At 41.0% G+C, this 57,671-nt stretch carries 50 protein-coding genes (1 of these 50 running past the window's edge); 37 read left to right on the top strand and 13 right to left on the bottom strand.

The window, feature by feature from the left end:
- Positions 1-826: the 3' portion of a mannose-1-phosphate guanylyltransferase gene (locus tag LPH68_RS10380; RefSeq protein WP_117809201.1), read on the top strand. Its footprint begins 221 nt before the window's first position; only the last 826 of its 1,047 coding nucleotides appear in the window; its start codon lies beyond the left edge, outside the window; the stop codon is at positions 824-826.
- Positions 827-920: 94 nt separating this feature from the next.
- On the opposite strand, the gene LPH68_RS10375 is transcribed toward LPH68_RS10380, so the two are convergent.
- Positions 921-1,211 carry a helix-turn-helix transcriptional regulator gene (locus LPH68_RS10375; protein WP_049702581.1) on the bottom strand — a complete coding sequence of 97 codons (291 nt, stop codon included), beginning with the start codon at positions 1,209-1,211 and terminating at the stop codon, positions 921-923.
- Positions 1,208-1,561: a type II toxin-antitoxin system RelE/ParE family toxin gene (locus LPH68_RS10370; RefSeq protein WP_007752298.1), complete on the bottom strand. Its 354-nt coding sequence runs from the start codon at positions 1,559-1,561 to the stop codon at positions 1,208-1,210. Before LPH68_RS10370 ends, LPH68_RS10375 begins: the two co-directional genes overlap by 4 nt.
- 173 nt (positions 1,562-1,734) lie before the next feature.
- On the opposite strand from LPH68_RS10370, the gene LPH68_RS10365 reads away from it, so the two are divergent.
- The 5 genes from LPH68_RS10365 to LPH68_RS10345 all read left to right on the top strand — a co-directional run bounded on the left by LPH68_RS10365 (position 1,735) and on the right by LPH68_RS10345 (position 7,719).
- Complete coding sequence (locus LPH68_RS10365) at positions 1,735-2,994, top strand: TolC family protein (RefSeq protein ID WP_141409353.1); 1,260 nt, start codon at positions 1,735-1,737, stop codon at positions 2,992-2,994.
- Positions 2,995-3,010: 16 nt separating this feature from the next.
- Positions 3,011-3,922: an HlyD family secretion protein gene (locus tag LPH68_RS10360; protein ID WP_120144383.1), complete on the top strand. Its 912-nt coding sequence runs from the start codon at positions 3,011-3,013 to the stop codon at positions 3,920-3,922.
- Between the two features lie 17 nt (positions 3,923-3,939).
- Entirely contained in the window at positions 3,940-5,409 is a 1,470-nt protein-coding gene (locus LPH68_RS10355; RefSeq protein WP_120144374.1) for an ATP-binding cassette domain-containing protein, read from the top strand.
- A 2-nt stretch (positions 5,410-5,411) separates the two neighbouring features.
- Positions 5,412-6,515: an ABC transporter permease gene (locus LPH68_RS10350; RefSeq protein WP_141409352.1), complete on the top strand. Its 1,104-nt coding sequence runs from the start codon at positions 5,412-5,414 to the stop codon at positions 6,513-6,515.
- Between the two features lie 88 nt (positions 6,516-6,603).
- On the top strand, positions 6,604-7,719 hold the full coding sequence (locus LPH68_RS10345; protein ID WP_134985723.1) for an ABC transporter permease: 1,116 nt from the start codon (positions 6,604-6,606) through the stop codon (positions 7,717-7,719).
- A 162-nt stretch (positions 7,720-7,881) separates the two neighbouring features.
- On the opposite strand, the gene LPH68_RS10340 is transcribed toward LPH68_RS10345, so the two are convergent.
- The 3 genes from LPH68_RS10340 to LPH68_RS10330 all read right to left on the bottom strand — a co-directional run bounded on the left by LPH68_RS10340 (position 7,882) and on the right by LPH68_RS10330 (position 9,868).
- Positions 7,882-8,310, bottom strand: a complete 429-nt coding sequence (locus LPH68_RS10340) for an Hsp20/alpha crystallin family protein (protein ID WP_004300008.1) — start codon at positions 8,308-8,310, stop codon at positions 7,882-7,884.
- Between the two features lie 271 nt (positions 8,311-8,581).
- A complete protein-coding gene (locus LPH68_RS10335; RefSeq protein WP_074705229.1) occupies positions 8,582-9,058 on the bottom strand; it encodes a hypothetical protein in 477 nt (158 codons plus the stop codon).
- 3 nt (positions 9,059-9,061) lie between these two features.
- Positions 9,062-9,868, bottom strand: coding sequence for a KilA-N domain-containing protein (locus tag LPH68_RS10330; protein ID WP_151923178.1), 807 nt, complete (start codon positions 9,866-9,868; stop codon positions 9,062-9,064).
- Positions 9,869-10,213: 345 nt separating this feature from the next.
- On the opposite strand from LPH68_RS10330, the gene LPH68_RS10325 reads away from it, so the two are divergent.
- On the top strand, positions 10,214-10,915 hold the full coding sequence (locus tag LPH68_RS10325) for an SGNH/GDSL hydrolase family protein (RefSeq protein WP_008016251.1): 702 nt from the start codon (positions 10,214-10,216) through the stop codon (positions 10,913-10,915).
- A 343-nt stretch (positions 10,916-11,258) separates the two neighbouring features.
- Here the strand turns inward: LPH68_RS10325 and uvrB are convergent, their stop codons facing one another.
- Entirely contained in the window at positions 11,259-13,289 is a 2,031-nt protein-coding gene (gene uvrB / locus LPH68_RS10320; protein WP_008643821.1) for an excinuclease ABC subunit UvrB, read from the bottom strand.
- Positions 13,290-13,424: 135 nt separating this feature from the next.
- Between uvrB and LPH68_RS10315 the strand changes: the two genes are divergently transcribed.
- From LPH68_RS10315 to LPH68_RS10295, 5 genes are all read left to right on the top strand, one after another.
- Complete coding sequence (locus LPH68_RS10315; protein ID WP_004312705.1) at positions 13,425-14,723, top strand: phenylacetate--CoA ligase family protein; 1,299 nt, start codon at positions 13,425-13,427, stop codon at positions 14,721-14,723.
- 69 nt (positions 14,724-14,792) lie between these two features.
- Positions 14,793-15,218 carry an amino acid-binding protein gene (locus tag LPH68_RS10310; RefSeq protein ID WP_008022809.1) on the top strand — a complete coding sequence of 142 codons (426 nt, stop codon included), beginning with the start codon at positions 14,793-14,795 and terminating at the stop codon, positions 15,216-15,218.
- Between the two features lie 376 nt (positions 15,219-15,594).
- A complete protein-coding gene (locus tag LPH68_RS10305) occupies positions 15,595-16,398 on the top strand; it encodes an outer membrane protein assembly factor BamD (RefSeq protein WP_004312707.1) in 804 nt (267 codons plus the stop codon).
- Between the two features lie 14 nt (positions 16,399-16,412).
- Entirely contained in the window at positions 16,413-16,748 is a 336-nt protein-coding gene (locus LPH68_RS10300; RefSeq protein ID WP_004299989.1) for a DNA-directed RNA polymerase subunit omega, read from the top strand.
- Between the two features lie 108 nt (positions 16,749-16,856).
- Positions 16,857-17,300 (top strand): DUF4293 domain-containing protein, encoded by a 444-nt coding sequence (locus tag LPH68_RS10295; RefSeq protein ID WP_004312708.1) that lies wholly within the window; start codon positions 16,857-16,859, stop codon positions 17,298-17,300.
- Positions 17,301-17,566: 266 nt separating this feature from the next.
- On the opposite strand, the gene LPH68_RS10290 is transcribed toward LPH68_RS10295, so the two are convergent.
- Both LPH68_RS10290 and LPH68_RS10285 read right to left on the bottom strand, forming a co-directional pair.
- Complete coding sequence (locus LPH68_RS10290) at positions 17,567-18,289, bottom strand: porin family protein (RefSeq protein WP_049703340.1); 723 nt, start codon at positions 18,287-18,289, stop codon at positions 17,567-17,569.
- A gap of 7 nt (positions 18,290-18,296) precedes the next feature.
- Positions 18,297-20,063, bottom strand: a complete 1,767-nt coding sequence (locus LPH68_RS10285) for a LysM peptidoglycan-binding domain-containing protein (protein ID WP_151923177.1) — start codon at positions 20,061-20,063, stop codon at positions 18,297-18,299.
- 158 nt (positions 20,064-20,221) lie between these two features.
- On the opposite strand from LPH68_RS10285, the gene uvrA reads away from it, so the two are divergent.
- The 3 genes from uvrA (at position 20,222) to LPH68_RS10270 (ending at position 25,373) form a co-directional block, all read left to right on the top strand.
- A complete protein-coding gene (gene uvrA / locus LPH68_RS10280) occupies positions 20,222-23,047 on the top strand; it encodes an excinuclease ABC subunit UvrA (protein WP_008022804.1) in 2,826 nt (941 codons plus the stop codon).
- 189 nt (positions 23,048-23,236) lie between these two features.
- Positions 23,237-23,716, top strand: a complete 480-nt coding sequence (gene ybaK, locus LPH68_RS10275; RefSeq protein WP_008643813.1) for a Cys-tRNA(Pro) deacylase — start codon at positions 23,237-23,239, stop codon at positions 23,714-23,716.
- Between the two features lie 97 nt (positions 23,717-23,813).
- On the top strand, positions 23,814-25,373 hold the full coding sequence (locus tag LPH68_RS10270; RefSeq protein ID WP_008022801.1) for a peptide MFS transporter: 1,560 nt from the start codon (positions 23,814-23,816) through the stop codon (positions 25,371-25,373).
- Positions 25,374-25,445: 72 nt separating this feature from the next.
- Here LPH68_RS10270 and LPH68_RS10265 read toward each other — a convergent pair whose 3' ends face one another.
- A complete protein-coding gene (locus LPH68_RS10265; protein WP_151923176.1) occupies positions 25,446-25,943 on the bottom strand; it encodes a GNAT family N-acetyltransferase in 498 nt (165 codons plus the stop codon).
- A 165-nt stretch (positions 25,944-26,108) separates the two neighbouring features.
- On the opposite strand from LPH68_RS10265, the gene LPH68_RS10260 reads away from it, so the two are divergent.
- The 4 genes from LPH68_RS10260 to LPH68_RS10245 all read left to right on the top strand — a co-directional run bounded on the left by LPH68_RS10260 (position 26,109) and on the right by LPH68_RS10245 (position 29,230).
- Positions 26,109-26,435 carry a PadR family transcriptional regulator gene (locus tag LPH68_RS10260; protein WP_004312715.1) on the top strand — a complete coding sequence of 109 codons (327 nt, stop codon included), beginning with the start codon at positions 26,109-26,111 and terminating at the stop codon, positions 26,433-26,435.
- Positions 26,436-26,456: 21 nt separating this feature from the next.
- Complete coding sequence (locus LPH68_RS10255; RefSeq protein WP_008016256.1) at positions 26,457-27,554, top strand: PspC domain-containing protein; 1,098 nt, start codon at positions 26,457-26,459, stop codon at positions 27,552-27,554.
- 152 nt (positions 27,555-27,706) lie between these two features.
- On the top strand, positions 27,707-28,705 hold the full coding sequence (locus LPH68_RS10250) for an MBL fold metallo-hydrolase (RefSeq protein WP_008776615.1): 999 nt from the start codon (positions 27,707-27,709) through the stop codon (positions 28,703-28,705).
- 18 nt (positions 28,706-28,723) lie between these two features.
- Positions 28,724-29,230 carry a flavin reductase family protein gene (locus LPH68_RS10245; protein WP_087321259.1) on the top strand — a complete coding sequence of 169 codons (507 nt, stop codon included), beginning with the start codon at positions 28,724-28,726 and terminating at the stop codon, positions 29,228-29,230.
- Positions 29,231-29,405: 175 nt separating this feature from the next.
- Here the strand turns inward: LPH68_RS10245 and LPH68_RS10240 are convergent, their stop codons facing one another.
- The 4 genes from LPH68_RS10240 to LPH68_RS10225 all read right to left on the bottom strand — a co-directional run bounded on the left by LPH68_RS10240 (position 29,406) and on the right by LPH68_RS10225 (position 36,509).
- Entirely contained in the window at positions 29,406-31,508 is a 2,103-nt protein-coding gene (locus LPH68_RS10240; protein ID WP_044130186.1) for a S9 family peptidase, read from the bottom strand.
- A gap of 48 nt (positions 31,509-31,556) precedes the next feature.
- Positions 31,557-32,888 carry a multidrug efflux MATE transporter BexA gene (gene bexA, locus LPH68_RS10235; RefSeq protein ID WP_008643797.1) on the bottom strand — a complete coding sequence of 444 codons (1,332 nt, stop codon included), beginning with the start codon at positions 32,886-32,888 and terminating at the stop codon, positions 31,557-31,559.
- Between the two features lie 84 nt (positions 32,889-32,972).
- Positions 32,973-34,826: a membrane protein insertase YidC gene (gene yidC, locus LPH68_RS10230; protein WP_151923175.1), complete on the bottom strand. Its 1,854-nt coding sequence runs from the start codon at positions 34,824-34,826 to the stop codon at positions 32,973-32,975.
- A 57-nt stretch (positions 34,827-34,883) separates the two neighbouring features.
- Complete coding sequence (locus LPH68_RS10225) at positions 34,884-36,509, bottom strand: CTP synthase (RefSeq protein WP_004312722.1); 1,626 nt, start codon at positions 36,507-36,509, stop codon at positions 34,884-34,886.
- A gap of 189 nt (positions 36,510-36,698) precedes the next feature.
- Here LPH68_RS10225 and LPH68_RS10220 point away from each other — a divergent pair, with 189 nt between their 5' ends.
- The 18 genes from LPH68_RS10220 (at position 36,699) to LPH68_RS26835 (ending at position 57,604) form a co-directional block, all read left to right on the top strand.
- Complete coding sequence (locus LPH68_RS10220) at positions 36,699-38,207, top strand: DUF3078 domain-containing protein (RefSeq protein WP_004309253.1); 1,509 nt, start codon at positions 36,699-36,701, stop codon at positions 38,205-38,207.
- Between the two features lie 254 nt (positions 38,208-38,461).
- Positions 38,462-39,052 carry a UpxY family transcription antiterminator gene (locus LPH68_RS10215; protein WP_004299971.1) on the top strand — a complete coding sequence of 197 codons (591 nt, stop codon included), beginning with the start codon at positions 38,462-38,464 and terminating at the stop codon, positions 39,050-39,052.
- Between the two features lie 326 nt (positions 39,053-39,378).
- Complete coding sequence (locus LPH68_RS10210; RefSeq protein WP_151923173.1) at positions 39,379-41,307, top strand: nucleoside-diphosphate sugar epimerase/dehydratase; 1,929 nt, start codon at positions 39,379-39,381, stop codon at positions 41,305-41,307.
- 47 nt (positions 41,308-41,354) lie between these two features.
- Positions 41,355-42,188, top strand: coding sequence for a polysaccharide biosynthesis/export family protein (locus LPH68_RS10205; protein WP_151923172.1), 834 nt, complete (start codon positions 41,355-41,357; stop codon positions 42,186-42,188).
- Between the two features lie 10 nt (positions 42,189-42,198).
- The gene (locus LPH68_RS10200; protein WP_151923171.1) at positions 42,199-44,625 is read left to right on the top strand and encodes a polysaccharide biosynthesis tyrosine autokinase; all 2,427 of its coding nucleotides are present in this window, start codon (positions 42,199-42,201) and stop codon (positions 44,623-44,625) included.
- A gap of 32 nt (positions 44,626-44,657) precedes the next feature.
- A complete protein-coding gene (locus tag LPH68_RS10195; RefSeq protein WP_074909282.1) occupies positions 44,658-45,977 on the top strand; it encodes a UDP binding domain-containing protein in 1,320 nt (439 codons plus the stop codon).
- Positions 45,978-45,979: 2 nt separating this feature from the next.
- A complete protein-coding gene (locus tag LPH68_RS10190; protein WP_151923169.1) occupies positions 45,980-47,044 on the top strand; it encodes an NAD-dependent epimerase/dehydratase family protein in 1,065 nt (354 codons plus the stop codon).
- A 20-nt stretch (positions 47,045-47,064) separates the two neighbouring features.
- Positions 47,065-48,114 carry a polysaccharide biosynthesis protein gene (locus LPH68_RS10185; protein WP_074909278.1) on the top strand — a complete coding sequence of 350 codons (1,050 nt, stop codon included), beginning with the start codon at positions 47,065-47,067 and terminating at the stop codon, positions 48,112-48,114.
- A 7-nt stretch (positions 48,115-48,121) separates the two neighbouring features.
- The gene (locus LPH68_RS10180; protein ID WP_118023971.1) at positions 48,122-49,327 is read left to right on the top strand and encodes a capsular polysaccharide biosynthesis protein CapF; all 1,206 of its coding nucleotides are present in this window, start codon (positions 48,122-48,124) and stop codon (positions 49,325-49,327) included.
- 1 nt (position 49,328) lies between these two features.
- Positions 49,329-50,519, top strand: a complete 1,191-nt coding sequence (gene wecB, locus LPH68_RS10175; protein WP_118023970.1) for a non-hydrolyzing UDP-N-acetylglucosamine 2-epimerase — start codon at positions 49,329-49,331, stop codon at positions 50,517-50,519.
- A 149-nt stretch (positions 50,520-50,668) separates the two neighbouring features.
- Positions 50,669-50,797, top strand: coding sequence for a hypothetical protein (locus LPH68_RS26620; RefSeq protein ID WP_255679350.1), 129 nt, complete (start codon positions 50,669-50,671; stop codon positions 50,795-50,797).
- 572 nt (positions 50,798-51,369) lie between these two features.
- Positions 51,370-52,671, top strand: a complete 1,302-nt coding sequence (locus LPH68_RS10170; protein ID WP_118775120.1) for a lipopolysaccharide biosynthesis protein — start codon at positions 51,370-51,372, stop codon at positions 52,669-52,671.
- Complete coding sequence (locus LPH68_RS10165; RefSeq protein ID WP_118023967.1) at positions 52,659-53,843, top strand: hypothetical protein; 1,185 nt, start codon at positions 52,659-52,661, stop codon at positions 53,841-53,843. The genes LPH68_RS10170 and LPH68_RS10165 overlap by 13 nt, the downstream gene beginning before the upstream one ends.
- On the top strand, positions 53,833-55,014 hold the full coding sequence (locus LPH68_RS10160) for a glycosyltransferase family 4 protein (RefSeq protein WP_118023966.1): 1,182 nt from the start codon (positions 53,833-53,835) through the stop codon (positions 55,012-55,014). Before LPH68_RS10165 ends, LPH68_RS10160 begins: the two co-directional genes overlap by 11 nt.
- Positions 55,015-55,233: 219 nt before the next feature.
- On the top strand, positions 55,234-55,443 hold the full coding sequence (locus tag LPH68_RS10155; protein ID WP_147402605.1) for a flagellar basal body P-ring protein FlgI: 210 nt from the start codon (positions 55,234-55,236) through the stop codon (positions 55,441-55,443).
- 201 nt (positions 55,444-55,644) lie between these two features.
- A complete protein-coding gene (locus LPH68_RS10150) occupies positions 55,645-56,769 on the top strand; it encodes a glycosyltransferase family 4 protein (protein ID WP_004325741.1) in 1,125 nt (374 codons plus the stop codon).
- Positions 56,766-57,287, top strand: coding sequence for a DapH/DapD/GlmU-related protein (locus LPH68_RS26745; RefSeq protein WP_004325742.1), 522 nt, complete (start codon positions 56,766-56,768; stop codon positions 57,285-57,287). The genes LPH68_RS10150 and LPH68_RS26745 overlap by 4 nt, the downstream gene beginning before the upstream one ends.
- Before the next feature lie 17 nt (positions 57,288-57,304).
- Positions 57,305-57,604, top strand: coding sequence for an acyltransferase family protein (locus LPH68_RS26835; RefSeq protein ID WP_370638799.1), 300 nt, complete (start codon positions 57,305-57,307; stop codon positions 57,602-57,604).
- Positions 57,605-57,671: the final 67 nt, after the last annotated feature.

Raw genomic sequence — 57,671 nt, 5'->3', positions numbered from 1 at the left:
TCCGGAAAGTAATATTTTAGCGGAACCTTGTGCACGAAATACTGCACCTTGTATCGCATTTGCTTGCTGGAAAATCAAAAAGAAGCATCCCCATGCTAACATTGTAGTAACTCCTTCGGATGCATTAGTCATCGATACGGGCGAGTTCCGTAGAGTGATGGAGAAAGCACTTCGTTTTACGGATGATAGCAGTGCTATTGTCACAATAGGTATTCGACCGACTCGTCCGGAGACAGGCTACGGATATATTGCTGCTGCCAACCAGCTTCAAACAGATAAAGAAATTTATACAGTAGACGCATTCAAGGAAAAACCCGATAAAGAGACAGCAGAAAAGTATTTGGCGGAAGGTAATTTCTTCTGGAATGCGGGAATCTTTGTGTGGAACGTGCGTACTATCACTTCCGTGATGCGTGTATATGCTCCGGGTATCGCACAGATTTTTGACCGTATTTTCCCGGATTTCTATACGGAAAAAGAAAATGAAACAATCAAAAAGTTGTTCCCGACTTGCGAAAGTATTTCTATCGACTATGCGGTGATGGAAAAAGCGGAGGCAATTTACGTGTTACCGGCTTCTTTCGGCTGGTCGGATTTAGGCACATGGGGAGCACTTCGCGGTCTTTTGCCACAGGATAAATCGGGAAATGCTACGGTAGGAACCGATATACGTTTGTATGACAGTAAGAATTGTATTGTGCATGCCAGCGAAGAAAAACGAGTTGTCGTTCAAGGACTGGATGGATATATCATCGCGGAGAAAGATAATACATTACTGATTTGTAAATTGGAAGAGGAACAACGGATTAAAGAGTTCTCGAAATAAAGATTATTTCGTTTGCTGATATTCGTGTGGTGTCATTCCTGTCATTCGTTTGATATTCAATTGAAAGCCGGAGTTAAGCACTCCGGCATTATTTTTATAATTGCACTTCGATATTTAATTTTCCACCAAGTCCACGTTCTACAATATCAAATAATGTTTTGAGAGTAATATTTTCTCCATCGTTTTCAACTTTTGATATGAATGTACGTTTCTTGTCAATGCGACTTGCAAGCTCTGCTTGTGTCATCTCTAATTTTTCTCTGGCACTTCGTATCTTAAAGCCAATGCGCAAAGCCTCAAGTTCTCGCTCAAGCCTGTCTCGTTCCGGTGCTCCAACTTCACCGTAATACTCATTTTTAATTTGGTCTAATGTCTTTGTATTCATTCTAAAATCTCCTTTTCTTTTTCTTTATAATAGTCGGTCATAAGCCGTTCTGCTCTTTTTATTTCTTCTGGTGGTGTTTTTTGTGTCTTTTTCTGAAAGCCACTTAACAAAACAACCAATTTATTACCGTCAAAGAAACAAAAAATGCGGAAGATATTATTGCCTAGTTGCACGCGAACCTCAAATAGTCCATTAGTACCTTCTATGTATTTTAGATATGTCGTTGGGATTCGGTCTATCTGCTCGATAATATCTAGCACTTTGATGATTTTATCGCGAACCTTCTGTGGTTGTTTCTTGAAAAAATCATCAAAATATTCTTTATATGTTATGACTTCTCTTACTTTCATTTTACAAAGGTAACTTATAAATTACATAAAAGCAATTTTAGGCTACTTTTTCTTTAATTTTTCTCATCATTTTATCCATTATCTCTTCAGAACATTTTGCCAACTCATAGAGAGTGACTGTATTCAGGAAATCCCTATCTTTGTCTTTCGAAGAAACCAAAGAAATAATGGATATGAAAAGAATGATTTTCAGTTTCTCCTTTTTACTGTATGTAGCAGGAGCGTATGCGCAGATAACATTGGAAGAATGTCAGCGGAAGACGCAGGACAATTATCCGCTGGTACATCAGTATGGTTTAGTGGAGAAGACAAAGGAATATAATCTGGAAAATGCAGCCAAGGGATATTTACCTCAATTTGCTCTTTCGGCTAAGGCCTCTTATCAAAGTGATGTCACAGAAATTCCGGTAAAACTTCCCGGAGTAGATTTAAAAGGATTGCCCAAAGACCAATATCAGGTCATGTTGGAGTTGCAACAGAAGATATGGGACGGGGGAGGAATCCGTATGCAGAAGAAGCAGACGATTGCAGAGGCTGAAGTGGAGAAAGAAAAACTGAATGTAGATATGTATGCGCTGAATGACCGTGTGAATGATCTTTATTTTGGAATTCTCCTGCTGGACGAGCAAATCAAACAGAATACATTGTTACAAGATGAGTTAGAGAGAAATTATCGTCAGATTACTGCTTATGTGGAAAATGGAATAGCCAATCAAGCTGATTTGGATGCAGTGAAAGTGGAGCAGTTGAATACAAAACAGAAAAGAATTGATTTAGTATCATCACGGGCAGCTTATTTGAAAATGCTTTCGCTGTTGGTAGGAGAAGCACTGTCTCCGGAGACGGTGCTGGAGAAACCTGTACCTCAAAGTACGGTTTCGGCTGTCAGTGAGATTCGTCGGCCGGAGTTGGCTTTGTTTGATGCACAGGGAGCCGGACTGCAAGTGCAGGAGAAGGCTTTGAATGTGCGTCATCTTCCGCAGTTCGGACTGTTTGTACAGGGGGCATACGGAAATCCCGGATTGAATATGCTGAAGAATGAATTCTCTCCTTATTATATGGCAGGTGTCCGGCTTTCATGGAATTTCGGTAGTCTGTATACTTTGAAAAATGACCGTCGGGTGATCGAGAAGAAAAGGCAGCAACTGGATAATAACCGGGATGTATTCCTTTTCAATACAAGACTGGAAATGACGCAGCAGGATCAGGCTATCCATTCTTTGGAGAAGCAAATGCGGGATGATGATGAAATAATCCGGTTGCGTACAAATATCCGTAAAGCTGCCGAAGCAAAGGTGGCAAATGGAACATTGACCGTGACTGAAATGTTACGTGAACTGACTAATGAGAGCTTGGCGCGTCAGTCGAAAACTATGCATGAGATTCAACGGTTAATGGGAATTTATCAATTGAAATATACAATAAATGATTAATATAACTTCTCCGGATATGAAAAGAATAACAAAAATAGGAATGTGGGGGATAACGCTGATGATGTTATCTGCCTGTGAAAATGGAACACCTGATTATGACGCAACCGGTACATTTGAAGCTACGGAAGTAATAGTGTCCGCCGAGGCTGCCGGAAAATTGCTACGACTGGAAGTAGAAGAGGGAACAAAGCTGAAAGCGGGTGAGGAGATCGGGTTGGTAGATACGGTACAATTGTATTTAAAGAAACTGCAATTGGAAGCCAGTATGAAATCGGTAGAAAACCAGCGTCCTGATCTTGCCAAACAGATTGCCGCTACCAAACAGCAAATTGTCACGGCAGAGCGTGAGAGGAAACGGGTGGAAAACTTGCTTGCTGCAGGTGCGGCCAATCAAAAACAACTGGATGATTGGGACGCGCAAGTCAAATTACTCGAACGGCAGCTCGTTGCACAGGAATCATCGTTGCGTAATAGTACGAATAGCCTTACAGAACAAGGCAATTCGGTTGCTATACAGGTAGCGCAAGTGGAGGATCAGTTAGCTAAATGTCATGTTCAGTCACCTATCGCAGGTACAGTATTGGCTAAATATGCGGAAGCCGGTGAATTGGCGGCTATCGGCAAGCCTTTATTTAAGGTGGGCGAAGTGGATCGTATGTATTTGAGGGCTTACATCACTTCCGAACAGTTATCAAAAGTGAAACTGGGAGATCAAGTGACTGTGTATGCTGACTATGGCAACTCGGAGCAGAAAGCTTATCCGGGGGAAGTGACTTGGATTTCCGATCGTTCGGAATTCACTCCAAAAACAATTTTGACGAAGAATGAACGTGCTAATCTGGTATATGCAGTGAAGATTGCGGTGAAGAATGACGGAGCGTTGAAGATTGGTATGTATGGCGGAGTAAAATTAAAGAATGAAGATTAAAAATTAAAGTCAGGGAGATGGAGAAGGATGTACCCATAGTGGTTGTGAAAGAAGTCGGCAAGAGCTATGGAACGGTGGAAGCGCTGAAAGAGGTTTCTTTTGTGGTAGAACGGGGAGAGATCTTTGGGCTGATAGGTCCTGACGGTGCCGGTAAGAGTACCTTATTCCGTATTCTGACTACTTTGCTGCTGGCAGATAAGGGAACGGCCACGATTGGCGGACTGGATGTGGCAACAGAATATAAACAGATTCGTACGAAGGTTGGATATATGCCCGGTCGTTTTTCACTTTACCAGGATCTTTCAGTAGAGGAGAATCTGGAGTTTTTCGCTACCGTATTCCATACGACTGTTCAGGAGAACTATGATTTAATTAAAGATATCTATCAGCAGATAGAACCGTTCAGGAAAAGAAGGGCAGGGGCTTTGTCGGGTGGTATGAAGCAGAAACTGGCATTGAGTTGCGCTTTGATTCATAAACCGGATATTTTATTCCTGGATGAACCCACTACCGGAGTGGATCCTGTGTCGCGCAAGGAATTTTGGCAAATGCTTCGTAACTTGCGGGAACAGGGTATTACTATTGTTGTTTCTACTCCCATCATGGATGAAGCCCGGCAATGTGACCGGATTGCTTTTATCAATCATGGAAAGATTCATGGCATTGATACCCCCGAGCGTATTCTTCAGCAATTTGCATCCATCCTTTGTCCTCCTTCTTTGGAACGGGAGGAGGTGAGACATGAAACCGCTCCGGTCATTGAAGTGGAGCAGTTGACAAAGTGTTTTGGTAATTTTACAGCGGTAGATCATATCTCCTTTCAGGTGAACCGGGGAGAGATATTTGGCTTCCTGGGTGCTAACGGTGCCGGAAAGACTACAGCCATGCGCATGCTTTGTGGATTGAGCAAACCGACATCAGGCATAGGAAAGGTGGCAGGATATGATATTTTCCGGGAAGCTGAACAAGTAAAGAAGCATATCGGCTATATGAGCCAGAAATTTTCGCTGTATGAAGATTTGAAAGTGTGGGAGAATATCCGTCTGTTTGCCGGGATTTATGGGATGAAAGAGCAAGAAATAGAGCGGAAGACAGAAGAATTGTTGGATCGCCTGGGGCTTGCTGACGAGCGGGATACTTTGGTGAAGAGCCTTCCGGTGGGGTGGAAGCAGAAATTAGCTTTTTCAGTTTCAATCTTCCACGAGCCGAGAATTGTTTTTCTGGATGAGCCGACGGGTGGAGTAGATCCCGCTACGAGAAGGCAGTTCTGGGAATTGATTTATCAGGCAGCCGACCAGGGAATCACCATATTTGTCACTACCCATTATATGGATGAAGCGGAATATTGTAACCGGATATCTATCATGGTGGACGGTCAGATTAAAGCTCTTGATACACCTGCCCGTCTGAAGCAACAATTCGGTGCAGAAACGATGGATGATGTTTTTCAGCAATTAGCCCGCGGTGCGGTGCGCAAAGCAGATTGATTATGAGACAGTTTATAGCTTTTGTAAAGAAGGAATTTTATCATATTTTCCGTGACCGGCGAACCATGCTGATTTTGTTGGGGATGCCGGTTGTACAAATTATACTATTCGGTTTTGCCATCAGTACAGAGGTGAAAAATGTCCGGTTGGCGGTACTCGATCCTTCTAATGATGTGGTGACACGAAAGATTATTGATCGTTTGGACGCCAGTGAATATTTCACTGTTACCACGCGTTTTCATTCGCCCCAGGAAATGGAAGCTGCTTTTCTGAAGAATAAGGTTGATATGGCTATTGTTTTTAGCGAACGTTTTATAGATGATCTCTATACGGGTGATGCTCGTGTGCAGCTGGTAGTAGATGCGACAGATCCGAATATGTCGACTTCGCAGGTTAATTATGCAACGGGAATTGTTTCTATGGTAGGTCAGGAAATGATGCCGCCCAATATGTCGGCTGCCCGTTTAACGTCGGATATAAAATTGTTGTATAACCCGCAAATGAAGAGTGCTTATAACTTTGTTCCGGGGGTAATGGGGTTGATCTTGATGCTGATTTGCGCTATGATGACCTCGATTTCCATCGTTCGTGAAAAAGAGACGGGGACCATGGAAGTATTACTGGTTTCGCCTGTGAAGCCACTATTTATTATTTTGGCAAAGGCTGTGCCTTATTTTGTGTTGTCGTTTGTCAATCTGATAACAATTCTTTTACTTTCGGTCTTTGTGCTGGATGTTCCGGTAGTAGGAAGTTTGTTCTGGTTGATAACCGTCTCTTTGTTGTTTATCTTCGTATCCTTGGCGTTGGGCTTATTGATTTCATCAGTCACGCGTACACAGGTTGCGGCCATGCTGGTTTCCGGTTTGATGTTGATGATGCCCACGATGCTTTTATCGGGGATGATTTTCCCTATTGAGAGTATGCCGTTGATACTTCAATGGATCTCGGATATACTTCCGGCACGTTGGTATATTCAGGCTGTGCGAAAGTTGATGATTGAAGGAGTGCCTGTTGTATTGGTATATAAGGAGATTGGTATCTTATTATTGATGGCGACGGTACTTATTACGGTTAGTATCAAGAAATTCAAGTATAGATTGGAGTAGATAAGAATAATATGTTAATGTGCCAATTGGCTGTGTTATACTACATGGCATTGACATATAAACATATCAGCAAATTGAAGAATTATTTATGATAAAGTTCCTGATAGAAAAAGAGTTTAAACAATTGCTTCGCAATTCGTTTCTTCCGAAATTGATTCTTGTATTTCCATGCATGATTATGCTATTGATGCCTTGGGCGGTAAATTTGGAAATCAAGAATATACAGCTGAATATTGTGGATAATGACCATTCGGCTATTTCACAACGTTTAGTGAATAAGATTGCTGCCTCCACTTACTTTCGCTTGGTAGAAGTACCGGCTTCGTATGAAGAAGGTCTTCGAAACATTGAAATTGGAACGGCTGATATTGTGATGGAAATTCCGAGGCATTTGGAACGGGATTGGATGAATGGAGAGGATGCTCATGTATTGATAGCAGCTAATGCCGTGAATGGAACGAAAGGCGGTCTGGGCAGTTCTTATTTGTCTTCTATCATTAATGATTATGCAGCCGAACTACGTTCGGAACATCCCGAAGCAGCTACCGTTTCTGGCACTTTCCCTTCCATACAGGTTGATACGCAGGGATTGTTTAATCCGAATCTGAACTATAAGCTCTATATGATTCCGGCATTGATGGTCATGTTGCTGACTTTGATTTGTGGTTTCCTGCCTGCGTTGAATGTGGTTAGCGAGAAGGAAGTGGGGACAATAGAGCAAATCAATGTGACTCCGGTTCCGAAGTTTGTTTTTATTTTGGCAAAGCTCCTGCCTTATTGGCTGATTGGTTTTCTGGTGCTGACGGTGTGTTTCATATTAGCCTGGTTAATTTATGGCATAGTACCTGTCGGGCATTTTCTGTTGATTTACTTTTTCGCGGTTCTTTTTGTTCTGGTGATGTCCGGCTTCGGACTAGTCATTTCCAACTATTCAGCAACGATGCAGCAATCAATGTTTGTTATGTGGTTCTGTTTGTTGGTGGTGATCTTGATGAGCGGTTTGTTTACCCCCGTTAGCAGCATGCCGGAATGGGCACAAATAATAACGATATTCAATCCTTTGAAGTATTTTATGGAGGTGATGCGAATGATATATCTGAAGGGGAGTGGTTTCTTTGATTTGCTGCCGCAGTTCGGAATATTGTTGCTTTTTGCAGTCGTGTTTAATAGTTGGGCGGTAATTAGCTATCGGAAGAACAACTGAAGATAATAAGGGGGCAGTCCGAAAACCCTGTGGGTATGTTATGTTAATAAGGCGGCATTGCCTGCAAAGACAATAAAAAAACAGCTCGTTTCCCTTTAAGGGAGAGAGCTGTTTTTGATCCTTTTCATCACCGTCTCCGGTGAATAGTAAGTGGTTACTGTATTACTTTATTTCGATTTGTCTATTTGGCTTCTTTACTTCTTCTTCAGAGAGTTTCGGAAGTTCGATATTTAGAACGCCATGTTCTACAGATGCAGCAATTTTCTCTTTGTCTACATTATCCGGTAGAATCATAGTTTGCTGGAACTTAGAGTATGAGAATTCGCGACGCAGATAGCGACCGTCTTTCTTTTCCTCCTTGTTTTCTGTCTTCTTCTCCATGCTGATAACGAGGTTATTGTCTTCATCAATGCGAACATTGAAATCATCCTTCGTCATACCCGGAGCAGCCAATTCCACTTTGTATTCTTTTTCTGTTTCCAAAACATTAATTGCAGGTGCAGTAGCATTTGCTTTTACCATCCAATCGTTATCAAAGAAATCATTAAAGATACTTGGTAACCAACTTTGAGTTCTTCTAACAGGCATCATAATTTTAGTCTCCTATCTTTAAGTTAAACATTCAGTTAATTATTCTTGAACTTCGGTATTTTCACTTCTGATGGTACCGGTTGTCCCGGTTTCCATCGTCTGCTCTCGAACCGTTGTTCGCTTCTATAAGTGCAAACCTTATGCCAAGTGATTTTTGAGACTAAAATTGTCTATTTGTCATTATAATAATGCCAATTTTGCAATAATGATGACAAAATGTATTCTATTTTTATTTATTTTATATAAGATAGATATTAATTTGATAATATGTCTATTTCTTCTCGATTAGTTTGAATCTCATTCTTAATGTTTGCCTTTCTTCGTCATAGTCATAGCTAATGATTTTGAAAGTTCCCATTTCAGAAGTATTTGATACATGCAATCCGATACAGGCACAGGCGTCATAATCTCCAATGCGGACAATGCGAAGGGTAGGACTTGCGTCAGCAGGTAGTTTGCTTAAATCTACTATGTCTTTGGCCTGTTCATGTGTCATATACTCAACAGTCACAGGTAGGTTTTGACTAATTGCTTCATTTACTATCTCTTCAATGGATTGGATCTGTTCCGCTGTCGGACATGAAGAAAGTATATAGTCGCATTTGCTCTTTTTTCTTTCGATGTGGGCATTGCGAGAACGCGGGCAGCCAAAGGTTTTTACCATGGTTGCATTGAGTAAATGCTCTGCTGTATGCATAGGAGGATACTCCTGCTTGTTGTGGTCGTTGAGTTGAATTTGTTGTTCCATAAATTATTTCAATAACTTTTTATTTTTGATATCTTCTAGTATGCTCATTTGTTGAATTGCTATTTGATTTAATTTGATAAGTCTGTCTTTGGGTGTCAAACCTTCATTTATGAAAACGGCATTTAAATTTTCCATGTTTGATAAGCAGATAAGTTCATTGATTGAGGCATAATCACGAATATTACCTTTTAAATTAGGGTGTGTATCACGCCATTCTAAGGCTGTCATTCCAAACATAGCTACATTAAGGATATCAGCTTCGCTGGCATAAATCATGGATGCTTGCTGTGGGGTGATTTCTTGAGGGATAAGATGCTGCTTGATTGCATCAGTATGAATATGATAATTAATTTTAGATAGTTCTCGCTTCGCTGACCAACCAATTTGAGCTTGCTCTTGCTCTTTGAGACGTTGGAATTCTTTTACTATATATAACTCAAATTCAACAGAAATCCAACTTGCAAATTTGAATGCAATATCTTTGTGAGCAAAAGTGCCGCCATATCTTCCGGATTTGGATATGAGTCCAATAGCACAGGTCGTTTCTATCCATTTTTGAGGAGAAAGAGTGAATGCATTTAAACCTGCTTCTTTTTTAAACCCCTCGAATTCGAGGGGTTTAAAATGGGGGTTATATAATATTTCCCATAATCCTAGATATTCAATAGTCATTCTATTACGTAGCCAGTTGGCAATAACAGTATTAGCATCTGTTGTCTTGTATTTAGCTATGTCGGTTAAAGAAATATAATCTGTATCGTTGATCTTTAAGATAGTAACGTCTGTGGTCTGAACTGTAATCTTTGCCATATTCTGATTTTTCAGTAAAGGTAAAGTTATATTTGGGAATAAAGAAACGTATATCACTTTTTATTCAAGGTATGTTAAACTCACTTCTAATATATAGGCATAAAAAAAGGAGCAACGCCTTGCTCCAACCTTTGTTAACCTTAAATCTAATACTATGAAAAACACAGTGCAAAGATACGGACTATTGGGGAATTAGCAAATAATCCAAGTAAAATAGTATGTTATATAACATAGATTAAGAAAAACTTCTTTCGTCTTAACGGTTATTCGATATTTTGGGCGTCTATGTATGGAGTTTTTTCTATCTTTGTGCAAAATATCATATTACTAATACTTAATATAAACATGGATAAAAGAAGATTAAGCCAATGGATGTTATTGGCTGTTGTTTGCTTGAGTTTCTCAATAGGAGAAAGCTATGCACAGAAAAATGATTTTGGAAATTTAGCTCGTTATTCAAAACAAAATGCTGCACTTCCAAAGGCGACGAAGAAAGACAAACGAGTTATTTTTATGGGAAATTCCATTACGGAGGGCTGGGTACGTACTCATCCGGACTTTTTCAAATCAAACGGTTATATCGGCCGTGGAATCAGTGGGCAGACTTCTTACCAATTCTTGTTGCGTTTTCGGGAAGATGTGATTAATCTTTCTCCTGCTTTAGTGGTGATTAATGCCGGAACCAATGATGTCGCCGAAAATACACAAACTTATAATGAAGATTATACATTTGGAAACATCGTTTCTATGACAGAATTGGCAAAAGCAAATAAGATAAAAGTGATTCTGACTTCCGTATTGCCTGCCGCTGCATTTAAATGGAGAATGGAAATAAAAGATGTTCCACAGAAAATTAAATCTTTAAATGATCGGATAGAGGCTTATGCAAAAGCTAATAAAATTCCGTTTGTTAATTATTATAAGGCAATGGTGGATGAAAATCAGGCCTTGAATCCCCAATATACTAAAGATGGAGTTCATCCGACAGGCGAGGGGTATGATATTATGGAGCCATTGATAAAAGCTGCTATTGAGAAAGCACTCTAAGGTTTATTGATGTAAATTTTGAAATATAAATGCTGTCTGATAATCAAGTTAGGCAGCATTTATTGTGAATGTGCACTTCTAATGGATATAGTTGTTGAAAAGGTTTTAGATGACGTATAGACATAAAAAAAGGAGCAACGCCTTGCTCCAACCTTTGTTAACCTTAAATCTAATACTATGAAAAACACAGTGCAAAGATACGGAGTTTTGGCAACTTTGCAAATTATAAGCTGCTAATTGGTGTTTTTATAACACTAATTAATAGATTAAATCCTGTGTTACAGGTTTGTTAAGAGTTTTATCCCTTGGCAATTCTCATGTAATATATGAAGAGGGGGAGTTTTTACCCCCATTTCTCTTTCATCAAATCTTCCAGTTTCAACAACTCGTCACGGTATTGTGCAGCTTCAATAAATTCGAGTTTCTTGGCTGCTTCCTGCATCAGTTTGCGAGTACGTTCGATACTCTTTTCCATTTGCGCTTTACTCATATACTGCACTACCGGATCTGCTGCAATGTTCGGAGTAGAAGGTTCTACATAAGCATGTCTTTCTTTTAGCAGTTCATCCGCCTCTTTTGCATTACCGAATACCGACAAGTTTCTGGCCTTTTTAATCTGTTGAGGAGTAATTCCGTTTGCTTCATTGTATGCCAACTGTTTTTCCCGGCGGCGATTGGTTTCGTCAATCGTCAGTTTCATGCTATCCGTCATCCTATCCGCATACATGATTACCTTGCCGTTTACATTACGGGCAGCACGTCCTGCGGTTTGCGTCAGTGAACGGTGGGAGCGGAGGAATCCTTCTTTGTCGGCATCAAGAATAGCAACGAGCGACACTTCCGGAAGATCGAGTCCTTCACGGAGCAGGTTGACTCCGATAAGCACATCATAGATTCCTTGCCGGAGATCATCCATAATCTTCACACGTTCCAATGTATCGACATCACTATGGATATAGTTACATCTTACATTATTATTAAGAAGATACTCTGCCAGTTCTTCTGCCATTCGTTTGGTTAGTGTGGTGACGAGTACGCGTTCTTCCTTTTCAATGCGGAGCTGGATTTCTTCCATTAAGTCGTCAATCTGATTAAGGCTCGGGCGCACTTCGATGACAGGATCAAGCAGTCCCGTAGGACGAATCACCTGCTCTACGACGATACCTTCAGACTGAATCAATTCATAATCTGCCGGTGTGGCACTGACATAAATTACCTGTTTCGCCATTTCCTGAAACTCTTCGAATTTCAATGGACGGTTGTCCATAGCCGCAGGCAATCGGAAACCATATTCCACCAGATTGATTTTACGTGCACGGTCTCCTCCGTACATCGCACGGATTTGGGGTACACTTACGTGGCTTTCGTCAATGACAATCAGAAAATCATCCGGAAAGAAATCGAGCAGACAATAAGGACGGGTACCGGCAGCACGACCGTCGAAATAACGGGAATAATTCTCAATTCCGGAGCAATGCCCTAACTCCCGGATCATTTCCATATCGTAAGTCACCCGTTCATATAGTCGTTTGGCTTCATATTCTTTACCGATAGACTCGAAGAATGCCACTTGTTTGGTTAGGTCATCTTCTATTTCGTGGATAGCACGGAGAGTAGCCTCTTTGGTCGTCATAAACAAATTGGCCGGATAAATCTTATAGGCGTCGAATGGAGCAATGGTGACTCCTGTAATCGGGTCTACTTCTTCTATACCATCAATCTCATCTCCCCAGAAGGTGACACGGAGCAGATTGTCGGTATAAGCCAGATAGATATCCACGGTGTCACCTTTAACGCGGAAATTACCACGGTTCAGGTCGATGTCATTGCGGACATACAAGCTGTCTACCAGACGACGTAAAAAGACATTGCGGTCCATCATCCGTCCCCGTTCTATTTCAATGACATTTTTGTAGAAGTCCGAAGGATTTCCCATACCGTAGATACAAGAAACGGAAGAAACCACTACCACGTCTTTTCGTCCGGAGAGTAGGGCAGAAGTGGCTGCGAGTCGAAGCTTGTCGATTTCGTCATTGATGGCAAGATCTTTCTCTATATAAGTATCACTGCTCGGGAGATAGGCCTCCGGCTGATAATAGTCATAGTAAGAAACGTAATATTCTACCGCATTATTGGGGAAGAAACCTTTAAACTCACTATAAAGCTGGGCAGCCAATGTCTTGTTATGGCTCAAAATCAACGTAGGTTTGTTGATATTGGCGATCACATTGGCAATGGTAAATGTTTTTCCCGATCCGGTCACTCCCAGTAAAGTCTGTGCGGGAACTCCCTGAAGTACCCCTTCAGTCAGTTGTGCTATCGCTTCCGGCTGATCCCCGGTAGGTTTGTAAGCTGATGTTAGTTCATAATTCATAGTTAAATCCTAAAAAGTGGAGCAATATTCGGTAAAATAATCGAGATAACAAATCATTTTTCCAAATAAATCCTTTACTTTGCAACATATTAATATCAAAAAACAGATTCATACAACTAGTAATACCAGAAACACATGATTTGGAATGAGAGCATTGAGTGTATGGACCGCGAAAGTCTTCGCAAGATTCAAAGCATACGACTCAAGAAAATTGTAGATTACGTCTATCACAACACTCCTTTCTATCGAAAGAAGATGCAGGAAATGGGAATAACCCCCGATGATATCAATAGTATCGATGATATTGTAAAACTGCCGTTTACCACGAAACATGATTTAAGAGATAATTATCCGTTCGGGCTTTGTGCCGTGCCGATGAGCCAGATTGTACGTATTCATGCCTCTTCCGGAACGACCGGAAAGCCGACGGTTGTCGGATATACCCGTAAGGACTTGGCCTCTTGGGCGGAATGTATATCACGTGCTTTTACCGCTTACGGAGCGGGCCGTTCTGATATTTTTCAGGTATCATACGGATACGGACTGTTTACGGGCGGACTGGGAGCACATGCCGGAGCCGAGAATATTGGTGCTTCTGTTATTCCGATGTCCAGTGGCAACACTGAAAAACAGATTACCTTGATGCATGATTTCGGATCGACAGTGCTTTGTTGCACCCCTTCTTATGCGCTCTACCTGGCAGATGCAATCAAAGATTCCGGTTTGCCACGTGAAGAATTTCAACTGAAAGTCGGTGCGTTCGGTGCGGAACCCTGGACGGAAAATATGCGTCATGAAATTGAAGAGAAACTGGGAATCAAAGCATACGATATTTATGGGTTGAGTGAAATTGCCGGACCGGGTGTCGGTTACGAGTGCGAATGTCAGAACGGCACTCACTTGAATGAAGACCATTATTTCCCGGAAATTATCGATCCGAATACTTTGCAACCGGTTGAACCGGGACAAACGGGCGAACTGGTGTTTACCCACCTCACCAAAGAGGGTATGCCATTGCTCCGTTACCGTACGCGTGATTTGACTGCCTTGCATCATGATAAATGTTCTTGCGGTCGTACATTAGTACGTATGGATCGTATTTTGGGACGCAGTGATGATATGTTGATTATCCGTGGTGTAAACGTATTCCCGACACAGATTGAATCCGTTATCCTTGAAATGGCAGAATTTGAACCGCATTATTTGTTGATAGTGGGTCGTGAAAATAATACCGATACGATGGAGCTCCAGGTTGAAGTACGTCCGGAATTCTATTCTGATGAGATCAACAAAATGCTGGCTTTGAAGAAAAAGCTGGGAGGACGTTTGCAAAGCGTACTTGGATTGGGAGTCAACGTGAAACTGGTAGAGCCTCGCAGCATTGAGCGTAGCGTAGGTAAAGCAAAACGTGTGATTGATAACAGAAAAATATAAATAAGTATTAGGTATACCTAATGCTTGTTACCTAATACTTAATACTTATTACTTAATACTTTAATAAATATGGTAGCAAAACAACTTTCTATCTTTTTGGAAAATAAGTCAGGCCGTTTGACGGAAGTGACTGAAGTGCTGGCGAAAGAAAATATCAATCTTTCTGCTTTGTGCATTGCCGAAAATGCTGATTTTGGTATTTTGCGTGGAATAGTATCTGATCCGGATAAAGCATACAAAGCTTTAAAAGATAATCATTTTGCAGTGAATGTGACTGATGTAGTAGGTATAAGCTGTCCCAATATACCGGGTGCTTTGGCAAAAGTGCTGGGATATTTATCAGACGAGGGTGTATTTATTGAATATATGTATTCGTTTGCCAATAACAATATTGCAAATGTGGTAATTCGCCCCAGCAATCTGGATAAATGTATCGAGGTATTGAAAGAAAAGAAAGTCGATCTGCTGGCTGCAAGTGATTTGTACAAGCTGTAGATATAGCAGTAAACGATAAACAGGGAACGGTAAATAGCTGTGTTGTCTTTGAATGGGATAACACATTTGTTTGCCGTTTTCTGCTATAAAAAATAGTGACGCTATCCCGGGCATATACCGTCACTATTTTTTTCTGCCTTATAACAAGTTTTTTTCTGTCTTATAACAAGGAATCTGACGTTTGTTCGTCAGGTTTATGCCAATCATGATTTCTGTGTGATTCGTTTATTACCTGCCGTTTACAGTTTGGTGTTTGCAATTCGACGTCATTTTCTCTCCTTTTGTCGATGTTTAACGCCTTTTATGTATTAAAAAACACAGATTAATTGCTAAATTCCCAGCGAATAAGTAACTTTGCGCATTATTTTTAAATAGGATGAAGAAAAATATCATTATAACTTTGCTTGCGGCGGCTACTCTGACATCATGTGGAGAGTACAATAAATTGCTGAAAAGCACCGATTACGAATACAAGTACGAAGCCGCTAAAAACTATTTTGCGAAGGGACAGTATAATCGTTCAGCTACGTTGCTGAATGAGTTGATAACCATTCTGAAAGGAACCGATAAAGCGGAAGAGTCTTTGTATATGTTGGGAATGAGTTATTATAATCAGAAAGATTATCAGACAGCTGCCCAGACATTTATCACCTATTTCAATACGTATCCCCGTGGCACTTTTACCGAACTGGCACGTTTTCATGCAGGTAAAGCTTTATTCCTGGATACCCCGGAACCACGTTTGGATCAATCAAGCACTTATCAGGCTATCCAGCAGTTGCAGATGTTCATGGAATATTTCCCGAACAGCACAAAGAAGCAGGAAGCACAGGATATGATTTTTGCTTTGCAGGATAAGCTGGTTTTGAAAGAACTTTATTCTGCAAGATTATATTATAATCTGGGTAATTATTTAGGCAATAACTATGAGTCTTGTGTAATCACAGCTCAAAATGCACTGAAAGATTATCCTTATACTGACTATCGTGAAGAACTTTCTATCTTGATTCTGCGTGCAAGACACGAAATGGCTATCTATAGTGTAGAAGACAAAAAGATGGATCGTTACCGCGAAACAGTGGACGAATATTATGCTTTCAAGAATGAATTTCCTGAAAGTAAATATTTGAAAGAAGCCGAGAAAATATTCAATGAATCACAGAAAGTAATTAAAGACTAAATTTAAATAGATTTATGGACTACAAAAAAACGAATGCTCCTGCTACAACAGTAACCCGTGACATGATGGAACTCTGTGCTGATACAGGTAATGTTTACGAAACTGTTGCCATTATTGGCAAGCGTGCTAATCAGATCAGTGTAGAAATCAAAAACGATCTTTCAAAGAAATTGGCAGAGTTTGCCTCTTACAATGACAACTTGGAAGAAGTGTTTGAAAATAGAGAGCAAATCGAAATTTCTCGTTATTATGAGAAATTGCCGAAACCGGACTTGATTGCTACGCAAGAATACATCGAAGGGAAAATATATTATAGAAATCCGGCTAAGGAGAAAGAAAAACTTCAGTAATTTATTTTCTGACGAAGAATTTGATAGTCAAGTAGTAAGTGGGATGATTATCCCTACTCCTTATTGCTTGGCTATTATTGTTTAACTCAACTACTATTTAGAATACTTATGATTCAACGAATTCAAACTGTTTATTTATTGATTGTTGCAGGATTGCTGATTACAGCTATGTGTATGCCGATAGGTTACTTCATTGATACAATGGGCGAACATCCTTTTAAGGCATTAGGATTGGAAATAAACGACGCTTTTCAGTCTACATGGGGGTTATTCGGGATTCTGATGCTTAGTACTATCGTTGCCGTGGCTACCATTTTTTTATATAAGAACCGTATGCTGCAGATTCGCATGACGATTTTCAATAGCTTGTTGTTGGTCGGTTATTACATTGCTGCCCTTGCTTTTTATTTTGCGTTGAAGAATGATGCAAATATGTTCCGGGTAGGCTGGGCATTGTGTTTACCACTTATTTCCATCATTCTGAATATATTGGCTGTTCGTGCTATTGGACGCGATGAGGTGATGGTAAAGGCTGCAGATAGATTGAGATAAGACTTTTCCCTATATCTGGGTAATTCGTTAATATGATTAATGAAAAGCATCGCTTTATAAGAGTTAAAGCGGTGCTTTTTGCTCTCTAAAGCTATGCTTTAGCATCCCTAAAACGGTGCATTTACTGAATATTCCTGTTTTAAAGATACAAATAAGGCAACTAATTCATTGCGAGTTAGTTGCCTTATTTATTTAAAGAGTATCCCTAAAGCGCTGCTTTGTAGATATTCAAGCTCCTTCTCTCGAAAGGGAGGAGGGAGAGGATTTTATTTCTTCAAGTCAAATAGGTACGTGAGCTTTATGGTAATTGTTCCATGCGCTGCACGGGCGAAATAGTCTTTCTTTGTGGTGCTATAAAAGTCAGACAGCGCAAAGTAGTAACGGCCTTCAACGATGAAGCTGCCGGCTTTCTTTGTTCGGAGTTCTACACCGCCGCCACCGGCAATACCGTAGTCGAATTTATTCTGAATCTTAACTCCGTATACGGCTTTCTGTGTATTGGAAAGTTGGTCCATGTTTACACCTGAAATAGTCTCTGATTCTCCAATGAGAAAGCTTATTTGTGGACCTGCATGAACAAAGAATTGTAGTCCTCTGTCTCGTCCGAAAGCAAGGTGGGCAAGGAAAGGAATATCGATATAAGTCATTTTACGGGTGTAAGTTTGAGTAGGGTCTTTTACCATTTCTCCGTTTTCCCCTGGTATCTCAAACAATTGGTCCCACCCCCTTTGTGATACATTCAATTCGACTTGTGCACCGCAAATCATGGCAAAATACTTCTCGGATATATAACGTGCCGTCAAGCCTCCGGTAATTCCCATCAAGCTATTTTGCTTGATGCTGGGAGTGAAAGAAACACTGTTTAAGTTGACACCTCCATTAACACCTACTGATAAATTGCTGCGTGCTTCTCCAATTTGGGCAGTGGCAGGAAGAGCAAATCCTGTAAGTAGGAGTGTTGCAATCAAAAATGGTTTTATCTTTATCATTTTCGTATTATTCGAAGTCAAGTTTTACTAATTCAAAATTCTTAGTGAAACGTATGAAGAACACTTTTTTATTAATAAATCCTCCCCAGTTGTTCACGCGCTGGAATTTGAATCCTGTCTGGATTGGCGTCAGGTTCATCTTAGGCAGATTGTTTTCCAATTCCGAGCCATAGAGCGATAATCCCTTCAAGAAGAAGAAACCGGTGTCGAAGCCAAGCATTGCGTAATTGGGGTATTTGCTTGCCAAATCTTTACTATACCATTTATGATAAGCGTTGGTGAATTGCACGGCTGCCGGAAACAATGTATTCGTATAGAATGAAGAGTAGAAATATACATCCAACTCAAAGAAATTTTCCAGATGATCTCTGGTGTAAGTCTGCCATTCCGGGTAGCCGAACAGGTGAATTTTTTCTGCAGGATTCTCTCTGACTAACAACGTCAGTTGAGGAAGTACCTTAATCAGTAAAACATTACTGCCCGATGTCGGGATAAAAATGTTTTCTTTATCACTGCGAAGTGTTGCTTTCAATGTTTCTTTAGTTGCGCTTTCGCTGACGGTTCTCATAGGAATTCCTTTGCTCTTCAACTCTTGTTTCAAGCCGCTGATAAATTCCGCTTTCTCCTTGTCAGCACTCGACGGTTCGATGAAAATAACGTTCGCATTAGGGAATTGGCGGGTGAAATGCTCATAAACCTCTGAATATAAATAAGATTGAGGCGTATTAATCTGATAAATAGCAGGATTTTTGAATACCTCTTCTCCTTTTTGAGAGAAAGGGATCACCAGGCGTATATCGTTCTTTTCCGCGAAGTCTGACAATGGTTTTATTTGATTCTGATGCATCGGACCGAAGATGATATTCATATTCTTCATCTCGTTTTTGGCAAGAATCGTATTCAATGTAGAAATGTCTTTTCCACTGTCATATACATATAAATCAAGAGAAACGCCCGTACGTTTCAGACTGTCTACTGCCATCAGGAAACCTTCGTAATATTCCACCATGCGTTTGTCCTCCTGGAAAGGCAACAACAAGGCAGCCTTAATAGTAGACAGCTTTTGGGGAGTCTCCTTATTTTTGCGGAAAAGCTCGCTATTGCTGGGAGGAACAGCGTATGGATCTTCTTTCTTTGTTGGCTGTACAGTGGTTGCTGCCGGGTAGGGGATGCAAAGGAATTGTCCCTTTTTCATTCCCTTTTTCAGTTCCGGGTTAGCGTCAATCAACTCCTGCTCGCTGATTCCGTATTCACGGCTCACGCTGAATATAGTCTCTTTGCGCTTTACCTTATGCATATCTTTGCATCTCGGAACAACAGGACCTTGAATAGTCGATTGTTCAGTAGGCGTTTGAACTACGGTGTCAGTTTGTTCTTCTTTTTTCTGCGGAATCAGAATAACTTGTCCGATACGGAAATTCTCGGCACTCAAACCTGGGTTTGCTTCACAAATATCTTTGGCGGACACATTATACATCGTTGTCAGTTTGTACAATGTTTCTCCGGCTTGGATCGTATGGAATGTTTCTCCCTTCTGGCTTTCTTTCCCAGTAGGGATTTTGATGGTCTGTCCGGCATAGATTTTTTCGTCACAACCAGGATTCAGACGTATGATGTCTGACGTAGTGACATTATACATCTTGGAAATGGAGTATAAACTTTGTCCTTTTTCGATGGTATGCAAGAAATAAGATTGGTTTTCCTGTGCATAACTGATAGCGTATGAAACGCTTATAAAAAGCAGAAATAAGAATATTCGGTTTATCGGTTTCATCAAATTATAACTATTGGTTCTTGAAATCAAGGAACAAAGGTACAAATAATGCCCTATATCTTCATAAGATTTGAGTTAAGAAAATAATATTGTGCTTTTTTAGGAGCATATTTCGGGCGGAAACATTAATTTTGCAACATTTATGGAAGGATATGAATATGCAGGAAACAGAATATATTAATGTGTACGGTGCGCGCGTGCACAATTTGAAGGACATTGATGCCGAGATTCCCCGTAATAGCTTGACTGTTATCACCGGATTGAGCGGTAGTGGAAAATCTTCTTTAGCCTTCGATACGATTTTTGCCGAAGGACAGCGCCGCTATATCGAAACTTTTTCAGCCTATGCCCGCAATTTCCTGGGCAATCTGGAACGTCCGGATGTCGATAAAATAACAGGCTTGAGCCCGGTTATCTCCATTGAACAGAAAACAACGAATAAAAATCCCCGTTCTACCGTAGGAACAACTACCGAGATCTACGATTATCTCCGTTTGTTGTATGCCCGTGCGGGAATCGCTTATTCGTATTTGTCGGGGGAAGAAATGGTGAAATACACCGAAGAGCAGATTCTGGATTTGATTCTGAAAGATTATAAAGGAAAGAAAATATATCTGCTGGCGCCATTGGTGCGTTCACGTAAAGGACATTATAGAGAACTTTTTGAACAGATACGTAAAAAAGGATATTTATATGTACGAGTAGACGGAGAAGTGCGTGAAATCACGCATGGTATGAAGCTCGACCGCTATAAGAACCACGATGTAGAAGTGGTTATCGATAAATTAGTGGTTGCAGAGAAAGACGACCGGCGTCTGAAACAAAGTGTGGCAACTGCTATGCGTCAGGGAGACGGGCTGATGATGATTTTGGATGCCCAGTCTGAAAGTATCCGACATTATAGTAAGCGGCTCATGTGTCCTGTCACCGGGTTGTCTTATCGTGAGCCTGCTCCACATAACTTCTCATTCAATTCACCGCAAGGGGCGTGCCCGAAGTGTAAAGGGTTGGGAGTAGTCAATCAGATTGACGTGGACAAAGTGATTCCCGATCGTGAACTTTCCATTTACGAAGGTGCGATAGCTCCTTTGGGAAAATATAAGAATGCGATGATTTTCTGGCAAATCGGTGCTTTGCTTGAGAAGTACGATGTAACGTTGAAAACACCGGTTAAGGAGTTGCCGGACGATGCGATTGATGAAGTGTTGTATGGCTCTGACGAACGGATTAAAATCAAGAGTTCGCTGATCGGCACTTCATCCGATTACTTTGTTACCTATGAAGGAGTGGTGAAGTATATTCAGATGTTGCAGGAGAAAGATGCTTCTGCGACAGCGCAGAAATGGGCGGAACAATTTGCCAAAACAACGGTTTGTCCTGAATGTAAAGGGGCTCGCCTGAATAAGGAAGCTCTGCATTTCCGCATCCACGATAAGAATATTAATGAATTGGCAAACATGGACATCAACGAGCTGTATGACTGGTTGATGAAGGTAGATGAGTTCCTTTCCGATAAGCAGAAGAAAATATCAGTGGAGATTCTGAAAGAGATTCGTACACGTTTAAAGTTCCTGCTGGATGTCGGTTTGGATTATCTGGCGTTGAACCGTAGTTCTGTCAGCCTTTCCGGTGGTGAGAGCCAGCGTATCCGTTTGGCTACACAAATTGGTTCTCAATTGGTGAATGTGCTTTATATTCTCGACGAGCCGAGTATCGGTCTGCATCAGCGTGATAATTTACGTCTTATCAACTCCTTGAAAGAACTCCGTGACATGGGAAACTCCGTGATTGTGGTGGAACATGATAAGGATATGATGCTGGCTGCCGACTATGTTATCGATATGGGACCGAAAGCCGGACGTCTCGGTGGAGAGGTTGTTTTTGCAGGAACTCCCCAGGAGATGCTGAAGACCGATACGATGACTTCGCAATACCTGAATGGAAAGATGAAGATAGAAATCCCCGCCAAGCGTAGAAAAGGAAACGGGAAATCTATCTGGCTGAAAGGAGCGAAAGGGAATAACCTGAAGAATGTTGACGTGGAGTTTCCGTTAGGTAAACTAATTTGTGTGACAGGTGTATCAGGAAGCGGGAAATCTACTTTGATTAATGAAACTCTGCAACCGATTCTATCGCAGAAGTTCTACCGTTCTTTGCAGGATCCTTTGGAATACGATTCGATTGAAGGATTGGAAAACATCGATAAGGTAGTGAATGTCGATCAATCACCTTTGGGACGTACGCCACGTTCCAATCCAGCTACCTATACTGGTGTGTTTTCTGATATTCGTAATCTGTTTGTAGGTCTTCCGGAAGCTAAGATTCGCGGTTACAAGCCGGGACGTTTCTCCTTTAATGTTTCAGGCGGACGTTGTGAAGCCTGTACGGGAAATGGTTATAAAACAATTGAAATGAATTTCCTTCCTGACGTATATGTGCCTTGTGAAGTATGTCACGGCAAACGTTATAACCGGGAAACACTGGAAGTACGTTTCAAGGGAAAATCGATTGCCGATGTATTGGACATGACAATCAACCGTGCCGTAGAATTCTTTGAAAACGTTCCGCAAATCTTGAATAAGATAAAAGTATTGCAGGATGTCGGACTCGGATATATAAAGTTGGGACAATCTTCTACCACTCTTTCCGGTGGAGAAAGCCAGCGTGTGAAACTGGCAACGGAACTGTCGAAAAGAGATACAGGCAAGACCCTTTACATCCTTGATGAACCGACTACCGGACTTCATTTTGAAGATATCCGCGTACTGATGGGAGTACTGAATAAGCTTGTGGATAAAGGGAATACGGTTATCGTCATCGAACACAATCTGGATGTGATTAAAATGGCGGATTATATTATCGATATGGGCCCTGAAGGTGGTAAGGGCGGGGGAGAACTCCTTAGTTACGGAACACCGGAAGAGGTTGCGAAGAGCCCTAAGGGATATACACCTAAGTTTCTTCGCGAAGAGCTGGGGCTCTAATTTGAAGCATAGAGTGAGGGCGTTCTCCCAATAAAGTCAACTGTCTCTAATCATATTAATTAAGGCGCGGATTACATGGTTTTTATTTAATTAGAGCCGTGTAATTCGTGCCTTAATAAAAGTCATAGAGGACTTTGTCTCCCGCTAATTCTTTATTTATCAGATATAGAAAGTATAAATACAACGAAAATGAAAATCAATAAAACAAATGCCGCACGGCTGTTAGATAAGGCTAAGATAGCCTATGAACTGATTCCCTACGAAGTGGATGAAAACGACTTAAGTGCTGTTCATGTAGCAGCAGATTTAGGAGAAAACATTGAGCAAGTGTTTAAGACTCTTGTCCTGCATGGCGATAAAAGCGGATATTTTGTCTGTGTCATTCCGGGAGAACATGAAGTTGACTTGAAACTGGCAGCTAAAGCATCGGGTAATAAGAAGTGTGATTTGATTCCCGTAAAAGAACTTCTGCCACTTACCGGATATATCCGGGGAGGTTGTTCGCCTATCGGCATGAAGAAACATTTTCCTACTTATATCCATGAAACCAGCCGGGAATTTCCGTATATTTATGTAAGTGCCGGGGTACGGGGACTTCAGATAAAAATAGCTCCGGAAGATTTGATTCGTGAATCCAGAGCAGAAATTTGTCGTTTATTTGAGGAGTAGTTTAACAAATCATTGTGCAAAAACTCAAGAAAAAGTATATATTTGCAAGAAATATTTATTTAAATCAATCATTTATTAATTCTAAAAACTTATATCTATGTTCAGTAAACACCCTAAAGGTCTGATTGCTGCAGCTTTAGCTAATATGGGAGAGCGTTTTGGCTTCTATATTATGATGGCGATTTTGACATTGTTTATTTCAGCGAAATTTGGATTGTCCGAGACAACTACCGGATACATTTATTCCGCGTTCTATGCTTCCATTTATATTTTAGCTTTGGCGGGAGGTGTTATTGCTGATAAGACGAAAAATTTTAAAGGCACTATTTTAGTAGGGCTGATATTAATGGCTATCGGTTATTTGATTATTGCCATTCCTACTCCGACCCCTGTTCCTAGTATGGCTCTTTACTTGGGATTAACCTGTTTCGGACTTTTGGTGATTGCTTTTGGTAATGGTTTATTTAAAGGAAATCTGCAGGCTTTGGTAGGCCAGATGTACGATGACCCTAAATATTCAAACCTACGTGATGCCGGTTTCCAGATATTTTATATGTTTATCAATATTGGGGCTGTTTTTGCACCGTTTATTGCTATTGGTGTGCGCAACTGGTGGCTGAAGGTGAACAATTTTGATTATGATGCCACTTTACCTGAATTGTGCCATCAATATTTAGAAAAAGGAAATGATATGGCTCCACAAGCAATGGAGAATCTGACAACTTTGGCTAAGAGTGTTGTTCTTGACGGGACTCCTGTAACAGATATGGGTATGTTTGTTAATAACTACCTTGATGTATTTAACCGTGGTTTTCAGTATGCTTTTATGGCTGCTATTGGTGCTATGCTTGTTTCGCTGATTATTTATATGGCAAATAAGAAACGCTTCCCGGATCCTGCGACTAAATTGGAAACCAGTAAAGGTACTGCGACTGTGAATAAGGAAGAAATCCAAATGAGCGCTACTGAAATCAAACAACGTATCTATGCTTTGTTTGCAGTATTCGGTGTTGTTATTTTCTTCTGGTTATCTTTCCACCAGAATGGTTATTCTTTGACTTATTTTGCCCGTGACTATGTGGATTTGAGTGTTATTAATATCGACTTAGGTTTTACGCAGATCAAGGGAGCTGAAATATTCCAGAGCGTTAATCCGTTCTTCGTTGTATTCCTGACTCCATTTATCATGTGGATGTTCGGCTCAATGAAAAAGAATGGTAAAGAACCTTCTACCCCGATGAAGATTGCCATCGGTATGGGTATTGCCGCATTAGCGTATGTATTCTTGATGGTATTCTCCTTTACATTGCCTTCGAAAGAGGTGTTGGGTACTATGAGTGCTGCTGAAATAAATGCTATTCGTGTGACTCCGTGGATTATGATCGGTCTGTATTTCATCCTTACAGTTGCCGAATTGTTCATTTCTCCTCTGGGATTATCGTTTGTATCTAAGGTTGCTCCTCCTCATTTGCAGGGATTAATGCAAGGTTGCTGGTTGGCTGCAACAGCTGTGGGTAATTCACTGCTGTTTATCGGTGGTATTCTTTATACCACTGTTCCTATCTGGGCTTGCTGGTTAGTATTTGTAGGCGCAACAGGTGCTTCTATGATTGTAATGCTTTCAATGGTAAAATGGTTGGAACGCGTAGCGAAATAGAATCCCGTCATTGACTAAATAACAAAATGCCCCGGAACATTCACGATACTTGTTCCGGGGCATTTTGGTTTATTAAATATCCAATCCCATAATATAATCATTCATATAATACCCGTTGCCAATCGGGAAATCACCTTTCCGTAACTTTCTCATTCCCATGTATTCGTAAAACTGCAAGGCTTTATTGTTACGATTCACGTTAAGTTCCATCAGACAAGGTTCCGGGTGCATCTCCTTGATGCATTTGATTGCTTCCTTAAATAAGAAACTGCCGCAATGCGTACCCTGAAAGCGGGGGAGAACATAGATTTTCTGAAGATGGAATACATCTTTTTCCTGTTGCTGCACAGAGACGTATCCGCATGGCTCATTCTCTTTATAGGCGATGGAATACACATGCCCTTCTTCCTCCATTTGCTTGCGCACATTGGAAGGAGCATACATCCAGTCCATCATATAATCCAGTTGTTCAGGAGATAAAATATCCTTGTAAGTGGCGGGGAATACCTCCTTTGCCATCATATGAATAAGCTCGTAATCGGCTACCGTTGCTTTTCGAATTGTAAACATACGTACTTTCTATTTTATGGTTTAACGGGCACAAATATAGCCATTATTTCTTTTTATAATAAGGTAAGCACTCTCTAATGTTTTAATTATTATTAATTTATAGTACTTTGTAATGCAAGGTACTTAAGTAATGCATATATTTGTGCCATCTAAAAGAAGTGAATAATGAAAGTAGACAATGTAAAATCACAGATGAGGAAAGGCATGCTTGAATATTGCATCATGCTTTTGCTGCACAAAGAGCCTGCCTATGCTTCTGATATTATTCAGAAATTGAAAGAAGCCCAGCTGATTGTAGTGGAAGGCACCTTGTATCCGTTGCTGACCCGTCTGAAAAATGACGACTTGTTAAGTTATGAATGGGTGGAATCTACCCAGGGACCTCCCCGCAAGTACTATAAACTCACTGAACAAGGAGAAACCTTTTTGGGAGAACTGGAAATTTCCTGGAAAGAACTTAACGACACAGTGAATCATATAGCCAATAGATAATCCGAAAAAGAAGAAATAAAAATGAAAAAGACATTGACCATAAATTTAGGAGGAATAGTTTATCATATAGATGACGATGCCTACCGACTGTTAGACAATTATCTGTCTAATTTGAAACATTACTTTCGTAAACAGGAGGGTGCGGAAGAGATCGTAGACGATATTGAGATGCGTATTGCTGAACTGTTTGCCGAGAAAGTAACTGAAGGAAAACAGGTCATCACAGTTTCGGATGTAGAAGAAATTATCGCCCGCGTAGGCAAACCGGAAGATTTTGGCATTGCTGACGAGGATACAGATTCACAGAAAAGAACGGAACAAGCATCGTCCGCTAATCAAAGTAATACGCAAACCTCTGCCCAACGTCGCTGGTTCCGTGATCCGGATAATAAATTGTTGGGTGGTGTGGCAGCAGGACTGGCAGCTTACTTCGGTTGGGATATCACATTGGTGCGTATCCTGATGATTATTCTGGTGTTTGTGCCTTATTGTCCGATGATTATCCTTTATATTATCGGATGGCTCGTTATTCCGGAAGCCCGTACCGCCGCAGAAAAGTTAAGTATGCGTGGAGAAGCGGTAACCATTGAGAATATTGGCAAAACAGTGACAGACGGCTTCGAACGGGTAGCAGATGGGGTTAATAATTATGTGAACTCCGGTAAACCTCGTACCTTTCTTCAAAAGATAGGCGATGTATTTGTTTCCATTGCTGCCGTTCTCTTTAAGATATTTCTGGTAGCTCTTGTCATTCTTTGTTGCCCTGTCTTGTTCGTATTGGCTGTCGTATTGGTAGCGTTGGTATTTGCGGCAATTGCAGTGGCAGTCAGTGGAGGAGCTTTACTTTATGAGTTGTTGCCTGCCATCGACTGGATGCCGGTTGCTTCCGTCTCTCCTATGATGACATTATTAGGTACGATTGCCGGAGTTGCCCTCATCGGTATTCCATTAGGAGCTTTTTTGTATACCATCTTGCGCCAGCTATTCCATTGGTCACCAATGGGAACAGGTTTGAAATGGTCGCTATTGATTTTATGGATATTGGGTGCGGTCATTATGGTTATCAATCTTTCTGCTCTTGGCTGGCAACTGCCTCTGTATGGGCTGCACTGCTGTTAACTAAGCCTCATTCTATTAAAAAAGGATAATATTTATTCTTTTATAAGTAAATGTACCCCGATAGTGTGTCCGGGGTACATTTTTTGTTTTCCCTTATTCATCGTAAATCGAGATTTTTTAGTAAGTTTGTAAATACGTATTCAGGAAATAAAATGGGTGAACATATATGTTTTAGGAGAAACGAACGTTTAGCGACAGTCAATCCTTATTGGAGAGGAAATCCGATGGTGCGCGGACGTTTTTTTAACAGGCAGCATCGCTTCCGTCCGGGGATGGGCAGCGTGTTGAAATGGCGTCTTTCGCCCAATCCCCAACGCAAAGAGAAGAAGACGGTGAAATGGGACCCGAAAGTTTGTTATCTTCGCTCATTGGATGCGATGGTAGGAGATTCCCTGATATGGCTCGGACATAATTCTTTCTTTCTTCAATTAGCAGGTAAGCGAATCATGTTCGATCCGGTGTTCGGCAGTATTCCTTTTGTGAAAAGACAGAGCGAATTTCCTGCTAATCCTGATATATTTACGGAGATTGATTATCTACTTGTCAGTCATGATCATTTTGACCATTTGGATAAACAGAGTATAGCACGCTTACTGAAGAACAACCCGCAAATGAAACTTTTCTGCGGCTTGGGAACCGGTGAACTGATTCAGGGATGGTTCCCTGAAATGAAAGTGATTGAAGCCGGATGGTATCAACAAATGGAAGATGAAGGATTGAAGATCACGTTTCTGCCGGCACAACACTGGAGCAAACGTTCCGTACGTGATGGTGGGCAGCGACTGTGGGGAGCTTTTATGCTGCAAGGAAATGGGATTTCTCTTTATTATAGTGGTGATACGGGTTATTCCAGCCATTTTCGTGAGATTCCCGATCTGTTCGGAGCACCGGATTATGCTTTGTTAGGTATCGGTGCATACAAACCTCGCTGGTTTATGCGTCCCAACCATATATCGCCATACGAATCCTTGACTGCTGCCGAAGAAATGAATGCAGGTCTTACCATTCCCATGCATTATGGCACATTCGACTTGTCTGACGAGCCTTTGCACGATCCTCCGAAAGTTTTTGCAGCAGAAGCAAAGAAACGGAAGATTCCAGTGGAGATTCCCTATTTGGGAGAGATTGTAAAATTGAAAAAACAGAAATAATTAGAAACGAATAAAGAGATGAAGAAATTAGAAGTAAAAGACCTGAAAGAAAACTTTTTCGAAGCGATCGGAAAAGAGTGGATGCTGGTTACGGCCGGAACAAAAGAGAAGTTTAACACGATGACAGCAAGTTGGGGTGGCATCGGTTGGCTGTGGAATAAGCCTGTTGCTTTCGTTTTTATCCGTCCCGAACGGTATACGTATGAATTTGTAGAGAAGAACGATCACCTGACTCTTTCTTTCTTAGGGGAAGAAAATAAGAAGATTCACGCTGTTTGTGGCTCCAAGTCGGGACGTAATATAGATAAAGTAAAAGAGACCGGATTGAAACCAGTGTTTACAGAAAATGGCAATGTGTTGTTTGAGCAGGCACGATTGAGCCTGGAGTGTAAGAAGCTTTATGCTGACGGTATCAAACCGGAATGTTTTCTGGATAAGGAATCATTGGAAAAGTGGTACGGTGGTGCTCATGGTGGTTTCCACAAGATGTATATTGTAGAAATTGAAAATATTTATTCGGAGTAAGATTTAGCCGATTTATGATGGATGCAATGGAGAAGGCTCTGAACTCAAGTAGATTGAGAACAGAGCCTTCTTTTATTTTACTTTATTGGAAAGTCGTTAAGCACAGATTATATGAAATATGCAGTTTTAGTGAATCAAATGACTGTGAGATTCGTATAATCCGTGCTTTAAAATTTTACTTAGATGGAGCTTTCTTCACCCATTTGTCCAGCCATTCGAAGAATGTGCGTTGCCATAGAACCCCATTCTGCGGTTTCAATACCCAGTGGTTTTCATCCGGATAAATCAGCAACTCTGCAGGAACACCACGCATCACGGCAGCATCGAAAGCAGCCATTGCCTGATTAGCCAGAATACGGTAGTCTTTTTCTCCATGAATACAGAGGATAGGCGTATCCCATTTCTCCACGAATAGGTGAGGAGAGTTGGCAAACGTACGTTGTGCCACCGGGTTTTGTTTTTCCCAGTATGCGCCTCCCATATCCCAGTTGGCAAACCATTTCTCTTCAGTTTCCAGATATTGCATTTCCATATTGAAGATACCATCGTGGGCAATGAATGCTTTGAATCGTTTGTCATGATGTCCTGCCAACCAGTATACGGAGAATCCTCCGAAGCTGGCACCTACACATCCCAAGCGATCCTTGTCTACATACGGCTCTTTTGCCATTTCATCGATAGCAGTGAAATAATCTTTCATACACTGGCCACCGTAGTCACCACTGATCTGTTCGTTCCATTCCACGCCAAATCCCGGCAAGCCGCGACGATTCGGAGCAACAATGATATAATCATTGGCTGCCATAATCTGGAAATTCCAGCGATAAGACCAGAACTGGCTTACCGGACTTTGCGGACCTCCTTCACAGAACAGCAAAGTCGGATATTTCTTGTTCGGATCAAACTGCGGGGGATAGATTACCCATGTCAACATCTGTTTGCCATCTGTTGTTTTCATCCAGCGACCTTCCACTTTACCCATTTCCAACTGGTCGTAGATCTGCTTGTTTTCCTGCGTCAGTTGAGTAGTAGAGCCATCCAGTGCCACAGTATAAATTTCATCACCCATGCTCATTGAATGACGTTTGGCGATCAGTTTATCCCCGAAAAGAGCTACACTTTCATAATCGTACATTCCTGAAGTAATGGCCTTTACCGAATCATTTGCCAGGTCAAGCGCATAAATCTGTGACTCTCCATGCCATACACCTGTGAAATAGATCACTTTTGCATCTGCTCCCCAAACAAAGGCATCTACATTCGATTCGAACGCCTTGCTGACAAACCGTTTCTCTCCGGTTTCCAAATTCATGATGAACAGACGGTTTAAGTCGGCTTCGTAACCGTCACGTTCCATACTCTGCCAGGCGATATATTTGCCGTCCGGAGAGTATTGCGGATTGGTATCGTACCCTTTGTTTTCTTCCGTGATATTTTCCGTTTTTTGGGTGTTCAGGTCATAAACGTAAATATCGGAGTTGGTGGAAATCGCATATTCCAATCCTGTCTTTTTACGGCAAGTGTAAGCCACTTTGTCCGAAGTCGTATTCCAGGCAAGTTGCTCAATGCCACCCCAGGGTTTCATTGGACTTTCATACGGTTCTCCGTTCAGGATATCCACAATATTGGAAATACCGTTACCGTCGAAGTCGGCAACAAAAGGATGTGGAGCTGTCGTCACCCATTCATCCCAATGTTTGTACATTAGGTCGGTCACGATGATACCTGTGGCTTTCGGCAGGTCCGGATATTTATCAGCAGTGCTTTCTTTCGTCTTTACTTGTGAAATAAACAGCAGCTTTTTGCCATCCGGTGAAATGGAATAACCTTCGATGTCTCCGTCGTAGTTGGTCAATTGCTTGCGTCCGCTACCGTCCGGATTCATTTCATAGAGCTGGCTGCTTCCATTGTCATTACTTAAGAATGCAAGTTTGGTGCCTCCTTTAATCCATGTCACTTCATTTTCCTGATACGGGGTATGAGTGATTTGCTGGTTTTCGCTTCCGTCTGCGTTCATCACGAAAACTTCGCGGTTACTCTTGTTTTCCGGTACACTGTAATACGCTACCGTATACGCAATTTTCTTTCCGTCGGGCGATACGGCGAATCCGCCGATACGTCCCATAGCCCAAAGTGCTTCGGGAGTCATGCGCTTCCCTTCGATCTTAATATCCGATTTCTCGATAAGCACCTGATCTGTTTTGCCTGCGTCTTTGGTTCCTCCGCAGGCAGCTAACAACATTGCTGCCGACATCATAAATAAATTAGCTTGTCTCATATATTTTATAAAATGTTTATTTTCTTGCGAAGATAGTGAAAAAAGGATTTAAATCTTCTTTTTCTGCCAGTTTCCTTTCTTCATATACCAGTAGCAGAACAACAGTATAAAAGTACCGTACACACATTCTGTCGTCCAGGCAAATGCGACATCCATTCGCAGATACATGATGAAATATGCAGAGTATGTGACATAGATAGCCAGTACACAAAGTTCCATAGCCAATGCAGTCCGCGTATTTCCTGTTCCTGATACCGATTGGAAATACACATTGGCAGGCACCAGTACCAGATAGGCAGAGCATAGTACCCACAGTGAAGGTACGGATGCCGCTCTCAAATCCGGCATATCTGTATAAATACGTAGGATCAGATCCGGAAATAGACAGAAGAATATCAGAATTGGCAATACAAATATATATCCAATGCGAATGTGCTGCCTGATAGTACCCCGTACACAATCCTGTTCACCTGCACCGATCAGATTGCTGACCAATGAACCACAGGTGGATGCAAATGCCATTGCAATCATAAACGGGATTCCCGACACGTTTCGGATAATGTTCGCGATTGCCAAAGAGCGCTCTCCCAAATGTTCCACAAATAGAAAGAACATAAACCAGGTAGACAAAGAAACAAAGTTCTGGATCATTGTCCACACAGAAACATTCAGTATTCGTTTCAGTGTTTTCCCTTGGAACTTAGGCAGTATATTCAATGCATACTTCCTGCAGTCAATCCGTTTCCAGGTATAGATGATAAAGAAAATCACCGATACCATTTCAGCCAGCGAAGAGCCGATAGCAGCACCGGCAATTCCCAATTGCGGGAAACCGAATTTTCCGAAAATCAGGATATAATTGAATACCACATTCGAAAGTACCATCACAATAGAGTTCAAAGTCAGCGTCTTGGTCTGCGTCGTACCTACAAAGAAGGCGCGGAACATCACCATGATAAAAGAGAAGAAGAACCCGTACACACGCCAATGAATATAACTCTCGGCTGCATCGTAAATGTGAGGAGACGAAATGATATTCTTGAGGATATATGGTGAGAATACGATGGAGAACGTGAATAAAATCACTGCCATGGCAAGCAGGAAATATATGCCCTGATAAAAAATGGGTCCGATTTCCTTGTAGTTTCCTTCTCCATTGCGACGTGCAATTAATATCTGGGCACCGATGCTGAAACCGAATGCCATCATGAAAATGGCAAGGTAATATACACCTGCAATGGCGGAAGCACCTAATTCGATTTCTCCGACACGTCCCAGAAAAGCAGTGTCCGTCATACCAATCATCTGTTCCATAATCAGACTGATTAGGATAGGGTAGGAGATTGTCCAGATTTGTTTATAAGAATATTTAGTTTTCATCCTATTTTATTTTTTAGAGAAAGAAAGCCGGGCAACCAAAATAGGATGTCCGGCTTTCTTAGAATATGATTCAGGAATAATTCCTTATTTTTTATTCTGTCTTTGCTGCTGCAGTAGCTCTTGTTGCTTTTGCATCGCTTCCAGGCGGGCAGCAAATCCGGTCTTTTTCATTTGTTTCGGGTCCTTCTTTTTCGCTTCAAGAATAGCCAACAATTTAGTTTCGTCGGTCGTTTTACGAAGCAGAATCATAGTACCCACGCTAATCAGCGTTGACACGAAGTAGTAATAGTTCAAACCTGACGGATAGTCGTTCAAGACAAACAAGAACATAATCGGCATCAGGTACATCATCCATTTCATAGCCGCCATTTGTGGCTGCGCTCCGGTATCCTGCATAGACATCGTATACTTCGTGTTCAAGATGTTGGTCACCGTCATCAGCAAGCAGAACAAGCTAAGGTGGTTACCCAGGAACGGAATATGGAATGGGAATGTGATGAACGCATCATAAGTAGAAAGGTCGTCCGCCCACAAGAAACTCTGTTGACGCAGCTCGATAGCACTCGGCACGAACATAAACAAAGCCATCAGGATAGGGAACTGCAATAACATCGGCAGACAGCCGCCCATCGGGCTTACCCCGTACTGGCTGTAAAGACCCATCACCTCCTGCTGTTTCTTCATTGCATCTTCCTGCTTCGGATATTTCTTGCTGATTTCGTCAATTTTCGGTTTCAATACACGCATCTTGGCAGAAGACATATATGTTTTCCAGGTAGCCGGATAAACCACGACTTTTACCATGATAGTCAGAATCAACAGTACGATACCCATGCTCAATCCCCAACCGGATAACCAGTCGAATACGTTGATTGTGATAAACTGGTTAATCCAGCGAATCAACGGCCAGCCCAGATAAACCAGTCTGTGAAGTTCCCATTTCTCGTCGCGGCCTTTATCCAACGCTTTCAGCGTCTTAAAGTGGTTCGGGCCGAAATAGAAATACATCTCTGTCGGTTCTTTGCCTGTCGGATCAAAGAAAGTATTCATTTCAGCAGAATAATCTTTGATATATCCGCTTCCTTGCTGCTCCATTTTTGACTTTACGGAAACCTTGTCGAAATCCTGTTCAGCAATAAATACAGAAGAGAAGAACTGATTCTTGAAAGCTACCCAGTCGATACGTCCCGGCAAATTCTGACTGTCATCTTTGGCAGCAGATAAGTTGTCCACATTGTCGCCTGTTACTTTATAAGTCAGTTCCGACAGACGATTCTCATAGGTGAATCCTTTTTCCAGTTGGCGGGCGCGTTGTGACCAGTCGATGTCCACATACTTGGTGCTTGCCAACTTGTTTTCCATGCCTGTCGCTTTGATTTCAAAGTTCATCAGGTAGCTATCCGGTTTCAGCGTATAGATGAAATCGATATAGCTTGCGCTATCCGCAGCCAGACGCATTGTAACACTACTGTCCGTCTTGTTCACAGCTTCAAAGAAATAATCTTTGGTCTGGATGGCTCCTGCCTTGTTGTAAAAGTTGAAGTTCATCGAAGCATCGTCACCGTCGAACAGCATAATCGGTGTCTTTTTGTCCTGTGCCATATAATCCTTCAGCATGGCTGAATAGACACGTCCGCCTTTTGTTGCGAAAGTAATTTCCGCTACATTATTCTGGATGCTGATTTTAGAATCGGTCCCATGCAAGGCATTGAAAAACAAAGTAGAAGAATCGGCAGCCGATGCAACCTCTTTTTGGCTGTTAGCCAGCGCAGCTTCTGTTTTCGCCTTCAGCGCTTCCTCCTGCTGCTGTACTACGGCAATAGAGTCATAGTATCTTTTTTGTGCAGCTATCTGTTCCTCGCTTGGACGACTCAAAAAGCTGAATCCTACCAATAATATGCCTATTAGAACGAGACCTGTGATGGTGTTTTTATCCATTCTTATTTTAATTACAAATTATAAAATTACAAACTACCGGTCGTTTACCGCGTATCGTTAGCCTTTTGCCGTTGTTTTTTCGTTTTCGATGGCAGCTTTCACAAATGCCACGAACAACGGATGAGGATTCAGTACCGTACTGCCATATTCCGGATGGAACTGTGTACCGACAAACCATTTCAAAGCCGGGATTTCAACGATTTCTACCAAATCCGATTCCGGGTTGATACCTACACATTTCATGCCGGCAGCTTCATATCGGTCTTTATAGTCATTGTTGAACTCATAGCGATGACGGTGACGTTCCTGAATATGTTCTTGTCCGTAAGCCTGATATGCTTTCGAACCTTTCTGCAATACACATTCGTAAGCACCCAGACGCATCGTACCACCCATATTGGTGATTGCTTTCTGCTCTTCCATGATATCAATCACGTTGTGCGGAGTCTTTTCATCCATTTCACGTGAGTTGGCATCTGCGTATCCTAGTACGTTGCGTGCAAACTCAATAGCAATACATTGCATACCCAGACAAATACCGAAAGTCGGAATGTCATGTGTACGTGTATATTTGATAGCGACAAACTTGCCGTCGATACCCCGTTGACCGAATCCCGGACCAATCATTACGCCCGCCATACCTTTCAAAGCTTCAGCTACATTCTCATCTGTCAGTTTCTCGCTGTTTACGAAATGAACTTCCACTTTGCGGTCATTGTAAGTACCCGCTTGCGATAAAGCTTCACGGATAGACTTGTAAGCGTCCTGCAAATCGTATTTTCCAACCAGTGCAATATTGATCGGTTCTTTAGTCTCTGCAGCGTGACGACGTTCCAGGAATTTACGCCATGGGCCGAGTCCCGGAGTTTCTCCTACCGGCAGTCCCATCTTTTCGAGGATAGTGCTGTCCAGACCTTGCGCCTGCATCAGGATAGGTACTTCGTAGATTGTTTCCGCGTCGATAGACTGCACAACGGCTTTATCGTCTACATTACAGAATTGTGCCACTTTCTTACGCAGTCCGTCACTTAGCGGATGCTCGGCACGCAGTACCAGTACATCCGGCTGAATACCCACACTTTGGAGTTCCTTTACAGAATGTTGCGTCGGTTTTGTTTTCAATTCTCCGGCAGCAGCAAGATAAGGCACATAGGTCAAGTGTACGCAAAGAGCGTTCTTACCGAGTTCCCATTTCAACTGACGGATACTTTCGAGGTAGGGGAGTGATTCGATGTCACCTACCGTACCACCGATTTCAGTAATCACAAAATCAAACTTGTATTTATTACCAAGCAGTTTTACATTCCGTTTGATCTCGTCTGTGATGTGAGGAATCACCTGGATCGTTTTACCCAGATAATCTCCACGACGTTCCTTGTCAATGACGCTCTTGTAGATACGTCCCGTAGTAATGTTGTTCGCCTTTGTCGTTTGTATACCCAGGAATCGCTCATAGTGTCCCAAGTCGAGGTCGGCTTCGTGTCCGTCTACGGTTACATAGCACTCTCCGTGCTCATAAGGATTCAATGTTCCCGGGTCGATGTTGATATACGGGTCAAACTTCTGGATGGTTACATTATAACCTCTTGCTTGCAGCAACTTACCGATGGATGATGAGATGATCCCTTTTCCTAAAGAAGAGGCAACACCACCGGTGACGAAAATATACTTTGTTTCTCCCACAGCTATAACTGTTTTAATAATTGTTTACTTAGTAGTATTCTTACGAACTTAAAAACCGCAAAATTATAAAAAAAAGAGGAAGATTACAGTCTTTCGTCTCCACAATTTTATTAAAAAATGCAATTTTAAAAGAATCCTATGATTTCTGAACAAAATAATGTAGCTTTGCACCCTAAACCATAGACAAATATGATGAGAATTACTACTTTATGTTCAGCGTTTATTCTGTCAATCTTATCGTTATCGCTTTTTGCACAGGAATCTGTCGATCCCTCTCCACTTCCGACTGACTCTCTGCAGCCTGCTCCTGAAGCGATTAAACCTGCCAAAACGGTTAAATCTTCAACAGTTGTGGCAAAAGCCAGAGTCGTGAAAACAGATACGCTTTCGGCGGAGCTTCAGAAATATTTGATGCTCAAACTGAATATGTCGGGGCCGACTCCGAAACTGGATACCGTTTCTTATTTATATAATAAGTATGTCGCGCAATTAGATTATTTGAACGATCTGGCTGTGCCGCCACGTTATATTCCGTCTGATCCCGATTATTTTCGTCTGTTCACACCATTGGCATATTATTATGCTCCGATGGCACAATATTCGAAATTGGAATGGAAGCCTATGCAATGGGACACCACTCCTCAACTGACAGCGGAACTTCTGCCTTATGATACCCTGGCATTTACCAAAACCCAGCGTGCCGAGAAAATAGTGAACAGTGCATTGATGGATCTTTATTTGGAACGTCCGAACTTGGTTGTCACTACAGAAGACCGCATCATGAGTCGTGATGTATTCCGTCACGATGTGAAGCCGAAAATATCTCCCAAAGCAAACGTTATTCATCTGTTTCAACCGGAAAATATGGATGATAATGTAGGGAAAGCCAATATGAAGATTAGTCGGCCGAACTGGTGGGTGACCGGAGGTAACGGATCGTTGCAGATTAGCCAGAACCACCTTTCGGATAACTGGTATAAGGGAGGTGAAAGTAACTTCTCCGGATTAGCCACTTTTCAGATTTTTGCCAACTATAATGACAATGAAAAGGTGCTGTTTGAGAACCAGCTGGAAGCTAAAGTAGGTATGACTTCCACTCCGTCAGATGAATACCATAAATATCTGTTCAATACAGACCAATTTCGTTTGTATAATAAATTAGGTTTGAGAGCTTTCAAGAATTGGTATTATACCATTTCGTCCGAGTTTAAGACACAGTTTTTCAATGGATATAAAGCTAACAGCGAAGAATTGGTTTCATCTTTCATGTCTCCGGCAGATTTGGCGGTCAGTGTCGGTATGGATTATAAATTGAGTAAGAAGAAATTTAATCTTTCTGTGTTTATGGCGCCGTTGACTTATAACTTGCGTTATATCGGTAATTCTGAAGTAGACGAAACTAAGTTTGGCTTAGACAAAGGAAAATGCTCTAAAAATGACTTTGGTTCCCAGTTACAATCTACATTGAACTGGACCATCATCTCTGCAGTAACTTTAGAGTCTCGTCTCAATTATCTGACCAACTATCATTGGGCACGTGTAGAATGGGAAAATACATTCAACTTCGTTTTGAACCGTTATCTTTCTACTAAGCTCTATATACATACCCGTTTTGACGACAGCTCGAAACCGACTGAAGGAGACAGCTTCTTCCAGTTGAAAGAATTGCTTAGCTTCGGTATCAATTATAAGTGGTAAGTAAGAAATAGAGATCAGGCGCGGAAATTCTGCGCCTGATTTGTTTAGGGATGTTGTATAAAATATGGGTGGTAAAATAGAACCAATGTGATAGCGGATTTTTCACGTCCAAGATAGTCTTAACTGTATATTTCTATTTGTGTGTAAAAAAAGAAAGCGTTTTTTCTTGTTTACTATTTATAATTTTATCTATCTTTGTCACCGAATTCAATCCATTGCCTAAGGGGTAATGGAAAAATGAGGGGTAAAAATACATGATCATTAAGAAAAATGACGATCGAAATCTTCTGCCAACAGATGTGATTGGCAGCAGCGTAGCGCGCTCAAAACGTTGGTTGGTGGCAATCGTACGTATTTGTCACGAGAAAAAAACGGGTGAGCGGCTTACGAAAATGGGGATCGAAAATTTCCTTCCAATTCAACAAGAAGTCCATCAATGGAGCGACCGCCGTAAAATTGTCGACCGGGTACTGCTTCCGATGATGATTTTCGTTCACGTTGATCTGCAAGAACAAAAAGAAGTCCTGACTTTATCTTCTATCAGCCGTTACATGGTATTACGTGGGGAGAGTACTCCGGCTGTTATTCCTGATCAACAAATGTTGCGATTTAAGTTTATGCTCGATTACTCGGATGAGACGATTAGCATGAGTACATCGCCATTGGCTCCGGGAGAGAAAATACGGGTAATCAAGGGACCATTGGCAGGATTGGAAGGGGAATTAGTACATGTGAATGGGAAATCGAAAGTTGCTGTTCGATTGACAATGTTAGGGTGTGCATGTGTAGATATACCGGCTGGGTGTGTAGAGCCGGTATCTGAAAATGGGGATTTACGTGATTGAGTAATCAATCTATTTTATAGGGGTATGGGGATTTTACTGCAAAAATGTAATGAAAGTCTGTAAAATAGCAGGCAGTCTATCTGACATCGGTAACCAAACAGTGGATATATTTATCGATGACCTCTCTTAAAAATAAAAATCCATAAAGTATTATGAATTATATCTTTACAAAAGATATAGTGTAGAAATGTATGTACGTATCGAAAGATGAAGGGATTCTTTGTTGGGCTACACCAACATGGAAATCGTAGTCATAGTCCTTGTACTGATCATAATCAATCAGATAAATCAAATTTCGAAATATTATTTTATTCATTTATACTATAATGGAAAAAACATTGAAGGACATAGTGCAATATGTCCGCAAAAATTATTTCAGTTATTGGGTTATTTTAGGTATTGACACGGCAATTTCTGTATTATGTTCGTTGGTCGCCTATGTGGTAATTCATTATATGGCGCGTGTTCCACTGACCGACTGGATGCTCTGTAAATTTGCTTGCGTTTCTTTGGTGGCAAGTGTTGCGGGCTCTTTATTATTCCATACTTATCGTAATACAATTCGTTTCTCACAGGCACGTGAACTTTGGCGTATCATGTGTGCCGTTTTATTTAAAATAGCCTGTTTGGTCATTATTTCTTTTGGAGTTATATATGAGACCCAATTGCCATATAATTATAAAATATCCTATCTTCTATTTGATGGTTTATTGACTTTAGTGATCTTGACGACCTTTCGTGTATCATTGATAATCGTCTATGATTTTTTATTGGATTGGGTGAATAAAAAGAACACACGTATTCTTATTTATGGTACTAATGAAGAGAGTGTAGCCTTGAAGTTACGTCTTAGGGATAGTGCACATTATAAAGTAGCCGGTTTTTATGTATATGGTAAAAATAACAGCCGACGCCGATTGGCAGATCTTCCCGTTTATTACTTTGAAAATGAATCGGATGTTGATTATATCATGCGGAAGCGCGGAATTAAGGGGATTCTGTTTGCCCGTTATGAAGATACCCGTCTGGAAGAAAAACGCCTTCTGGAATATTGTAAAAACAATGAACTTAAAACATTGATAGCTCCTACTATCAGTGAAGCGGATTCTGATGGAAACTTTCATCAGTGGGTACGTCCTATTAAGATTGAGGATTTGTTGGGTCGTGCCGAAATTAATATCAACCTTCGTCAGGTTGCAGAAGAATTCAGGGGAAAAGTGGTGTTGGTGACTGGTGCGGCAGGCAGTATTGGTAGTGAACTTTGCCGTCAATTAGTGCAGATGGGAATTCAGAAACTTATCATGTTCGACTCTGCAGAAACACCTTTGCATAATGTCCGTCTTGAGTTTGAGAAAAAATATCCAAATATAGATTTTGTTCCGGTGATTGGTGATGTGCGTGTGAAGGAACGCGTTCGTATGGTATTCGAATTGTATCATCCTCAAATCGTCTTTCATGCCGCCGCTTATAAACATGTACCATTGATGGAAGAAAATCCTTGTGAGGCTGTACTTGTCAATGTGACCGGTTCTCGTCAGGTGGCTGATATGGCTGTGGAATATGGTGCTGAAAAGATGATTATGGTGTCTACGGATAAAGCTGTAAATCCTACTAATGTAATGGGCTGTTCCAAGCGTTTAGCTGAAATCTATGTTCAAAGTCTGGGATGTGCTATCCGTGAAGGAAAAGTGAAAGGTAATACCAAATTTATCACCACCCGCTTTGGTAATGTATTGGGTAGTAACGGTTCTGTCATTCCTCGTTTTAAAGAACAGATAGAGAATGGTGGGCCGGTGACTGTTACTCACCCCGATATTATTCGTTTCTTCATGACCATTCCCGAAGCTTGCCGTTTGGTAATGGAGGCCGCCACAATGGGTGAGGGCAATGAGATCTTTGTTTTTGAGATGGGAAAAGCAGTCAAGATCGTTGATCTAGCGACTCGTATGATCGAATTGGCTGGCTATCGTCCGGGTGAAGACATCAAAATAGAATTCACGGGATTACGTCCGGGTGAGAAGCTTTATGAAGAGGTCTTGAGCGATAAAGAAAATACGATCCCAACAGAGAATAAGAAAATCATGATCGCCAAAGTTCGTCGGTATGAATATACTGATATTCTTGATACTTATGCAGAGTTTGAAAGGTTGTCGCGTGCGGTAAAGATCATGGATACCGTGCGGTTGATGAAGAAAATAGTTCCGGAGTTCAAATCAAAAAATTCTCCGCGATTTGAAGTACTGGATAAAGAATAAATAGGAAATAATCAACAAAAGATTCTATAAATAAATTATCATTTAATATGAATAAATCATTGCGCACGCATTTGAATGTACGAAGCTTGTATGAAAGTCTGTTTTCTTGCCTGATAGCGGCATTTCTGCTTGCTTCCTGTCAGTCTTATAAGAAAGTACCTTATTTGCAGGATGCGGGAGTTGTAAAGGACACCAATCAACAGGAAAATTTATATGATGCCAAGATAATGCCTAAAGATTTACTTACTATCATAGTGTCATGTACTAGTCCGGAACTTGCAGTTCCGTTTAACTTGACGGTGGCAACTCCTGCCAATGTGGCTACTGCCAGCACCCAATTGACTACCCAGCCTGTTTTACAACCTTATCTGGTAGATAATGAAGGCAAGATCAATTTTCCTGTTCTGGGTGAATTAAAAATAGGTGGACTGACGAAAAGAGAAGCTGAACAACTGATAATAGACAAACTGAAACCTTACATAAAGGAGACTCCGATAGTTACTGTCCGTATGGTAAACTATAAAATTTCTGTATTAGGTGAGGTTGCCCGTCCAGGTACATTTACTATCAACAATGAGAAAGTCAACTTGTTGGAAGCTCTTGCCATGGCCGGTGACATGACGGTCTGGGGAGTTCGTGACAATGTAAAACTGATTCGTGAAGGTGCTGATGGCAAACAGGAAATTGTGACATTGGATTTAAACAAGGCGGAGACAATTCTTTCTCCTTATTATTGGTTACAGCAGAATGATATAGTCTATGTGACTCCTAATAAAGCAAAAGCTCGTAACTCCGATATAGGTAACAGTACCAGCTTGTGGTTCTCCGCTACTTCTATTCTGGTATCATTGGCAAGTTTATTAGTAACAATTTTCAAATAGTAATATAGATATGATTGGGGAAAAAAGAGAGAACCGGGGTGAGCAACCGGAAGAGCAGGTGGATATTCAGGAAATCCTTTTCCGTTACCTGATCCATTGGCCTTGGTTTGTGGTTTCTGTAATAATCTGTATCGCCTGCGCATGGGGCTACCTGCGTTTGGCCACTCCTGTCTATGATATAACTGCCACAGTCTTAATCAAGGATGATAAGAAGGGCGGTGGTGCGAGCATGTCCTCCGAACTGGAAAAGATGGGACTGGACGGCTTCGTTTCCTCGTCGAACAATGTAGACAATGAAATCGAGGTGCTGAAATCAAAGTCTCTTGCCCGTGAAGTGGTCAATAATCTGGGACTGTTTGTGACTTATAAGGATGAAGATGAGTTTCCTAATAGGGAACTTTACCGTACCTCGCCCGTAGTGGTGAGCTTGACTCCACAGGAGGCGGAAAAACTGTCTGCACCAATGGAAGTGGAGATGACTTTATTTCCTAATGGTGGGATGGATGCGTTGATAACAGTGAAAGACAAAGAGTACCGGAAACAATTCGATAAATTACCTGCTGTTTTTCCGACCGATGAGGGGACGATCGCCTTTTTTGAAAGCAAGGATACATTGACGACCAATCAGGCTAAGGAGGAAAGTAAAGAGCGTCATATAAAAGCTTTTATAAACCGGCCGATGTCTGTGGCCAAAGGATATATCAAATCTTTGTCGATAGCCCCTACATCAAAAACTACTTCTGTAGCTGTTCTTTCGTTAAAGAACTCAAATACCCGGCGTGGCAAGGACTTCATCAACAAACTCCTTGAGATGTACAATATCAATGCCAATAATGACAAGAATGAGGTAGCCCAAAAAACCGCAGAATTCATCGACGAACGTATCGGCATTATTTCCAAGGAACTTGGAAGTACAGAACAAGACTTGGAGAACTTCAAGCGTAGCGCCGGAATTACAGATTTGAGCAGTGAGGCGCAAATAGCCTTAACCGGTAATGCTGAATATGAAAAGAAACGTGTGGAAAACCAGACTCAAATCAATTTGGTGATGGATTTGCAACGCTATATGCAAGGTAATGAATATGAGGTCTTGCCAAGTAATATTGGATTACAGGATGCAGCATCAGCTGGTGCAATAGACAGATATAATGAAATGTTGGTTGAAAGAAAGCGCTTGCTCCGTACATCAACCGAGAATAATCCGACGATCATAAATTTGGATACTAGTATCCGTGCGATGCGGAGCAATGTACAGGCTACGCTGGATGCTACATTGAAAGGATTGCAGATAACCAAAGAAGACCTTGCCCGTGAGGCGAACCGCTATTCTCGTCGTATTAATGACGCTCCGACCCAGGAACGCCAGTTCGTAAGTATCGCCCGGCAGCAGGAAATTAAGGCCGGTCTTTATTTGATGTTACTTCAAAAACGTGAAGAGAATGCCATCACTTTGGCAGCTACAGCAAATAATGCCAAGATTATTGATGAAGCGTTAGCGGACGACAATCCGGTTTCTCCTAAGAGGATGATGGTCTATCTTGCCGCCTTGGTATTAGGAGTAGGATTTCCGGTAGGTATTATTTATCTGATTGGCTTGACCAAATTCAAGATTGAGGGCCGTGCTGATGTTGAAAAACTAACTTCTCTTCCTGTTATTGGCGATATCCCGTTGGCGGATGAAAAGTCCGGTTCTATAGCTGTATTTGAGAATCATAATAATTTGATGAGCGAGACATTCCGTAATGTACGTACCAATCTTCAGTTTATGCTTGAAAATGGCAAGAATGTGATTCTGGTGACTTCTACCATCAGTGGTGAAGGTAAGTCTTTTGTATCATCTAATTTGGCTATTAGTCTTTCTTTGTTAGGGAAAAAGGTTGTGATAGTAGGTCTTGACATTCGTAAACCGGGATTGAATAAGGTTTTTAATATTTCCCAAAAGGAACATGGTATTACCCAGTTTCTGACCAATCCGACAAAGAATCTGATGGATTTAGTACAGCCTTCCGATATAAACAAGAATCTGTTTATTCTTCCGGGCGGATCAGTTCCTCCCAATCCAACGGAATTATTGGCTCGTGACGGCTTGGAAAAAGCCATCGAAACGTTGAAGGCTAATTTTGACTATGTGATTCTGGATACGGCCCCCGTGGGTATGGTAACTGATACCTTGCTGATAGGTCGCACAGCTGATTTGTCGGTATACGTATGCCGTGCTGATTATACCCGTAAGGCAGAGTTTACTTTGATCAATGAGCTTATGGAAAACAACAAACTGCCTAACCTCTGTATCGCCATTAACGGCTTGGATCTTCAGAAAAAGAAGTACGGCTATTATTATGGTTATGGTAAATACGGCAAGTATTATGGCTATGGCAAGCGTTATGGTTATGGCTATGGTTATGGAGAGAAGCATACAAGTCGGGAGGGTAAATAAACTGCTATTGATAAAACCAAATCAAACATAATATGCGTGATTTCAAAGAGATTCGGGTCGCAGTAGCCGGAACTGGCTATGTGGGACTGAGCATAGCGACACTGCTATCACAACATCATCATGTAACTGCCGTGGATGTAATCCCGGAAAAGGTGGAGAAACTGAACAACAAGGTTTCCCCTATCCAGGATGATTATATCGAGAAGTATCTGGCTGAAAAGCCGCTTGATCTTGTTGCCACTTTGGACGGGAGGTTAGCCTATGCTGATGCCGACTTTGTGGTAATAGCCGCTCCTACAAACTACGATCCTGTGAAGAATTATTTCGATACGAGTCGTGTGGAGGAAGTTATCGATCTTGTGCTTGAAGTGAATCCCGATGCCGTAATGGTCATCAAATCGACAATTCCGGTGGGATATACCCGTAACCTTTATGTAAAATATGCCCAGAAAGGAGTCAAGAAGTTCAACCTGCTGTTTTCACCGGAGTTCCTTCGTGAAAGCAAGGCCCTTTATGACAATCTCTACCCGAGCCGTATCATCGTAGGTTATCCGAAGATCATTGACGGTCCGGAGTTTGCTGAAGAAAACAAGGCGATCTGGTCTGTCACGGATGTCACTATGTTACAGGAAGCAGCTAGGACATTTGCTGCCCTTTTGCAGGAAGGGGCTGTCAAAGAAAACATCGACACGCTCTTTATGGGCATAAAAGAAGCGGAAGCAGTCAAGCTCTTCGCCAACACCTATCTGGCTCTCCGTGTCAGCTACTTTAATGAGCTTGACACATACGCTGAAATAAAGGGATTGGATAGCAAAGCGATCATTGAGGGCGTAGGCCTTGATCCCCGTATTGGGACACATTATAATAATCCTTCATTCGGTTATGGCGGTTACTGCCTGCCGAAAGATACCAAACAACTCCTTGCCAACTATCAGGATGTTCCTCAGAACATGATGTCCGCAATCGTGGAATCAAACAAAACCCGTAAGGATTATATAGCTGATGCAGTACTCCGCAAGGCAGGTTATTATACGGGAAATGGACAATGGGACGCATCCAAGGAACATACTTGCGTCATCGGTGTATACCGCCTGACCATGAAATCGAACTCTGACAATTTCCGCCAGTCCGCCATTCAAGGTATAATGAAACGTATCAAGGCGAAGGGTGCGGAAGTGATCATCTATGAACCCACGCTTGAGGACGGGACTACATTTTTCGGCAGCAGGGTTGTTAACGATCTTGCTGGATTCAAGGTGCAGAGCAAGGCTATCATAGCCAACCGTTTTGACAACAGTCTGGAAGATGTGGAAGCTAAGGTTTATACACGTGACATTTTTAGAAGGGACTGACCATGTTGTCATATAATGTAGAGCTGGACGGAAAGACTGTGCTTGTAACGGGTGCTGCCGGTTTTATTGGTAGCAACCTTGTCATGCGCCTTTTCCATGATTTCCGAAATATCAGGGTAATCGGTGTTGATTCCATCACCGATTATTACGATGTCAATATCAAGTATGAGCGTCTCAAGGAAATAGAGTTGTTAAACCGTGACTGGACTTTTGTCCATGCCTCGATTGCCGATAAGGATGCGGTAGAAAGAATTTTCTCTGAAGACAGAATTTCCGTTGTCGTAAATCTTGCGGCCCAGGCGGGCGTCCGTTACAGTATCACCAATCCTGATGCCTATGTCCAAAGTAATCTTATCGGTTTCTATAATATCCTTGAAGCCTGCCGTCATTATGAGGTGGAGCACTTGGTTTATGCTTCTTCATCATCCGTATACGGCAGTAACAAGACAGTTCCGTATTCAACTGATGACAAGGTTGACAACCCGGTCAGCCTTTATGCAGCAACAAAAAAGAGTAACGAGTTGATGGCTCACGCATACTCAAAACTCTATAATATTCCATCAACAGGCTTACGTTTCTTTACGGTTTATGGTCCTGCAGGTCGTCCGGATATGGCGTATTTTGGGTTTACCGACAAGCTTGTAAAAGGCGAAACTATCAAGATTTTCAATTATGGTAATTGTAAGCGTGATTTTACCTATGTGGATGATATTGTGGAGGGAGTAGTACGTGTTATGCAACACGCTCCAGAAAAAGATAATGGGGAAGACGGACTTCCGATTCCACCATACAAAGTATATAATATCGGTAACAGTCATCCAGAGAACCTGCTTGAATTTGTAACTATTCTTCAGGAAGAATTAGTCCGTGCCGGTGTGCTTCCGAAAGACTATGATTTTGATTCCCATAAAGAACTTGTGCCTATGCAACCGGGTGATGTGCCTGTAACTTATGCTGATACTACTTCATTGGAACAGGATTTTGCTTTTAAACCGGGTACAAGTTTGAGAGATGGTCTAAGAAACTTTGCAGAGTGGTATGTAAAGTTTTATAATACGGAGAAATAAAACAATAAAACAGTAAAACTATGAGCATTTTTGCGGGTAAAACCCTAATGATTACCGGTGGAACAGGTTCTTTCGGTAATGCAGTCTTGAATCGTTTCCTTCGTACCGATATCGGTGAAATTCGTATATTTTCACGTGACGAGAAGAAACAGGACGATATGCGCCACGAATATCAGATTAAGTATCCTGATGTGGCAAATAAAATAAAATTCTTTATCGGTGATGTACGTAACCTCCAGTCTTGTAGGAACGCTATGCCGGGAGTAGACTATATCTTCCATGCTGCTGCCTTGAAGCAGGTTCCGAGTTGCGAATTTTTCCCAATGGAAGCTGTCAAGACGAATGTAATCGGTACTGACAATGTATTGACGGCTGCTATTGAGGCGGGTGTTGGTGCCGTAATCTGCCTTTCCACGGATAAGGCTGCCTATCCAATCAATGCTATGGGTATCACCAAAGCTGTTGAGGAAAAGATAGCAGTGGCAAAAAGCCGTTATTCCGGCAAGACCAAGATTTGTTGTACACGTTATGGCAACGTGATGTGTTCCCGTGGTTCAGTCATTCCTCTCTGGATAGAGCAAATTCGCAATGGTAATCCTGTAACGTTGACCGAGCCTAAAATGACGCGCTTCATCATGTCATTGGAAGAGGCGGTGGATCTCGTATTGTTTGCTTTCGAACATGGTCAGAATGGTGACATCCTTGTTCAGAAAGCTCCGGCTTGTACCATCCGGACTCAGGCGGAAGCTGTCTGTGAGCTCTTTGGCGGCAAGAAAGAAGATATTAAGGTTATCGGCATCCGTCATGGAGAGAAAATGTATGAAACATTGCTGACCAATGAGGAATGTGCCAAAGCAGAGGATATGGGCAATTTCTATCGTGTACCGGCAGATAACCGCGGATTGAATTACGATAAATATTTCAAAGAGGGTGAGACAGAGCGTAACACGCTTACAGAGTTCAATTCAAACAATACGCGAATCCTTAACGTGGAAGAAACCAAAGCCAAGATTGCAGCTTTGGACTATATAAAGAAGGAGTTGAGTGGTGAGGGCAACTTCGTACAATAATAAAATTATGAAGATATTAGTAACCGGTGCCAAAGGTTTTGTAGGGAAGAATCTTTGTGCCCAACTTAATAACATCAAGGACGGTAAGGCTCGTTGTTATGGTGAACTGAAGATTAGTGACGTATTCGAGTACGATCTTGACTCTACTTCGGAACAACTGGATAATTGGTGCAAAGAGGCCGATTTCGTATTCAATCTTGCCGGGGTGAACCGCCCTAAAGACAATGATGAATTCATGAAAGGTAACTTCGGTTTTGCAAGTACACTACTTGACACCTTGAAGAAATATCATAACACTTGTCCCGTCATGCTTTCCTCCAGTGCGCAAGCCTCGTTGACCGGTCGTTTTGGTAACAGTGAATATGGTCGTAGCAAAAAGGCGGGTGAAGATCTTTTTCTACAATACGGCAAAGAGACAGGAGCCAAGGTTTTGGTCTATCGCTTTCCGAACCTTTACGGTAAGTGGTGCCGTCCAAACTATAACAGTGCCGTAGCCACTTTCTGCAATAATATTGCCAATGACTTGCCTATACAGGTCAACGATCCGAGTGTAGAACTTGAGCTACTTTACATTGATGATCTTGTGGACGAAATGATTCATGCCCTGAAAGGCGAGGAACATCATTGCGAGTTCGAGGGGCTTGATGTACATCCGGAGGCTGACGGCAGATATTGCTATTGCCCTGTCACCCATAAGGTGACGCTTGGTGAAATCGTTGACTTATTACATCAATTCGCGGAAATGCCTAAGACACTGATGATTCCAGAAATCCCGGCTGATTCATTTGCCAAACGTCTGTACAGTACTTTTTTGAGCTACTTACCAAAAGAAAAAGCGATCTTCGACTTGAAAATGAATGTAGATCAACGTGGCAGTTTCACAGAACTTGTACATACCTTGAATTGCGGCCAGGTAAGCATTAATATCTCCAAACCAGGTGTAACCAAGGGTGAACACTGGCACAATACCAAATGGGAACAGTTTATTGTAGTCAGTGGGCATGGTCTTATTCAACTCCGTAAGGAAGGAACAGACGAAGTGCTTAACTATGAGGTGAGCGGAGAGAAAATACAGTCTGTCATCATGCTTCCCGGTTATACTCATAACATCATCAATCTTTCTGATACGGAAGATTTGGTGACAGTGATGTACTGCAATGAGGTATTCAATCCTAATAAGCCGGATACATACTTTGATAAAGTAGAAAAATAATATGGAAAAACAACCTAAATTCGATTATTCAGATATAAAATTCAAGGATAATGGTAAATTAAAGCTGATAATCGTTGTCGGCACCCGTCCCGAGATTATCCGTTTGGCGGCTGTCATCACCAAATGTCGTCAGTATTTCGATGTGATTCTTGCTCATACCGGTCAGAATTATGATTACAACCTCAACGGTATATTCTTTAAAGATTTGAAGTTGGCAGAGCCGGAAGTATATATGGATGCCGTAGGTGATGATTTGGGAGCTACTTGTGGTAATATCATCAATTGTTCATATAAACTCTTTGCTCAGACAAAGCCGGACGGAGTTCTTGTACTTGGTGATACCAACTCATGTTTGAGTGTAATTGGTGCGAAGCGCCTGCATATTCCAATTTTCCATATGGAAGCAGGTAACCGTTGCAAAGACGAGTGCCTTCCGGAAGAGACCAACCGTCGTATTGTTGATATCATCAGTGATGTGAATATGGCATACTCGGAACATGCGCGAAGATATCTTGCCGATTGTGGTCTACCTAAGGAACGTACCTATGTCACGGGATCACCTATGGCGGAAGTACTTCACAATAACCTTGCCGAAATTGAAGCCAGCGATGTACATCGGCGTCTGGGTCTGGAGAAAGGAAAATATATTTTGCTCTCTGCTCATCGTGAGGAAAATATCGACACCGAAAAGAACTTCATGTCGCTCTTCAATGCTATCAACCGTATGGCAGAGAAGTATAACATGCCGATTCTTTATAGTTGTCATCCACGTAGTCGTAACCGTCTTGCAGAGAGTAGTTTCAAACTTGATGAACGGGTTATTCAACATGAGCCTCTTGGCTTCCATGATTACAATTGTCTTCAGATGAGTGCTTTTGCTGTTGTTAGTGATAGTGGTACATTACCTGAAGAATCAAGTTTTTTCACCAGTGTGGGACATCCCTTTCCAGCTATTTGCATTCGAACCTCTACTGAGCGTCCAGAGGCTATTGACAAGGGCGACTTTATCATTGCCGGTATTGACGAGAAATCATTACTTCAAGCCGTAGACACAGCCGTTGAACTTTGTCGTGAAGGTCAGCATGGTATTCCTGTGCCTGACTATGTAGACGAGAATGTCTCAACCAAAGTTGTGAAGATTGTGCAGAGCTATGTCGGTATCGTCGATAAAATGGTGTGGAGAAAGTTCTGAAAAATATCAATCATCTGAACTGAAATAGGCTGAACGGATGTTCCAAATAGATTACAGTTTATTCTAAGTATGTCAAATGAACTTTATTACGATGAATATTAATCTATCCAACTCCTAATGCAGTCAACTCTATAAAACAAGAGATCCCTATGAATAGAATAGCAGCAATCTATGGTCATCATGGCAATGGGAAGACACGTATTCTCAATTTCGTGTGTGAGTTGATTCGTGAGAACGAGGGCGAAAGCCTGTCATATTTCGCACGCTTTAATGAATGATAAATTAGAAAAATGCTGCAAAATACGTATCGCAAGCAAGTGATAAACTTTATGACGCTTATGAAGTAGCAAGATGGAATAAAATTGAAAATCAGTATCAGATTATAGAGGGGCATCTTGTAGGAGTGGAATCAAGAACTATGACAAGGCTTTGGATAGTATTCCAACCGACAAGTCCAGTCAGGGTGTTGGCGCTGTAGGATTAAAAATCTCGATTTCAGTATGTACTGAATTAAATCCTGATTCCTATATAGGAACCATGAAGAAAATGATTTTAACAAATGCAATGACAAGCTATTATGGTTCAACTTATGTTATCAATCATGCCAAAGGATACTATTCAGCAAGGTTTATTCTGAAAGCTTATCTTCGAACCCCTTTATGCGTATATATGGGTGTGAGGGGGGGAGGAATAAAGTAAGGATATAAGCTCATTTTCCGACAAGTTTTTAATGTGTTTGTACATCTCAGTTGCATGTGTCTATTATCTATTCAATAGAAAATAATAAATGTTTAGTATAAAGACTCAAATAAGGAAAAAGTTCATAGGAACTGATAGTCGCAGTAAAAAAATGTATAAAAATACTGTGGCAATGATCGGTATTAGGGGAGTTTCAATGATTCTTACCCTGATATCAGCTCCTATTATGCTTCATCATGTAGATAGGGCAGATTATGGAGTATTACTAACCCTCACCTCAATTGTAGGTTGGGTTGGGTATATGGATGTTGGTTTAGGAAATGGACTCAGAAATAAATTACCAGAATTTTTGGCAAAGGGAGACTTTCATTCTGCTAAGAAGATTGTAAGCAGCTGTTATGTAACTCTTGCTATATATGTAGCATTAATTATAGTAATCTTTTTGATGGTTAGTCCTTTTGTTGATTGGTTAGGGGTTTTGAATTCCCCTACAAGTGATGCTGGTGAAATTCGAGGACTTACAAATGTAGTGTTTATAGCTTTTTGTATTCAGTTCTTGTTTGGATTAATAAATTCAATTCTATTTGCTTATCAAATGCCTGCGTTCCAATCATTGTTTACCTTCGTGGGACAATTTGTTGCTCTCATTGCGTTGGTAATACAGGTATATGTGTTTGATGTTACTTCCGTCTTACAGATAGGTGCTGTCAACAGTATAATTCCTCCTTTAGTTCTCTTTTGGGGATCTATCGGACTTTTTAGAACGAAACTGAAAGAAATTGCACCATCCTTCAAACTATTTGAGTTCAAATCAGTTGGTAGTATCTTAAGCCTTGGATTGAAGTTTTTTGTCCTCCAAATGATTACAATTGTACTTTTTCAGGCCAATAGCATTATCATAGCAAGAGTCGTAAGTCCAGAAGCAGTGGTAGAGTATAATTTGGCATTTAAATATGTTAGTCTTTTGACTATGATTTTCACTATTGTCATCACTCCTGTGTGGTCTGCAACAACGGATGCTTATGTTCGTAAAGACTTTGAGTGGATAAACAAGACGCTCTCTTTTTCACGAAAAGTCTGTATTGCGTCTATTTTTATTGGCGTATTGATGGTATTGGCTTCTAAGTTTGTATATGGCATGTGGCTGGGCAGGGGCTCAATAGACATAAATTATTCAACCACAGGTCTTATATTATTGTATATTTCATTTGAAATGTTGTACAAAGTCTATGGAACTATCATTAATGGAACAGGAAAAGTATTTGCGCAAATAATACTGACAGGAATAATTGCAATCATTTATATACCGCTTGCAATATTTTTGGGCAATTTATGTGGCTTGTCTGGAGTGTTAATAGCAAATACTATTGTATTTGCGCTGAATTACGTATGGTCTAAACTGCAATGCAATAAACTCATCAACCAAACTGCAACGGGGATATGGAACAAATAACCACATATAACGACAAGACAAAGTGGTATGAGTATGCCATTCTTCTATTCATAATTCTATGGTCGGGAGGAGGCTTCACCTATGGGCTTTTCCTTGAATGGATGTTGTATATGATGCCAATCGTTGGAATCATCTTTTTTCAACGAGATTATAAACTTTCAAATTCGACAATCCTGCTAATTGGTGTTGTTTTGTCTGTTCATTTCTTACAAATGGTGAATTTTGGTGGGGCCATTATCAATCTTATTAAGCCAACATGCTTGCTCTTAGTTTGTGCTATATTTGCTAAGATAATTTGCTGTAAGTTTGTAAAAGTATATTTAGATTTAGTCTGTTTCATCTCACAGGTTTGCTTGGTATTGTGGGTAATTTGCTTGTTTCCATTGGGACTATCCTTTCTTCGGTCAATTGCATCACAATTTCCTCTTTTAGGTTGGGATAATATTGAGAACAATACAAATATTGTAGATACACTATACATATTTAGTATCCCCCAAGATTTTAAAGGTCTTATGCGAAATTCAGGTCCCTTCTGGGAGCCAGGGCGTTTTACCATTTATATAACACTAGCATTAGCTATTAATCTTTTCTATTTCAAAGAAAAGATTACGTCGAAGAAGAGTCTTGTGTTGCTACTTACAAATCTAACAACTTTTTCTACGACTGGATATGTAGCTACGGCTGTATTGTTTGTCGGATATATATTTTTTTCAAACATCAAGAAAAGCTATAAATTCATTTTGTCTGTCATATTGCTTGTTGTTGTATATTATGTGGGGCAATTAGATTTTATGACCGAAAAAATTGCTGAGCAATCAGCTGATGACTCCACTTGGTCAAGATTTGGCGCCATTGCATATCATTGGAATCAGATAACGCAATCTCCGATTATTGGCTTTGGTCCATTTCTTTCAAATGTTTTTGGAGATGAACTTTTTAGCCCAAATGGATTAACTGATTTGATGAGGTATTATGGCATTCCATTATCCATAGTGTTTTACTACTTGTTATATAGAGGAACAAAGGTATATGTCGGTAATAGTCACAAGGGGGCGAATGTATGCGTTTTTGTATCCTTGCTGCTTTTATGTTTCTCACAAACAATTACATATTCACCTTTCTTTATGATTCTATATTTTTTTGCATTTAATACATACACGTATGATAAATAAAATCGGAATTCTTTGCACATATTCATTCCCCGAAGGGATGGCCCCTACAATAAGAATACTATCCTATGGGCAGGGGTTAGTGGATAATGGATGTAAGGTTGAAGTAGTGGTGTTTCAGCCAAAGGTAGTTGATGATGCATATTCTCTTTCAGGTTGTATTGGAGGTGTTAAGTACACCTATGCCCATAAGAGGGATACGAATAAGTCCAAGTTATATAAACTTTTTGTTGATAGACCTAAGTCTCTCTTAAATGCCATAAAGAAAATAAGGAATTCCCATAAAGAGGAAAAGTTTGATTGTATACTCTTAAGCTTTGACCATCCTACATATCTCCTCTTTTTTGTTCCAGTGTTGCGAATCATGGGAATCAAGATTGGATTTATTGGCGACGAGTTTCCCGAGCCTATTAGGAGGCTGAAATCTGCAATTCCTTTCTCTTATAAACTCGCATATAAATTTGTTTATCAGTTCATTTTGTTCAGGGTTCTCATGACAGAGGCTCTTCAAAGATTTTACGATGAGTTGGTATGCGAGAAGCCTACGTATATTCTATGCTCAATTTTAAATACAGCTCGTTTTGATGGTATAGTAAAGCAAAAAGTTTCCCGTAAGTATATGTGCTATATGGGGAATATGATGTTAGCAAAAGATAATGTTGATAACATCATCAGAGCTTTTAAGAGAGTATGCGATGATTTTTCCGATGTTGATTTATATCTTTATGGCACACCTAACGACAAAGATAAAAGTATTGTCGAAGGAGTAATAGCAGAACTAGGACTAGGAAATAGAGTTTTTATTAAAGGAAGAATAGATTATAACTTAGTTCCACAGACTCTTGCAAATGCGGAGATTCTTGTAACGTCTCAACCTGTTACAAAGAGAGCGGTGGGTGGTTTTCCAACGAAATTGGCAGAATACATGATGAGTCATACACCGGCAATAGTGACGAATGTAGGAGAGATTCATTACTATGTGCAAGATAACAATACCGTTTACTTGGTAGAGCCTTGCGATGATGTCGCATACGCAGAAAAGATGAGATATATCCTATCACATCCTCAAGAGGCAAAAGAAGTGGCAGGAAGAGCGTATAACTATGCTATAGCCAACTTTGGTTCAAAAGAAGTGACTAAAAAACTTATTGATTTTCTAGACAATACATTATAGATAAATATGAGCATTATTATATCTCGCAATAATTTCCACTTCTACTTTCAGACAGACATGATGATGAATAGAGAGGGTACTTCAAAGAACCTCTCAAAAAGAAGTTATTGCATCTTGTAGCTCCCTCCAGATTACATCATGGAGTTCCTTATTAAGGCAATGAGAAAGGTGTAGTATTACTCTTATTGTAATTCTGTGGAGCTATTCTTTTTATAATCAATGAATTATTTTAGGCTATCTCGTAAACTCGGTTTGAGTATCGGATATGATGTCTGTGATTACGGATTGGTAATTCCTCACTGTGGGACTATCGTAGTTGGAAATATCAATAGGATTGGCCCATACGCAGTATTGCATACCTCACTTACATTATCAATACAGGCAGAAGGATTGGCAAAGGTTTGCTTCTATCTACAGGAGCAAAGATAACTGGAGGTGAGATATTGTGCGACCATATAATAATTGCTGCAAGTTCTATAGTTGCCAAGTCTTTTCCAGATGGAAATGCGTTATTTGTGGGATGTCGGCTGTAAAGAAAGCAAATCGTTTAGACTGGTATTCACCTTTGAAAGATGAATCAAAACGAAGTGTTGGCGCGATAGAGAATCTCAAAATTAAAATGGGAATACAATGAATAAATTCTATGTAGTTTGTAATACTTACTATCCAAATACTGCTTTTAGTAATCGAGTGTTTAGTTTTCTTCGAGGTTTTTCAGAACTGGGTGTTGATGTTGAGGTTGTTTTCCTTACTCCAGACTCGGAGATGAGTAAGGTTCAGGAAACATATCCCCATATCACATTTAAGTATATGTGGGAGAATCTGCCATTTTCAAACCGCATTTTCAACAAATTTGCTGATGAGTTCTATGGATGGAAGTTTGCATGGAGTCTGAAACCTGGTGATGTAGTCTTTCTTACCAACTTCGGAAATGTGTTTTTTAAGGTTGTAAAGAGAAAAGGAGTAAAGGTTGTTCATGAGAAAACAGAACATCCGGATGTTTATAGCTTCAAAGGCTTCAACGTGGAGCGTTACAAGCGTGAGGTTGTAAAGGTAGATGGGATGTTTGTGATCTCAACGGCACTCAAGGATTATTTTGTATCTTGCGGTTTGCCGAAAGAGAAGATTGAGATAGTAAACATGACGGTTGATAGCAATCGTTTTGTTGGACTCACGAAGCAACCATCAGAAAAGTATATTGCCTATTGTGGAACAGCATCTAATAACAAGGATGGTGTGGATGAGCTCATCAAGTCTTTTGCGATTGTAAACAAGACTCACCCTGAGGTGAAGCTTTACATAATCGGCAAGACTCCCGATAAGAACGATGCTTCTGGCAACCTGAAGTTGATAGAGAATCTTGGAGTGAAGGATTCGATCGTTTTTACCGGTATTGTATCAGCGGCTGATATACCTCAAATTTTGAAGAATGCAGCAGTTCTTGCTCTTGATCGTCCGGACTCTTTGCAAGCTCAATGCGGATTCCCTACAAAGCTTGGAGAATACCTCTTAACAGAGAATCCTGTCATAGTGACAAAAGTAGGTGATATTCCTCTTTTCTTGAAAGATGGTGAGACTGCGCTTTTGGTCGAAGAGCGTAATCCTAAGGAATTTTCGTCAAAGATTATTTGGGCACTGGAGCATCCAGAAGAGGCTACGGAAATAGGAAAAGCAGGTGCGCAGGTCGCTATGAGGGAGTTTAATTATCTGAATGAGACCAAGAAGATTATTGATGTAATAAACAGATTATCATGAGTATAATAAAATCTGCATATTTGGAGCTGGTAAAGGTACTTTCACCCGTTAGGCATGCTCGTATGATAGGTGTGAGCCTTGGGGACAATTGTTTGGTTTATCGTAGTATGGAATGGCCCTCCGAACCATATCTTGTTACAATTGGCAATAATGTACAACTCACCAAAGGGGTTGCAATACATACACATGGAGGAGGAAATGTAGTAAGGCGCAAAGTGCCTGATTTCGATGTGTTTGGAAAGGTGGTAATCAAGGACTGGGCTTATATTGGAGCCCATGCCCAAATAATGCCGGGGGTAACTATTGGCGAAGGTGCAATGGTGGCTGCAGGTTCAGTGGTTACGAAATCTGTTCCAGATGGAATGGTAGTAGGAGGTAATCCTGCCAAAATACTATGTTCTGTGGAGGAGTATATCGAACGGAATATGCAGTATAACGTGCATACAAAAGGTATAGGAGAAAAAGAGAAAAAGCAATGTTTGCTCACTATGGATGAAAGCATGTTTTTGAAAAAGTAATTAAGAAGATATAAACTATGATTCAGTTTAATGTACAGGACATAAGCGAATACAGAGGACAGCTGATGGGTATTGCTACTCTTTTGGTCATCTTTGGTCATTCAGTGGGTAATGGTGTAGCAATGCCAAGATGGATGGAATCTCTCTGTGGATTGTCATCTGTAGGAGTAGATATATTCCTCCTTGTAAGCGGCTTGGGGCTATGGTACTCGCTCACAAGTCTGAATGGAAATAATGTTCAACAAGGAGTAAGGTGTTGGTATTTAAGGAGATATAAGAGAATATTGATTCCATATCTTATCATTATGAGGATGTAAATTAAACTGTGTCAGCAAGGAATAAAGTATTAACTTTGCTAACACAGTTTTTTTTATGAAAGAAGAA

Source organism: Bacteroides sp. 1_1_30 (assembly GCF_020982715.1).
In the GTDB taxonomy this organism is placed as follows: Bacteria; Bacteroidota; Bacteroidia; order Bacteroidales; family Bacteroidaceae; genus Bacteroides; species Bacteroides xylanisolvens.
The sequence above is the reverse complement of the archived record's forward strand: the minus strand, read 5'-3'. Positions and strand labels throughout refer to the sequence as shown.

What these genes read in the sequence shown, in the direction of transcription:
- LPH68_RS10215 (WP_004299971.1), top strand. Translation starts at nt 38,462, where the DNA reads ATGATCATTAAGAAAAATGACGATCGAAATCTTCTGCCAACAGATGTG.
- LPH68_RS10195 (WP_074909282.1), top strand. Translation starts at nt 44,658, where the DNA reads ATGCGTGATTTCAAAGAGATTCGGGTCGCAGTAGCCGGAACTGGCTAT.
- LPH68_RS10350 (WP_141409352.1), top strand. Translation starts at nt 5,412, where the DNA reads ATGAGACAGTTTATAGCTTTTGTAAAGAAGGAATTTTATCATATTTTC.
- LPH68_RS10310 (WP_008022809.1), top strand. Translation starts at nt 14,793, where the DNA reads ATGGTAGCAAAACAACTTTCTATCTTTTTGGAAAATAAGTCAGGCCGT.
- LPH68_RS10245 (WP_087321259.1), top strand. Translation starts at nt 28,724, where the DNA reads ATGAAGAAATTAGAAGTAAAAGACCTGAAAGAAAACTTTTTCGAAGCG.
- wecB (WP_118023970.1), top strand. Translation starts at nt 49,329, where the DNA reads ATGGAAAAACAACCTAAATTCGATTATTCAGATATAAAATTCAAGGAT.
- LPH68_RS10325 (WP_008016251.1), top strand. Translation starts at nt 10,214, where the DNA reads ATGGATAAAAGAAGATTAAGCCAATGGATGTTATTGGCTGTTGTTTGC.
- LPH68_RS10240 (WP_044130186.1), bottom strand. Translation starts at nt 31,508, where the DNA reads ATGAGACAAGCTAATTTATTTATGATGTCGGCAGCAATGTTGTTAGCT.
- LPH68_RS10355 (WP_120144374.1), top strand. Translation starts at nt 3,940, where the DNA reads ATGGAGAAGGATGTACCCATAGTGGTTGTGAAAGAAGTCGGCAAGAGC.
- LPH68_RS10295 (WP_004312708.1), top strand. Translation starts at nt 16,857, where the DNA reads ATGATTCAACGAATTCAAACTGTTTATTTATTGATTGTTGCAGGATTG.
- LPH68_RS10220 (WP_004309253.1), top strand. Translation starts at nt 36,699, where the DNA reads ATGATGAGAATTACTACTTTATGTTCAGCGTTTATTCTGTCAATCTTA.
- LPH68_RS10155 (WP_147402605.1), top strand. Translation starts at nt 55,234, where the DNA reads ATGAATTATTTTAGGCTATCTCGTAAACTCGGTTTGAGTATCGGATAT.
- LPH68_RS10365 (WP_141409353.1), top strand. Translation starts at nt 1,735, where the DNA reads ATGAAAAGAATGATTTTCAGTTTCTCCTTTTTACTGTATGTAGCAGGA.
- LPH68_RS10270 (WP_008022801.1), top strand. Translation starts at nt 23,814, where the DNA reads ATGTTCAGTAAACACCCTAAAGGTCTGATTGCTGCAGCTTTAGCTAAT.
- LPH68_RS10300 (WP_004299989.1), top strand. Translation starts at nt 16,413, where the DNA reads ATGGACTACAAAAAAACGAATGCTCCTGCTACAACAGTAACCCGTGAC.
- uvrB (WP_008643821.1), bottom strand. Translation starts at nt 13,289, where the DNA reads ATGAATTATGAACTAACATCAGCTTACAAACCTACCGGGGATCAGCCG.
- LPH68_RS10345 (WP_134985723.1), top strand. Translation starts at nt 6,604, where the DNA reads ATGATAAAGTTCCTGATAGAAAAAGAGTTTAAACAATTGCTTCGCAAT.
- LPH68_RS10340 (WP_004300008.1), bottom strand. Translation starts at nt 8,310, where the DNA reads ATGATGCCTGTTAGAAGAACTCAAAGTTGGTTACCAAGTATCTTTAAT.
- LPH68_RS10185 (WP_074909278.1), top strand. Translation starts at nt 47,065, where the DNA reads ATGAGCATTTTTGCGGGTAAAACCCTAATGATTACCGGTGGAACAGGT.
- LPH68_RS10190 (WP_151923169.1), top strand. Translation starts at nt 45,980, where the DNA reads ATGTTGTCATATAATGTAGAGCTGGACGGAAAGACTGTGCTTGTAACG.
- LPH68_RS26620 (WP_255679350.1), top strand. Translation starts at nt 50,669, where the DNA reads ATGAATAGAATAGCAGCAATCTATGGTCATCATGGCAATGGGAAGACA.
- LPH68_RS10330 (WP_151923178.1), bottom strand. Translation starts at nt 9,868, where the DNA reads ATGGCAAAGATTACAGTTCAGACCACAGACGTTACTATCTTAAAGATC.
- LPH68_RS10150 (WP_004325741.1), top strand. Translation starts at nt 55,645, where the DNA reads ATGAATAAATTCTATGTAGTTTGTAATACTTACTATCCAAATACTGCT.
- ybaK (WP_008643813.1), top strand. Translation starts at nt 23,237, where the DNA reads ATGAAAATCAATAAAACAAATGCCGCACGGCTGTTAGATAAGGCTAAG.
- LPH68_RS26745 (WP_004325742.1), top strand. Translation starts at nt 56,766, where the DNA reads ATGAGTATAATAAAATCTGCATATTTGGAGCTGGTAAAGGTACTTTCA.
- LPH68_RS10165 (WP_118023967.1), top strand. Translation starts at nt 52,659, where the DNA reads ATGGAACAAATAACCACATATAACGACAAGACAAAGTGGTATGAGTAT.
- LPH68_RS10255 (WP_008016256.1), top strand. Translation starts at nt 26,457, where the DNA reads ATGAAAAAGACATTGACCATAAATTTAGGAGGAATAGTTTATCATATA.
- LPH68_RS10360 (WP_120144383.1), top strand. Translation starts at nt 3,011, where the DNA reads ATGAAAAGAATAACAAAAATAGGAATGTGGGGGATAACGCTGATGATG.
- LPH68_RS10260 (WP_004312715.1), top strand. Translation starts at nt 26,109, where the DNA reads ATGAAAGTAGACAATGTAAAATCACAGATGAGGAAAGGCATGCTTGAA.
- LPH68_RS10200 (WP_151923171.1), top strand. Translation starts at nt 42,199, where the DNA reads ATGATTGGGGAAAAAAGAGAGAACCGGGGTGAGCAACCGGAAGAGCAG.
- LPH68_RS10315 (WP_004312705.1), top strand. Translation starts at nt 13,425, where the DNA reads ATGATTTGGAATGAGAGCATTGAGTGTATGGACCGCGAAAGTCTTCGC.
- LPH68_RS10370 (WP_007752298.1), bottom strand. Translation starts at nt 1,561, where the DNA reads ATGAAAGTAAGAGAAGTCATAACATATAAAGAATATTTTGATGATTTT.
- LPH68_RS10210 (WP_151923173.1), top strand. Translation starts at nt 39,379, where the DNA reads ATGGAAAAAACATTGAAGGACATAGTGCAATATGTCCGCAAAAATTAT.
- LPH68_RS10180 (WP_118023971.1), top strand. Translation starts at nt 48,122, where the DNA reads ATGAAGATATTAGTAACCGGTGCCAAAGGTTTTGTAGGGAAGAATCTT.
- yidC (WP_151923175.1), bottom strand. Translation starts at nt 34,826, where the DNA reads ATGGATAAAAACACCATCACAGGTCTCGTTCTAATAGGCATATTATTG.
- LPH68_RS26835 (WP_370638799.1), top strand. Translation starts at nt 57,305, where the DNA reads ATGATTCAGTTTAATGTACAGGACATAAGCGAATACAGAGGACAGCTG.
- LPH68_RS10290 (WP_049703340.1), bottom strand. Translation starts at nt 18,289, where the DNA reads ATGATAAAGATAAAACCATTTTTGATTGCAACACTCCTACTTACAGGA.
- LPH68_RS10335 (WP_074705229.1), bottom strand. Translation starts at nt 9,058, where the DNA reads ATGGAACAACAAATTCAACTCAACGACCACAACAAGCAGGAGTATCCT.
- LPH68_RS10305 (WP_004312707.1), top strand. Translation starts at nt 15,595, where the DNA reads ATGAAGAAAAATATCATTATAACTTTGCTTGCGGCGGCTACTCTGACA.
- uvrA (WP_008022804.1), top strand. Translation starts at nt 20,222, where the DNA reads ATGCAGGAAACAGAATATATTAATGTGTACGGTGCGCGCGTGCACAAT.
- LPH68_RS10375 (WP_049702581.1), bottom strand. Translation starts at nt 1,211, where the DNA reads ATGAATACAAAGACATTAGACCAAATTAAAAATGAGTATTACGGTGAA.
- bexA (WP_008643797.1), bottom strand. Translation starts at nt 32,888, where the DNA reads ATGAAAACTAAATATTCTTATAAACAAATCTGGACAATCTCCTACCCT.
- LPH68_RS10205 (WP_151923172.1), top strand. Translation starts at nt 41,355, where the DNA reads ATGAATAAATCATTGCGCACGCATTTGAATGTACGAAGCTTGTATGAA.
- LPH68_RS10265 (WP_151923176.1), bottom strand. Translation starts at nt 25,943, where the DNA reads ATGTTTACAATTCGAAAAGCAACGGTAGCCGATTACGAGCTTATTCAT.
- LPH68_RS10250 (WP_008776615.1), top strand. Translation starts at nt 27,707, where the DNA reads ATGGGTGAACATATATGTTTTAGGAGAAACGAACGTTTAGCGACAGTC.
- LPH68_RS10285 (WP_151923177.1), bottom strand. Translation starts at nt 20,063, where the DNA reads ATGAAACCGATAAACCGAATATTCTTATTTCTGCTTTTTATAAGCGTT.
- LPH68_RS10160 (WP_118023966.1), top strand. Translation starts at nt 53,833, where the DNA reads ATGATAAATAAAATCGGAATTCTTTGCACATATTCATTCCCCGAAGGG.
- LPH68_RS10170 (WP_118775120.1), top strand. Translation starts at nt 51,370, where the DNA reads ATGTATAAAAATACTGTGGCAATGATCGGTATTAGGGGAGTTTCAATG.